At 71.2% G+C, this 57,671-nt stretch carries 50 protein-coding genes and 1 pseudogene (2 of these 51 only partly in view); 36 read left to right on the plus strand and 15 right to left on the minus strand.

Annotation, left to right across the window (positions count from 1 at the left end):
- Nucleotides 1-267: the end of a vWA domain-containing protein gene (locus F4560_RS08655; RefSeq protein WP_184918425.1), read on the plus strand. 957 nt of this gene lie to the left of the window's left edge; 267 of the gene's 1,224 nt are visible here — the last part of the coding sequence; its start codon lies off the left edge, out of view; it ends in the stop codon at nucleotides 265-267.
- Between the two features lie 4 nt (nucleotides 268-271).
- Here the strand turns inward: F4560_RS08655 and F4560_RS08660 are convergent, their stop codons facing one another.
- Nucleotides 272-1,225: an alpha/beta fold hydrolase gene (locus F4560_RS08660; RefSeq protein ID WP_184918427.1), complete on the minus strand. Its 954-nt coding sequence runs from the start codon at nucleotides 1,223-1,225 to the stop codon at nucleotides 272-274.
- A gap of 207 nt (nucleotides 1,226-1,432) precedes the next feature.
- Between F4560_RS08660 and F4560_RS08665 the strand changes: the two genes are divergently transcribed.
- From F4560_RS08665 to F4560_RS08695, 7 genes are all read left to right on the plus strand, one after another.
- Nucleotides 1,433-2,137 (plus strand): ester cyclase, encoded by a 705-nt coding sequence (locus F4560_RS08665; RefSeq protein ID WP_184918429.1) that lies wholly within the window; start codon nucleotides 1,433-1,435, stop codon nucleotides 2,135-2,137.
- On the plus strand, nucleotides 2,134-2,685 hold the full coding sequence (locus F4560_RS08670) for an ester cyclase (RefSeq protein WP_184918431.1): 552 nt from the start codon (nucleotides 2,134-2,136) through the stop codon (nucleotides 2,683-2,685). The genes F4560_RS08665 and F4560_RS08670 overlap by 4 nt, the downstream gene beginning before the upstream one ends.
- Before the next feature lie 28 nt (nucleotides 2,686-2,713).
- Entirely contained in the window at nucleotides 2,714-3,862 is a 1,149-nt protein-coding gene (locus F4560_RS08675) for an FAD-dependent oxidoreductase (RefSeq protein ID WP_184918432.1), read from the plus strand.
- 123 nt (nucleotides 3,863-3,985) lie between these two features.
- A complete protein-coding gene (locus F4560_RS08680; RefSeq protein WP_184918434.1) occupies nucleotides 3,986-6,391 on the plus strand; it encodes a S8 family serine peptidase in 2,406 nt (801 codons plus the stop codon).
- 22 nt (nucleotides 6,392-6,413) lie between these two features.
- Nucleotides 6,414-7,415 (plus strand): phosphotransferase, encoded by a 1,002-nt coding sequence (locus tag F4560_RS08685; protein WP_184918436.1) that lies wholly within the window; start codon nucleotides 6,414-6,416, stop codon nucleotides 7,413-7,415.
- Nucleotides 7,412-8,359 (plus strand): T3SS effector HopA1 family protein, encoded by a 948-nt coding sequence (locus tag F4560_RS08690; RefSeq protein WP_184918438.1) that lies wholly within the window; start codon nucleotides 7,412-7,414, stop codon nucleotides 8,357-8,359. The genes F4560_RS08685 and F4560_RS08690 overlap by 4 nt, the downstream gene beginning before the upstream one ends.
- On the plus strand, nucleotides 8,356-9,471 hold the full coding sequence (locus F4560_RS08695; protein ID WP_184918440.1) for a lanthionine synthetase LanC family protein: 1,116 nt from the start codon (nucleotides 8,356-8,358) through the stop codon (nucleotides 9,469-9,471). The genes F4560_RS08690 and F4560_RS08695 overlap by 4 nt, the downstream gene beginning before the upstream one ends.
- On the opposite strand, the gene F4560_RS08700 is transcribed toward F4560_RS08695, so the two are convergent.
- Nucleotides 9,453-9,767: a hypothetical protein gene (locus tag F4560_RS08700; protein WP_184918442.1), complete on the minus strand. Its 315-nt coding sequence runs from the start codon at nucleotides 9,765-9,767 to the stop codon at nucleotides 9,453-9,455. The genes F4560_RS08695 and F4560_RS08700 overlap by 19 nt on opposite strands.
- Nucleotides 9,768-9,883: 116 nt before the next feature.
- Between F4560_RS08700 and F4560_RS08705 the strand changes: the two genes are divergently transcribed.
- Entirely contained in the window at nucleotides 9,884-12,595 is a 2,712-nt protein-coding gene (locus F4560_RS08705) for an nSTAND1 domain-containing NTPase (protein ID WP_184918444.1), read from the plus strand.
- Nucleotides 12,596-12,645: 50 nt separating this feature from the next.
- Here the strand turns inward: F4560_RS08705 and F4560_RS08710 are convergent, their stop codons facing one another.
- On the minus strand, nucleotides 12,646-15,843 hold the full coding sequence (locus tag F4560_RS08710; RefSeq protein ID WP_184918445.1) for a S8 family peptidase: 3,198 nt from the start codon (nucleotides 15,841-15,843) through the stop codon (nucleotides 12,646-12,648).
- Nucleotides 15,844-16,066: 223 nt separating this feature from the next.
- On the opposite strand from F4560_RS08710, the gene F4560_RS08715 reads away from it, so the two are divergent.
- The 7 genes from F4560_RS08715 (at nucleotide 16,067) to F4560_RS08745 (ending at nucleotide 26,021) form a co-directional block, all read left to right on the plus strand.
- On the plus strand, nucleotides 16,067-17,707 hold the full coding sequence (locus F4560_RS08715) for a serine/threonine-protein kinase (protein ID WP_184918447.1): 1,641 nt from the start codon (nucleotides 16,067-16,069) through the stop codon (nucleotides 17,705-17,707).
- A gap of 65 nt (nucleotides 17,708-17,772) precedes the next feature.
- Complete coding sequence (locus F4560_RS46050; RefSeq protein WP_184918449.1) at nucleotides 17,773-19,899, plus strand: fibronectin type III domain-containing protein; 2,127 nt, start codon at nucleotides 17,773-17,775, stop codon at nucleotides 19,897-19,899.
- 26 nt (nucleotides 19,900-19,925) lie between these two features.
- Nucleotides 19,926-20,888 (plus strand): AAA family ATPase, encoded by a 963-nt coding sequence (locus tag F4560_RS08725; RefSeq protein ID WP_184918451.1) that lies wholly within the window; start codon nucleotides 19,926-19,928, stop codon nucleotides 20,886-20,888.
- A gap of 2 nt (nucleotides 20,889-20,890) precedes the next feature.
- Nucleotides 20,891-22,030, plus strand: a complete 1,140-nt coding sequence (locus F4560_RS08730; RefSeq protein ID WP_184918453.1) for a DUF58 domain-containing protein — start codon at nucleotides 20,891-20,893, stop codon at nucleotides 22,028-22,030.
- Nucleotides 22,027-24,063: a transglutaminase TgpA family protein gene (locus F4560_RS08735; RefSeq protein WP_184918455.1), complete on the plus strand. Its 2,037-nt coding sequence runs from the start codon at nucleotides 22,027-22,029 to the stop codon at nucleotides 24,061-24,063. Before F4560_RS08730 ends, F4560_RS08735 begins: the two co-directional genes overlap by 4 nt.
- Nucleotides 24,060-25,211: a serine/threonine-protein kinase gene (locus F4560_RS08740; RefSeq protein ID WP_184918457.1), complete on the plus strand. Its 1,152-nt coding sequence runs from the start codon at nucleotides 24,060-24,062 to the stop codon at nucleotides 25,209-25,211. Before F4560_RS08735 ends, F4560_RS08740 begins: the two co-directional genes overlap by 4 nt.
- A gap of 12 nt (nucleotides 25,212-25,223) precedes the next feature.
- Entirely contained in the window at nucleotides 25,224-26,021 is a 798-nt protein-coding gene (locus F4560_RS08745) for an FHA domain-containing protein (protein ID WP_312868871.1), read from the plus strand.
- Here F4560_RS08745 and F4560_RS08750 read toward each other — a convergent pair.
- Nucleotides 25,981-26,373, minus strand: a complete 393-nt coding sequence (locus F4560_RS08750; RefSeq protein ID WP_184918459.1) for an HNH endonuclease — start codon at nucleotides 26,371-26,373, stop codon at nucleotides 25,981-25,983. The two genes, F4560_RS08745 and F4560_RS08750, sit on opposite strands and share 41 nt — an antisense overlap.
- A 139-nt stretch (nucleotides 26,374-26,512) precedes the next feature.
- Here F4560_RS08750 and F4560_RS08755 point away from each other — a divergent pair, with 139 nt between their 5' ends.
- The 6 genes from F4560_RS08755 to F4560_RS08780 all read left to right on the plus strand — a co-directional run bounded on the left by F4560_RS08755 (nucleotide 26,513) and on the right by F4560_RS08780 (nucleotide 30,319).
- A complete protein-coding gene (locus tag F4560_RS08755) occupies nucleotides 26,513-26,854 on the plus strand; it encodes a VOC family protein (protein ID WP_184918460.1) in 342 nt (113 codons plus the stop codon).
- 105 nt (nucleotides 26,855-26,959) lie between these two features.
- The gene (locus F4560_RS08760; RefSeq protein ID WP_312868873.1) at nucleotides 26,960-27,421 is read left to right on the plus strand and encodes a PaaI family thioesterase; all 462 of its coding nucleotides are present in this window, start codon (nucleotides 26,960-26,962) and stop codon (nucleotides 27,419-27,421) included.
- An 87-nt stretch (nucleotides 27,422-27,508) separates the two neighbouring features.
- A complete protein-coding gene (locus F4560_RS08765; protein WP_184918464.1) occupies nucleotides 27,509-27,967 on the plus strand; it encodes a hypothetical protein in 459 nt (152 codons plus the stop codon).
- 178 nt (nucleotides 27,968-28,145) lie between these two features.
- Nucleotides 28,146-28,751: a LysE family translocator gene (locus F4560_RS08770; protein ID WP_184918466.1), complete on the plus strand. Its 606-nt coding sequence runs from the start codon at nucleotides 28,146-28,148 to the stop codon at nucleotides 28,749-28,751.
- Nucleotides 28,752-28,791: 40 nt separating this feature from the next.
- Nucleotides 28,792-29,484 carry a B3/B4 domain-containing protein gene (locus F4560_RS08775; protein ID WP_184918468.1) on the plus strand — a complete coding sequence of 231 codons (693 nt, stop codon included), beginning with the start codon at nucleotides 28,792-28,794 and terminating at the stop codon, nucleotides 29,482-29,484.
- Nucleotides 29,485-29,557: 73 nt separating this feature from the next.
- Nucleotides 29,558-30,319: an SGNH/GDSL hydrolase family protein gene (locus F4560_RS08780; RefSeq protein ID WP_184918470.1), complete on the plus strand. Its 762-nt coding sequence runs from the start codon at nucleotides 29,558-29,560 to the stop codon at nucleotides 30,317-30,319.
- 33 nt (nucleotides 30,320-30,352) lie between these two features.
- Here the strand turns inward: F4560_RS08780 and F4560_RS08785 are convergent, their stop codons facing one another.
- Nucleotides 30,353-31,072 (minus strand): TetR/AcrR family transcriptional regulator, encoded by a 720-nt coding sequence (locus tag F4560_RS08785; protein ID WP_184918472.1) that lies wholly within the window; start codon nucleotides 31,070-31,072, stop codon nucleotides 30,353-30,355.
- A 109-nt stretch (nucleotides 31,073-31,181) separates the two neighbouring features.
- Here F4560_RS08785 and F4560_RS08790 point away from each other — a divergent pair, with 109 nt between their 5' ends.
- The 10 genes from F4560_RS08790 (at nucleotide 31,182) to F4560_RS08835 (ending at nucleotide 40,639) form a co-directional block, all read left to right on the plus strand.
- Entirely contained in the window at nucleotides 31,182-31,808 is a 627-nt protein-coding gene (locus F4560_RS08790) for a (2Fe-2S)-binding protein (RefSeq protein ID WP_312868875.1), read from the plus strand.
- Nucleotides 31,805-32,788: an FAD binding domain-containing protein gene (locus F4560_RS08795; RefSeq protein ID WP_184918476.1), complete on the plus strand. Its 984-nt coding sequence runs from the start codon at nucleotides 31,805-31,807 to the stop codon at nucleotides 32,786-32,788. Before F4560_RS08790 ends, F4560_RS08795 begins: the two co-directional genes overlap by 4 nt.
- On the plus strand, nucleotides 32,785-34,971 hold the full coding sequence (locus tag F4560_RS08800) for a xanthine dehydrogenase family protein molybdopterin-binding subunit (protein ID WP_184918478.1): 2,187 nt from the start codon (nucleotides 32,785-32,787) through the stop codon (nucleotides 34,969-34,971). Before F4560_RS08795 ends, F4560_RS08800 begins: the two co-directional genes overlap by 4 nt.
- A gap of 13 nt (nucleotides 34,972-34,984) precedes the next feature.
- Nucleotides 34,985-35,272 (plus strand): hypothetical protein, encoded by a 288-nt coding sequence (locus F4560_RS08805; protein ID WP_184918480.1) that lies wholly within the window; start codon nucleotides 34,985-34,987, stop codon nucleotides 35,270-35,272.
- A 46-nt stretch (nucleotides 35,273-35,318) separates the two neighbouring features.
- Nucleotides 35,319-36,305 (plus strand): ArsO family NAD(P)H-dependent flavin-containing monooxygenase, encoded by a 987-nt coding sequence (locus F4560_RS08810; protein WP_312868878.1) that lies wholly within the window; start codon nucleotides 35,319-35,321, stop codon nucleotides 36,303-36,305.
- Nucleotides 36,306-36,375: 70 nt separating this feature from the next.
- A complete protein-coding gene (locus tag F4560_RS08815) occupies nucleotides 36,376-37,245 on the plus strand; it encodes an AraC family transcriptional regulator (protein WP_184918482.1) in 870 nt (289 codons plus the stop codon).
- 141 nt (nucleotides 37,246-37,386) lie between these two features.
- Nucleotides 37,387-38,208, plus strand: a complete 822-nt coding sequence (locus F4560_RS08820; RefSeq protein WP_184918484.1) for an SAM-dependent methyltransferase — start codon at nucleotides 37,387-37,389, stop codon at nucleotides 38,206-38,208.
- 64 nt (nucleotides 38,209-38,272) lie between these two features.
- On the plus strand, nucleotides 38,273-39,400 hold the full coding sequence (locus F4560_RS08825; RefSeq protein ID WP_184918486.1) for a hypothetical protein: 1,128 nt from the start codon (nucleotides 38,273-38,275) through the stop codon (nucleotides 39,398-39,400).
- Nucleotides 39,397-39,774 carry a hypothetical protein gene (locus F4560_RS08830; RefSeq protein WP_184918488.1) on the plus strand — a complete coding sequence of 126 codons (378 nt, stop codon included), beginning with the start codon at nucleotides 39,397-39,399 and terminating at the stop codon, nucleotides 39,772-39,774. The genes F4560_RS08825 and F4560_RS08830 overlap by 4 nt, the downstream gene beginning before the upstream one ends.
- A 76-nt stretch (nucleotides 39,775-39,850) precedes the next feature.
- Nucleotides 39,851-40,639: an MOSC domain-containing protein gene (locus tag F4560_RS08835; protein ID WP_184918490.1), complete on the plus strand. Its 789-nt coding sequence runs from the start codon at nucleotides 39,851-39,853 to the stop codon at nucleotides 40,637-40,639.
- Between the two features lie 48 nt (nucleotides 40,640-40,687).
- Here the strand turns inward: F4560_RS08835 and F4560_RS08840 are convergent, their stop codons facing one another.
- On the minus strand, nucleotides 40,688-41,554 hold the full coding sequence (locus F4560_RS08840; protein ID WP_184918492.1) for a GNAT family N-acetyltransferase: 867 nt from the start codon (nucleotides 41,552-41,554) through the stop codon (nucleotides 40,688-40,690).
- 211 nt (nucleotides 41,555-41,765) lie between these two features.
- Between F4560_RS08840 and F4560_RS08845 the strand changes: the two genes are divergently transcribed.
- The gene (locus tag F4560_RS08845; RefSeq protein WP_312868885.1) at nucleotides 41,766-42,326 is read left to right on the plus strand and encodes an EF-hand domain-containing protein; all 561 of its coding nucleotides are present in this window, start codon (nucleotides 41,766-41,768) and stop codon (nucleotides 42,324-42,326) included.
- Between the two features lie 20 nt (nucleotides 42,327-42,346).
- Here F4560_RS08845 and F4560_RS08850 read toward each other — a convergent pair whose 3' ends face one another.
- A complete protein-coding gene (locus F4560_RS08850; RefSeq protein WP_184918496.1) occupies nucleotides 42,347-43,360 on the minus strand; it encodes a DUF3558 domain-containing protein in 1,014 nt (337 codons plus the stop codon).
- A gap of 295 nt (nucleotides 43,361-43,655) precedes the next feature.
- On the opposite strand from F4560_RS08850, the gene F4560_RS08855 reads away from it, so the two are divergent.
- Nucleotides 43,656-45,422: an ABC transporter ATP-binding protein gene (locus F4560_RS08855; protein ID WP_221483413.1), complete on the plus strand. Its 1,767-nt coding sequence runs from the start codon at nucleotides 43,656-43,658 to the stop codon at nucleotides 45,420-45,422.
- Between the two features lie 13 nt (nucleotides 45,423-45,435).
- Nucleotides 45,436-45,606 (plus strand): annotated as a pseudogene (locus F4560_RS08860) (methyltransferase domain-containing protein); the annotation flags it as partial.
- Between the two features lie 39 nt (nucleotides 45,607-45,645).
- On the opposite strand, the gene F4560_RS08865 reads toward F4560_RS08860, so the two are convergent.
- Nucleotides 45,646-46,377, minus strand: a complete 732-nt coding sequence (locus tag F4560_RS08865) for a FadR/GntR family transcriptional regulator (protein ID WP_221483414.1) — start codon at nucleotides 46,375-46,377, stop codon at nucleotides 45,646-45,648.
- Nucleotides 46,378-46,387: 10 nt separating this feature from the next.
- On the minus strand, nucleotides 46,388-47,302 hold the full coding sequence (locus F4560_RS08870; RefSeq protein ID WP_246477762.1) for a dihydrodipicolinate synthase family protein: 915 nt from the start codon (nucleotides 47,300-47,302) through the stop codon (nucleotides 46,388-46,390).
- A gap of 81 nt (nucleotides 47,303-47,383) precedes the next feature.
- On the opposite strand from F4560_RS08870, the gene F4560_RS08875 reads away from it, so the two are divergent.
- Nucleotides 47,384-49,396 carry a beta-galactosidase gene (locus tag F4560_RS08875; RefSeq protein WP_312868889.1) on the plus strand — a complete coding sequence of 671 codons (2,013 nt, stop codon included), beginning with the start codon at nucleotides 47,384-47,386 and terminating at the stop codon, nucleotides 49,394-49,396.
- Nucleotides 49,397-49,448: 52 nt separating this feature from the next.
- Here F4560_RS08875 and F4560_RS08880 read toward each other — a convergent pair whose 3' ends face one another.
- The 6 genes in view from F4560_RS08880 to F4560_RS08905 are tightly spaced (at most 19 nt apart) and all read right to left on the minus strand, a layout consistent with a single transcriptional unit that may run on beyond the window.
- The gene (locus F4560_RS08880) at nucleotides 49,449-50,627 is read right to left on the minus strand and encodes a sialidase family protein (protein WP_184918502.1); all 1,179 of its coding nucleotides are present in this window, start codon (nucleotides 50,625-50,627) and stop codon (nucleotides 49,449-49,451) included.
- The gene (locus tag F4560_RS08885; RefSeq protein ID WP_184918504.1) at nucleotides 50,624-52,528 is read right to left on the minus strand and encodes a sialidase family protein; all 1,905 of its coding nucleotides are present in this window, start codon (nucleotides 52,526-52,528) and stop codon (nucleotides 50,624-50,626) included. Before F4560_RS08885 ends, F4560_RS08880 begins: the two co-directional genes overlap by 4 nt.
- Nucleotides 52,529-52,547: 19 nt before the next feature.
- Nucleotides 52,548-53,513, minus strand: coding sequence for an oligopeptide/dipeptide ABC transporter ATP-binding protein (locus F4560_RS08890; RefSeq protein WP_184918506.1), 966 nt, complete (start codon nucleotides 53,511-53,513; stop codon nucleotides 52,548-52,550).
- A complete protein-coding gene (locus F4560_RS08895) occupies nucleotides 53,510-55,507 on the minus strand; it encodes a dipeptide/oligopeptide/nickel ABC transporter permease/ATP-binding protein (protein ID WP_184928999.1) in 1,998 nt (665 codons plus the stop codon). Before F4560_RS08895 ends, F4560_RS08890 begins: the two co-directional genes overlap by 4 nt.
- Nucleotides 55,507-56,463: an ABC transporter permease gene (locus tag F4560_RS08900; RefSeq protein WP_246477763.1), complete on the minus strand. Its 957-nt coding sequence runs from the start codon at nucleotides 56,461-56,463 to the stop codon at nucleotides 55,507-55,509. The genes F4560_RS08895 and F4560_RS08900 overlap by 1 nt, the downstream gene beginning before the upstream one ends.
- Before the next feature lie 13 nt (nucleotides 56,464-56,476).
- Nucleotides 56,477-57,671, minus strand: partial view of an ABC transporter substrate-binding protein gene (locus F4560_RS08905; RefSeq protein ID WP_184918508.1) — the 3' portion only. It continues 371 nt past the right edge of the window; only the last 1,195 of its 1,566 coding nucleotides appear in the window; its start codon lies off the right edge, out of view; it ends in the stop codon at nucleotides 56,477-56,479.

Here is a 57,671-nt window from a genome sequence, read left to right on the forward strand (position 1 = left end):
CATCCGCTGTGCCGCGCCGAGGGGATCCCGTTGATCGGCGGTGGCGGCACGGATCTGCGCACCGGCTTCGCCAAGGCCCTGCGGAGCAACCCCCGCCCCGACGTCATCGTCGCCCTGACCGACGGACAGACACCCTGGCCCGATGCCCGTCCGCCCTGCCGGACGGTGGTGGGCCTGTTTCCCCGACCGCGTCGATCGGGCGAGGGTGATCCCGACTACGTGCCGGACACGCCACCTGAGTGGGCGAAGGTCGTCACCGTCGGCTGATCGGCTACAGGGACTTCAGGAACTCCAGCAGGGCGGCGTTGACCTCGGCCGGCCGTTCCTGCTGGGTCCAGTGACCGCAGTTCGGGATCTCCACGATCGAGCGCAGGTTCGGCAGCAACCCGCCCGGCTGATCGCGCATACCGGCGGCCCTGGTGACGTCGGCCACCGGGTCGAGGTCGCCGGCGATGTACAGCGCCGGCTGGGTGATCGCCGCTCCACGCCACGCCTTGAGCAGTTCCTGGTTGCGGTCGAGGTTGCGGTACCAGTTGAGGCCGCCGGTGAACCCGCTGACGGAGAAGTCCGCGACGTAGGCGGCGACGTCGTCCTCGGTGAGCCACGACGGCAGCACCTCGGGATCGGTTCCGGTGTCGAGGAACCCGCCACCGGGCGGCACGACCAGCGGTCCGCGCGGGCCGTCCGCCGACCCGGAGTACAGCATCTGCCGCAGCGTCCGCGTCGGGTCGAGTGCCAGCTCGGCATCGGCCACGCCGGGCTCCTGGAAGTACACGTGGTAGAAGCCGTCGCCGAACATCTGCCGGCCCACGACCAGTGGCGACGGGGCGGCCGGCGGCCAGGGCAGCACACCGATCCCGGCCACCGCGCGAACCCGGTCCGGCCGCAGCATCGCCGTGTACCAGGCGAGAAGCGAGCCCATGTCGTGACCGACGACCACTGCCTGCCGCTCACCGAGCGCGTCGATCAGCGCGACCACGTCGCCGACCAGGTCGAGCATCGTGTACCGGCCGACGTCGGCGGGTCGCTCGGTGCGGCCGAAGCCGCGCAGGTCGGGCGCCACCACGTGGTACCCGGCGGCGGCGAGCTCGTCGAACTGGTGGCGCCAGCTGTAGGACGTCTCCGGGAAGCCGTGCAGCAGTAGCACCAGTTCGCCGTCACCCTGCTCGGCGATGTGCGTGCGAAGGCCACCGGCATCGACTTCGCGATTGGTGAAAATAGTCATCGGCGAAACGTAGCACGGGCGCGCGGATACACCTGTCGTTGACAACTTCCTGCCAATTGTGAACCGGCTTCAAATGTGATTCGGCAAGTTGTGGCGAGTTGGGCTGTCGTGGTGCCTGATCGCGGTGTTCGTAGGGCACGATCCCGATCGTGCGCAGGATGCCGACTATGGCCGACCGGGAGGGTTGTCGGCCGAGCCGGTCGCTTCGTGATTCCGGCGCCGGAGACGGCGTCGCATTTGTTTCTCGAGTGTTTTCCGTGCGGACGTGCATTTGCGGAACCGTCGCGCGGGATGGTCGCGGGATCTGCGCACGAGACCGGTAACAGCAGGTACGAGGAACGGAGAAAGATGGCGGACAGCCATGATGCCCGCGCCGCGGATCCGACGTGCGCGGACGTCAGACGGATCGCCGAGGAGATGTTCGGCGCGCTGTGGAACGAGCGTCGCTTCGACGTGCTCGACCAGCATGTCAGCCCGAACGCCGTGTCACGGCTCTCCCTGCCGGCCCAGTCGGCGATCACCGGTCCGGGGGGACTCAAGGCCTTCGCCGAGGACATGTTCACCGCGATGCCGGACCTGCGCCGGGTCACGCACCGGGTGTTCGCCTACGAGAACCGGGCACTGGTGCGCGAGGAGTTGACCGGGACGCACCGAGGTCCGTTCGTCGGCATCCCCGCGACCGGCGCCACCTTGGTCCTCTCCCAGATGATCCACCTGCGATTCGAGGGCGAATCGGTCGTCGAACTGGTTCAGCAGGCCGACATCCTCGGCGTGATGGGACAGCTCAAGCTGACCCCGCCGGATGGCGTCGGGCCGCTCGGGTCGGTGCTCCACACGTTCAAGACGGTGGGACGACTCGGCCGGCTCGCGGTGCGCGCGCAGTTGAACCAGCGAAAGGCAGCGACCTCATGACCACGACCCTCGACGCGCTGAAGCCGCACGACGCCGCGGAGAAGTTCACCCTGACCCCCGAGTACGCGCTGCGGCTCAACGAGGTCAGCTTCATGCAGGACAACTCGCCGGCTCTGGAGTGGTTCGACCCGGACTGCCTGTGCTACCTCCCCGGCCGCCCGGTGATGGACCGGCACACGTTCCTGGACACCGTGACCATGGTGATGAACGCCAAGCCGGACGTCGTCGTCGACATGAAGGACATCTTCGTGGACGGCAACACGGCCGCGGTCTACGCCACGTTCACCGGCCACCAGACCGGCCCGCTGCTCGGTATTCCGCCCACCGGCAAGAAGGTGTCGATCACCGAGTTGGGCACCGTCACGTTCAACGACTCCGGACGGGTGGTCGAGTTCCGGCAGGAGGCCGACTACCTCGGCATGCTCACCCAGATGGGGATCGTGCCACCGCTCGGCACCGGCCCGGTCGGCCAGATCACGCACGCGCTGCGCAACGCGGTCCGCCTTTACCGGCTCGATCGCAAGTACCGCAGGGCCACCAGTAGCTGACAACGCGAACGAGAGGAAGGAGGCCGCGGTGACGGGACTCTCGGTGATCATCGCCGGCGGGGGAGTCGGCGGGCTCACCCTTGCCGGCATGCTGACCCGGCAAGGCGCGCAGGTCACGGTGCTGGAGAAGACGCCGTCCAGACTCGGCCAGGGCGCGGCGCTGGCGATCTGGCCCAACGCCATGCTCGGCCTGCTCTCCAGCGGGGACGCCGAGATGTACGAGGAGGTCCTCGCGCTCGGCCGCCCGGTGTACCACGCGCTGATGGGCTCGTTGGAACGCCGCTGGTACGGACGCGTCGACCTGCGGCCGCTGTCCAAGCGCTACGGGGTCACCGGCCTGGGCATGGTGCGCACCGAACTGATGTCGACGCTCGTGAAGCTGTCCGGAGCGGACATCCGTTACGGCCACGAGGTCGTCGGCGCGACGCCCGACGGGACGGTCACCCTGTCCAGTGGCGAAACGCTGCGTGCCGACGTCGTGGTCGGCGCGGACGGGATCGGCTCGGCGGTGCGCCGCGCGCTGCTGCCACCGGGTTCGGTCGACCGGCTGGGCGAACCGCACACCGGCTGGCAGGGAGTGGCCGACCAGACCGACATCTGGGACGGCGACGGCCCGGAGTTCATGTTCGGCAACGGCGGCGCGGCAGGCCTGCTGCCGCTCAACGGGGGCCGCACCTACTGGTTCGTGGACGGGTCGATCGAGACCCGGCCGGAGACCCAGGGCTGGCCGGAGATCATGAACCTGATGATCGCGGCGACCCCGCCCGAGCAGCTGGCCAAGGACCGCGTCTACACCCGGCCGCCGGTCCGCAACTGGGGTTCCGGGCGGATCACGCTCCTCGGCGACGCCGCGCACCCGTTGCTGCCCACTGTCGGGCAGGGCGCGTGCATGGCGATCGAGAGTGCCGCTGTGCTCGCCGCCCGCCTGCGCGACACCACCGATCCGGTGGCCGCGCTCCGCCAGTACGAGAGCGACCGGTTCAAGCGGGTGACCACGGTGTTCAAGCGCTCCATCACGCAGGTGCGCCAGCGCGCCATCCCCGACGCGGTGCGCAACCGCATGCTGGCCACCATGCCGGACAAGGCGATCACGTTCTTCTTCACCGGCTCGGCGAAGCCGATCCCCGAGTTCGCCGATGCCCACCTGCCGGGTCGACGCGTCGGGGGTCGGGCATGACCGGCTGACCCCATGCGTTCCTTCATTCGGCTGAGATCGTGACCCGTTCGGGTGATTGCAGGCAGGGCGTCGAAACGAGCCCTCCGCCTGGTCGACACACGGTTACCAGTCGAAGGAGGACGCATGGGCAAGATCGACTCCGGGCTGAAGTTCTTGGCCGAGCAGCGCACGACCACACTTCGCAAACTGGCCGACGAGGTGGTGTTCGCGGTCGAGGTGGAGAGCGGCGCGAAACCCCTGGCGACGGTCCTCATCGAGTTCGACGGCGACCTCGCGGCCATCGAGGAAGCGGGGTTCCGGACCCGGAGCGTCGCGGGCGACGTGGCCACCGGCGAGATCGAGATCGGCAAGCTCGACCGCCTCGCCGAGCTGGACGAGGTCCGGCGGGTGGAGGCGTCGCGGGTGCTGTCGCCCGAGCTGGACGCCGCGCTGCCGGAGAGTCGCGCCGACCTCGTGCACACGGGTCCGCCGGGCCACCGCGGCGCGGGCGTGATCGTGGGGCTCATCGACTCCGGCATCGACTACACCCACGGCGCCTTCCGCCGCGACGACGGCAGGTCGCGCATCCTGGCGATCTGGGACCAGGGCCTCGCGCCGCAGGGGTCCGAGACCAGCCCGGCAACCTTCGCCTACGGGGTCGAGTACCGGCAGCCGGCGATCGACGCCGCGATCGCGTCCGCCAACCCGTTCGCCGTCGTCCGCCACCAGGACGCGGCGAACGCGGGTTTCCACGGGACGCACGTGGCGGGCATCGCCGCCGGCGACGGGTCGCCCCCGGACCCCGGCAACGACAACTCACCGCCGCGGCCCGCGTTCACGTTCATCGGCGTGGCCCCCGAGGCCGACATCGTCGTCGTGGCCAACAACCGGGGGCGGGCGTCCGGTGAACGGGGGCTGGGCGACTCGGCCGACACGCTCGACGCGGTCCGCTACATGTTCGACGTCGCCGCCTCGCTCGGACGCCCGGTCGTGATCAACCAGAGCCAGGGCGACAACGTCGGCCCGCACGACGGGACCAGCCTGCTGGAACGGGGCATCGACAACCTGCTCGGCGGCCCCGGCCGCGCGGTGGTCAAGTCGGCGGGCAACGAGGGCGCCCGCAACCGCCACGCCAGCGGAACGGTCACCGCGGGCACGAACCAGAACGTCGGGTTCGCGGTGCCGTCGGACCAGGGTTCGTCGGTCACCATCGACCTCTGGTACCGGGGCGCGGACCGCCTCGGCTTCTCGATCACCCCGCCCGGCGGCACGGCGAGCACCGTCGTCAACCCCGGCGCCTCGACCACCCTGAACCTGCCCAACGGCAACAGCGTGTTCGTGGACTCCGACCTGAACGACCCGGGCAACGGCGACAACCGGATCTTCGTGGTGATCTCCCGCAACACCGCGCCCACCGTCCAATCGGGATCGTGGTCGTTCACGCTCCTGGGCACGACGATCACCCTCGGCCAGTGGGACGCCTGGATCCAGCGCAACGCCTCCGCGCAGTTCCTCCCGCCGCTGGTGAACGCCGCCCGGACCATCTCGGTGCCCGGCACGAGCCGTCAGATCATCACCGCCGGCTCGTACGTCACCAAAGGCGCGGGCGTCGGCTCGATTTCGAGCTTCTCCAGCCGCGGGCCGACTCGGGACGGACGGCAGGCTCCGACGGTCGCCGCGCCCGGCCAGACGCTGAGGGCGCCGCTGCCGGGGAACGCCTACGCCGGGAACATGGGCACGTCGATGGCCGCGCCGATGGTCGCGGGCGCGGTCGCGTTGATGTTGCAGCGCAACGCGAGCCTGACGCAGTCGGACATCCGGCGCTGCCTGATGGCCGGCGCACGGTCGGACGCGTTCACCGGCGTGACGCCGAACAACGCCTGGGGCGCGGGTAAACTCGACGTGCAGGCGTCCTTCCGGTGCCTCGCGGGACCTCCACGCACCATCGCGCCGCCGTGTGCGCCGGTGACGATCCGCCCGCCGTGCGTGCTGCGGACGTTCGCGCCGCCGTGCCCGCCGGTCACGATCCGCCCGCCGTGCGTGCTGCGGACGATCGCGCCGCCGTGCCCGCCGGTCACGATCCGCCCGCCGTGCGTGCTGCGGACGATCGCGCCGCCGTGTTCACTGCGGACGTTCGCGCCGCCGTGCCCGCCGGTCACGATCCGCCCGCCATGCCCGCTACCGACGATCCGTCCGCCGTGTCCGCGGGTGGGGTTCCCGCCAGTGGGTCCTTTTGGGACGGTCGAATCGCCGTCACACGGCGGCGGCGAGATGCCGGGCGGCGAGATGCCCGGCGGGGAGGCGTCGGGCGGTTGGGCGCCGGCCGAGCAGGACTGGTACCAGGACTGGGCCCAGTACGGCTATCCCGCGCAGGATCCGTACGGGCAGGGCTGGGCGGATCAGGCGGACTGGTCCGGCCAGGTCGAGGGCCAGTCGGTGTGCTCGTGCTGCGGGCGACCGGATGCCGGTGCGTCGGGACAGCCCGGGGAGCAGTCGCCCGGACAAGACGAGGACCTGACCAAGGACTGGTACGGCAATCCGGGTTACTGAGGTCCGGGTGAGGAGGAAGTCCTTGACGGAGCACGGCATCCAGGTCGGCGCCCGGCCGAGGGTCGACGTGAGGGCGCTGCTCGGGTACCTCACGCGCCTCGGCGTGATCGACGCGGACGCCGCGGCGGCTCCCGGCGTCCGCGTCACCGACCTGTCCCGCTCGCACCTGGTCCTGTCCGTCCGGCTCGCCGACGGCCGGCGCCTGGTGGTGAAGCGGGCCAGGGCCCGGCCCGGTGAGGTGGAAGGGAGCCTGGGGCGGGAAGTGCTCGTGTACCGGCTCGCCGGCGGAAACCGAGCGTTGTCGGACGCGATGCCCGCACCGCTGTGGCTCGACCCGGCCGGTCGGGTGCTGGTCGCCGAAGCGGCCGATCCCGGGACCACGTTGCACGCCGACGCGGTCGGGCGCGGATCGCTCTCGGTGGGCCACGCACGCGACCTGGGCGCGGTGGTGGGTGCTTGGCACCGTGCCACGAAGTCGCCCCGGGGCGGACTTCCCACCGAGATCCCCTGGGTGCTCGGCATCCTCTCCGTCGGGAGTTGGCGGCCACCGGAAACGGACCGCGTGCTCGTGCACGGCCAGGTGCGCCGAGAGCTGCGGACGGCGTTCGCCGAACTCACCGCGGGCCTGGCGCCGTCCTGCCTGGTGCACGGCGACCTCAAGTGGGACAACTGCCTGATCGACGCGAAGTCCGGCATCCGGGTGGTCGACTGGGAGCGCGCGGCCCACGGCGACCCCGCCTGGGACGTCGCCGGCATCCTCCAGGACTACGTCGCCGTGCCGCGTGCACTGGGGTTGTCACCGCCCGACCGTGACGAGTCGATCTCCGCGTTCATCACCGCATACCTGGACTTCGTGGAGCCGACCGAGCGGCAGCGGTTCGCCGAACGTGCCGCCCGGCTGGCGGGTGCGCGCCTGATCCAGACCGCGCTGGAGTACGCGGCCACCGGAGTGGACCTCGTCGGTGACGCCCTGCGGATACTCCGTGAGCCCCGAACGCTGCTCGCCGCGTGGAGCGTCCGGTGACGGACTGGTCGGACTGGCGGGCCGGGTTGCACGCCGCCGCACGACCGGCGCTCGACCGGCACGGCACCGCGTCCGAGCTGGCCGCCTTGCTCTACACCCGCTGGTACGCCCCCGCCGAGGGACCGCCCGAGCCGTCATCGGGGCCGAAGGAGGTCAGCGCCCACTACCGGGCCGCCGACGCCGCCACCGGTCGGTTCGAGCCCGGCTGGACGGTGTTGTCGCCGACGCGGGCGACGTCCCGGATCGGCCCGCCGGCCTCGGCGTGGCAGATCGCGGTCTCGAACGGCGGTGAGATCCGGTGGACCGACCCGATCGACGTGCTCTACGCGGACGGGATCGGCCTGCGCCCTCAACCCGGGGCCGCGGTGTCGGTGACTGCCCGGCGTGACTCGACCGCTGTCCTGCCCGGGTGGTGGACGACCACGAGCCCGGCCTGGCCGCTCGCCCGCCCTCCGCTCGTCCGCCTGTACTGGTCGGTCGAGCCGAAGCACGTCTACCGGGTGGTCCGGGCGGTCACCGTCGCGTTGGACGCCGGGCGGCCGTGGGCGCTGAAGTGCCCGCTCGACGTCGACCGCTGCCGTCGTCCGGACTCGGTCGTGCTGTTCGCCCAGGCGGCTGACTGGGAGAACGCCTGCGCACGCGTCGCGGGCGCGCACCAGCGGTCACGGGCCTGGCTGCGCGGCAGCGTGCCGGCGCTCACCCTCGAACTGGCCCGCGGGTTGGGGCTGGCGGAGGACCCGGCCGGGGACAGCTTCGGGTCGAGTCGGTGCCGAATGCTCGCGGAGTCGATGTGGCGGGCGCACCAGCAGGGTGTGTGCGACCCCGACCGGCTGTGCTCGGTCGCCGTGTCCGGACTGGCGGAGCACGGCGTCGACGCGGAGGCGCCCTGGCTGAACCCCGGCTCCACCGCGACCTACCCCTGGCCGGCACGGGACGGCCGATGACCGCGATGGAGACGGCGACGCGGCTCGCCGAGCGCATCTGCGACGAGGCGCGTTGGCACGGTGAGTCCTGTGACTGGCTCGACGCGACCGGCCGAGCGCTCGACGTCGACCTCTACGAAGGCAGCGCGGGTATAGCGTGGTTCCTCGCCCAGCACGCCGCGTTGACCGGTTCCGAGCGATCGGCGCAGACCGCCGCCGCAGCCGCCAGGTCCGTGCCCGGCAAAGTCGCCGCACGACCCACCCCGCGCCGCGGCCTGTTCGAAGGTGATCTCGGAGCCCTGTGGGCGGTCGGCGAGGTCGGCACGCTCATCGGCGACGCCGAACTCGTGGATCGGGCACGTGCGCTCATACCCGACGTGCGGCGCCGGCTGGACCGTGCCGACCCGGGCATCGACCTGGTCGGCGGCGGCGCGGGGGATGTCCTGGCGATGATCGGACTGACCGGATCGGCTGTCGCGGAGGCGGATCTGATCAACGCGGAGACGGCCGTGCACCACGTCGGCATGGCTCACGGGCTCTCAGGGTTGGCGTGTGCGCTGCTGGAGGTGCACAGCGTGACCGGCACACCCGCGTACCGCAGTCGGGCGATGGAGGCCTTCTCCGCCGAACGTGCGTGGTTCGACCCTGAGGCGTGCGCGTGGGGGAGGACTGCGTCGACGTCGTGGTGCAACGGCAGCGCGGGTATCGGACTGGCTCGGCTGCGAGCGGTCGAGCTGGCTCCCGAACCGCACCTCCGGGCCGAAGCCGGGGCGGCGCTGGCCTCCGTCCACGCCTCGGTCGCCGCGAGCCTGTCCGGCCGGCGCACGACCACCTGGGAGCAGGCGAACTTCTCGGTGTGCCACGGCCTGATGGGCGCGGCGGACCTCCTGGTCCAAGCCGCCGTTGTGCTGGGAGTCCCGGAGCACCTCCGGGCGGCCGAGCGCGTAGTCGACCACGGCGTGGCCACGGCGAACGCCCATGGCCGGTGGGCGTGCGGCACCACGACCGGAGCCGAGACGGTCGGCTTGTTCCTCGGGCTCGCCGGGATCGGCGCGGTGTGCCTGCGGGTCGCGCACCCGGGACGAGTGCCGCCGGTCGGCCTGCCCGTGCGCGCCTACTCGATGTCCGAGTAAGGACCCGACTGCCGGTCCGCGTCGTACTCCAGGGCTTGGGACACCTGGACCTGGGTCACGAAGTCGTGCTCGACCAGGGTGGGGAGCGAGGCCAGCTTGACCGTCGCGGTCAGCACGTCCCCGGCTACCGTGCGGACGTCGGCTCCCTCGTCGCGCAGTGCGGCGAGCTGCGTGCCGCTGAACGCGCTCCGGCCCCGGACGAAGATCGCCACCTCGGTCTCGACGTCCGCGTCGCCCTCGGCCAACCTGGACAACAGGTGCCTGCCGGGGGCGTCCAGCTTCTCGGTCTTAGCCATCCTGGTCCGGCCTCCAAACCCCCTGGTCCAGCCTAACCCCCACATGCCTGGTCCGGATGGCGGCGGTGATCCGGTGATCTCCACCGGGAGAATCGAAGTGTCGAAAGGGGACAAGGGTGCCGCGTTTGGAACGGCCGCTGGTCGAGGACGACACGCCGGTGGCGAAGTTCGCCGGTGACCTGCGGCGGCTGCGGCGCGTCGCCGGGTTGCCGTCCTACCGCGAACTCGGTCGCCAGGCGAACTACTCGCCCGCCGCGCTGTCCGAGGCGGCGGCCGGGCGCAGGCTGCCCAGCCTGGCGGTCACCAAGGCGTTCGTCCGCGCTTGCGGGGGAGACGTCGAGGAGTGGACCGCCCGCTGGAGGGAGTTGGCGACCGAGACCGTGGACCACGGCGACGCCCCGTACGTGGGGCTGGCCGCGTACCAGGTCATCGACGCCGACAGGTTCTTCGGCCGTGAGGGGGAGGTGGGCAGACTGCTCGCGCTGGTGCGGGAACGGCCGTTCGTCGGCGTGTTCGGGGCGTCCGGTGCGGGCAAGTCCTCCCTGTTGCGCGCGGGCCTGGCCGCCCAGTGGGGCAAGCACCTCGTCATCACGCCCGGCCCGGACCCGATCACCGAGCTGGCGGCGGCACTCGCCGACCAGCGGTCCGCGGTCGACGTCCGCGCCGAACTCGCCGCCGATCCGGAGCACCTGCGCGTGCTGCTGCGCCAGACCGCCGACGACCTGCTGCTCGTGGTCGACCAGTTCGAGGAGGTCTTCACGCTCTGCGCGGAGGCCGACCGCCGGTGGCTCGTGCGGGCGCTCACCCACGCCGCCGGCGCCGCCCGCGTCGTCATCGGGGTGCGCGCCGACTTCTACGGCCACTGCGCCCGCCACCGCGAGCTGCTCGACGCGCTGCACCGCTCGCAGTCGCTCGTCGGGCCGATGAACGCCGAGCAGCTTCGCCGCGCGGTCATCGAACCCGCCGCACGCAGGGGAGTCTCGCTGGAGAACGCGTTGGTGGCGAGGCTGATCGCCGACGTCGCCGGGCAGCAGGGCGCGTTGCCGCTGGCCTCGCACGTGCTGGTGGAGACGTGGCGGCGGCGCCGTGGCACGGTGCTCACGCTCGCGGCCTACGAGGACGCGGGCGGCGTCGAACACGCGCTGGCCCGCACCGCCGAAGAGGTCTACGACGCGCTCCCCGAGGGTGAGAAGCAGGCGGCGAGGCAGGTGTTCCAGCGCTTGGTCGCCCTCGGCGACGGCATCGAGGACACCCGCCGCCGCGTCGCGCGGGCCGAACTCGACGCGGGCGACGCGCTGGTCGACCGGCTCGCGGCGGCCAGGCTGGTCACCCTCGACCGCGACACCCTCGACCGCGACACCGTCGAGCTGACCCACGAGGCGCTGCTGCACGCGTGGCCGAGGCTCGTGGACTGGCTCGCCGAGGACCGCGACTCACTGCGCGCCCACCGCAGGCTCACCGGCGCCGCCGAAGCCTGGCGTGCCCACGACCGCGACCCCGACGTCCTGTACCGCGGCGCCCACCTCGATCAGGCGCGACGCCTGGGGTCCCGCCTCAACAGCGTCGAACGCGACTTCGTCGACGCGGGCCTGGCCGCCGAACGCGGCCGGGAGGCGCTGCGGAAGCGGGGCGTGCACAGGTTGCGGCGGCTCGTCGCCTGCCTCGCCGCTCTCGCGCTGCTGCTCGCGAGCACCGCCGTCTACGCGGTCACCGCCCAGCGTGCGGTCACCCGCGAACGCAACCAGGCGCTGTCGCTGCGCGCCGCCGACAAAGCCCTGGACCTGCTGGCACGCCCCGGCGACGCGGCGATGCTGGCCCTGGCCGCCTACCGCCTCGCTCCCACCACCCAGGCCCGCGACGCCCTGCTGCTCGCCCGTGCGGCGGGCACCGACACGGTCCTGGGCGACGGCTACGCGCGTGTGCCCGGCAGCGTCACCATGACCAGGGAGTACAGCCCCGACGCCCGGATCTCGGGCATCACCTACCGCCTCTGGGACGGCGAGCGGCGGGCCGGCGGGATCGCCGCGCCGGTGGACGGTTTCCTGAACCTGCTCAGCGCGGACGGACGCACCGCGGTGGTGGTCCAGCCCGGCGAGTTCCAACTCTGGGACCTGGGCGACCTGGACGCTCCCCGCCGGACCGCGACCCGGACGGACTGGCCGTTCCCCCTGGGCATCGACGCGGCGGGCACCCTCTTGACCGCTGTCGAGGACGGCGCCGCGGTGCACTGGCGGCCCGGCGACACCACCCGCACCCGCCTGCCCGGCGACGGCGTCGAGAACGCCATGCCGTTGGACGACGGCACCGGCGTGGTCGTGTCGCGACGCAGCGGCGACCGCCGCGACGTGGAGGTGTTGTCGCTGGACGGCCGGTCCACGACGGTGCTCAGCCGCTCCTCCGAGCTGGAGCTGGTGGCCGGTCCGGGAGGCAGGCTCGCCGTTTCCGACGTCGACAGCGCGCACCTCACCGTGCTCGACGGCGCGGACGGGCACAAGACGCTCCTCGAGGCGGTCGCGATCCCGGGGGACACCGTGGTCGAGTTCTCCTCCGACGGCCGGGCCGTCACGGCGCTGCGCCACGACTCGGTGTGGCTGTGGGACTTGACCGGCGAGCGGGAGCCGCTGTCCCTGCGCGTGCCGGGAGTCGAGTTCGGCGCGGCGCGCTACGACCCCGCCACCGGCGAACTCCTGTTGCTGACCACGCTCGGCGCGCTGTGGCGGCTCGCGCCGGACATCGACCGCGTGCTCCACGACGTGTGCGCCGATCCGGTCGGTTTCGACTGGCCGGCCCATTTCCCCGACGTGCCCGAACAACCGCTGTGCCCGTGATGGCGTCGGACGGGTGTTCGGCCGCGCCCGCCCGACACCGTCGCGGACCGTCAGCCGAGCCGGTAGGCCCTGATCACGGTCTGGCTCAACGCGCCGCCCCGGTCGTCGGTGGCGTGCACGCGCAGCGAGGCGAACGTCCCCGGCATGGCCCGGTTGCCCACCAGCGCCGAGCGCCCGAGCACCGGGAGGTCCCCCCAGCTCGCCCCGTCGTCGTAGGACACCTCCACGCGGAAGTTCCGCAGCGGCGCGTTGTCCACGCCGCGTTGGCCGTCCACCACCAGCGGCACGGTCAGCGGCCGGTTCGCGGGCGCGCTGCCCGTGTGGTCCAGCTCCGGGGTGAACCGCACCACCGACATCGGCAGCCGCCGTTCACGGGTGGTCGTGTTCGAGCGGAACGTCCAGTCCACGACGATGCGCGTGCTGAAGTCCGACATCTCCGGCGCACGCGTCACCTCGGTCCGCACCCGGAACACGGCGGGTCCCGGCGGCACCGCGAACGCCCCGTGCCCGCTGCTGTCGTTCTCTCCCACCAGTTTCCCGTCGCGGTACAGCGCGGTCCGCGCGGACGTGGTCCGGGAGTAACCCTCGTTGCCCTCCCGGTCGCCGAACAGCGACAGCGACACCGCCACCTCGTTCCCGGCGCGCGTCAGGTTCGGGTAGGCGCCGGAGTACATCACCGGACCGATGACGGGCGCGCCGAACGACCGGTCGTACGTCCGGCCCGCGCCGTACCGCTCCTCGTTCCCGTTCATCAGACCCCCCTCGTCGAACAACACCGTCTGCCAGGTGGTGCGTGGTGTCGTGTACCTGGTCGAGGTGGGCGTAGAGGACACGTCCGCGTAGAAGGCCGGACCGGGCTCCCCGGACGGCGCGACCACGTAGCCGGCCAGCTCCCGCAGGCCTCCGAGGTCCTTCAGGGCGACCGTGGTGCGCACCCTCGCCAGGTCCGACTCACGCGGCCGGCGCACGAACCCGTCGGGCACCCGGCCCTGCTCGGTCCACCCCAGCCAGTAGGACGCCGACGGGCTCGCCGACGACGCCGACACGAACACGTCCAGCTCGCCGGCCGGCAGCGACGGTCCCGCGTGGCCCACCCGCGTCCCGGCCGGGAAAGCGCCGGGGTAGTACACGGACATGCTCACGGCGTCGTCGCCCGACCTGCGATCGACCGCCAGGCTGTGCTCGTCCGGCACCGCCGCCGGGTCGGGCGCGACGACCTCCAGCGGTCCCGCCGAACGTGCGTCGAGGACCACGCGCGTCGCCCCCTCCACCCGCAGGTCGGGCTGGGTGATGATGGTGTGCGGGCCCATCTCCGGACCCATCAGCGACTGCACCACGTAATTGCCCTTGGGCAGCCGCGCGGTGTTGTCCCGCACGTAGGTCCCCACGCCGGTGGCCAGGTTCACCACGGTCGTGGCCCCCTTGCCCTCGGGCGTGCCGGGGTAGTCGAAGGTGATCGGGTAGCTCTCCACCTCCCGGTCGAGCCCGACCGGCGTCCGCAGCACTTCCGCGCCGCCCGTCATGGCGACCACCGTCCCCGAGTACGCGCCGTCCACGGACCCCTGCCGCGAATCACCCGTCACGGCCACCTCGGCGGTGCCGCCCGCGGCCACGGTGATCCGCGCCGGGGACACCGAGAACACCGGGTGCTCCGCGCCGTCCGGCCCACGCGCCCGCACGTTCAGGTCGAGCGTGATCGGCTGCGTGCCGTCGTTGCGGTAGACCAACGGTTTCGTGACGGGCACGTCGTCGCCGTGCGGCCACTCGTGCAGGCCGAGCGTGACCGACGTCGGCTCGCTGGTGACCGTCGTGGACAGCGCGGCGGCGATGTCCAGGCGGCCCGAGCCCTGTTCGTACACGCTCAGCGCCGGGTTCGGCCGCGCGGACGCGGTCAGCGACGCCTTGAGCCGCGCGCCGCCCCAGTCGGGGTGCCGCTGCGCCAGCAGGGCCGCTGCGCCCGCGACGTGAGGTGAGGCCATCGACGTGCCGGACAGGGCCATGTGCCGATCGCCGACCGGCGTGCCGAGCAGGCCGCCGGCGCTCGACTTCGCCGCGACGATGTCCACGCCAGGTGCGGTGATGTCGGGCTTGACCGCGCCGTCGGCGACCCTCGGGCCTCGGCTGGAGAACTCGGCCAGCGAGTCGTCGCGCTCCACCGCGCCGACGGTCAGCGCCGAGTCGGCGGTGCCGGGGGAGAGCACGGTGGCCGCACCGTCCCCGTCGTTGCCCGCCGAGACGACGAACAGCGTGCCGTGGCTCGCGGACAGGGCGTCGACGGCCGCTTCCACCGGGTCGACGTCGTCACTGGGGCGCAGTCCCAGGCTGATGTTCACCACGTCCGCGCCCTGTTCCGCGGCCCAGCGCATCCCCTCGATGATCGCCGACTCGGGGCACAGCCCGGCCGCGTCGCACACCTTGGCGTCGAGCAGCCGCGCGTCCGGCGCGACACCCCGGTAGGGCGCGCGGTGGCCCGCGATCGTGGCCGCGACGTGCGTGCCGTGGCCGTAGCGGTCGATCCCGTCCTGCTCGTGGGTGAAGTCGCGCCCGGCGACCTCCCTCCCGACCAGGTCCGGGTGATCGCCGTCCACGCCCGTGTCGACCACCGCGACGGTCACGCCCGCGCCGGTCAGCCCCGCAGCCCACGCCGCCGGCGCCCCGACCTGCGTGGTGCTGCGGTCCAGCAGCGGGCGGGCCACCCCGTCCAGCCACACCTTGCCGCCGCCCTCGGGCAGCTCCAGCCACCCGGTCGCCTTCGACACCTCGGCCGCCACCGCGTCCACGGCGGGCAGCGCTCCGGCCACCCGCGCGCCGGACGGCGGTCGTCCACCGGAGACGATCACCGGCACGGTGTCGCGCCGCGCGTCGTCGTAGCCCGCCTCGACCAGCCCGGTGACGTCGAACAGCCGCTGGTCAACTCGCCCCTCGGCCAGCGCCGACGCCACGTCGGTCGGCACGACGCGCAGGCGGCCCGCGTGCCGGGTGACCTGGAACGAGACGTCCTTCCGGTGCGCGCCGGGGGTGACCGAGACGAGCCGGTCGCCGTCGAGGACGACCCGGTCGCCGGTGACGAGGGTGACGGTCTTCCGGTCCCACTGCGTTGCCTTGCCCTGTGATGTCCTGACCTGCGCGTCGCCGGACGCGGTCCTGTCCGGGGCGGCCGGCGGTGTCCTGTCCGGTGCGGCTTCGGCGGGCGCCGCCGCTCCCGCCAGTACGACGGCCAGCGCCAGCGCCCTTGCTCTTCGCGCCACTCGGACCTCCTCGATCGCTCCGGTACCGATCCGGAGTCAAGCGGTGAAGCGCGTGTTCAGGTTCGTTCCCCTCGGGCTGAACAACGTGTTGTGAACATGCCTTGGCGGAAATTCGGCCGCGCGGTGTCGGTATCGGCGGTGGTCGCCCCATACCGGATTCCGGCCGCCTCCATGCGGGTGGGAATGGTGTTCGGCGACGGAAAGTGGTCGGTATATTGCTGTCGTGACTGAGGGCGAGGGGAGACTGGTCGCTGCGCGTTACCGCCTGCGCCGGGCGCTCGGTCGGGGTGGAATGGGCATCGTCTGGTGTGCGCATGACGAGTACCTCGACAGAGAGGTGGCCATCAAGGAAATCGTGCCGCCGAGGGGGCGGGTGATCCGTGACGACGATCCGGAGGTGCGGCGCGCGTTGCGGGAGGCGAGAGCCGCCGCGAAGCTGAGCAAGCATCCCAGGGTCATCACCGTCCACGACGTGGTGACCGACGGCGGTGGTCTGCCGCTGATCGTGATGGAGCTCCTCCACGGGCGCTCGCTCAGCGAAACCCTGGAGGCCGACGGTCCGATGCCGGTGGACAGGGCCGCCCGGATCGGGATCCAGGTCCTCGAAGCCCTCGACTACGCCCACACCAACGGCGTGCTGCACCGGGACGTCAAACCGGGCAACGTCATGCTCGTCGACGACCAGGTCGTGCTCACCGATTTCGGGATCGCGTTGATCGACGGCGACTCGGTGCTGACCGCGACCGGCCAGCTTCCCGGCGTGCCGGAGTACATCTCGCCGGAGCGGATCAGGGGCGACGAGGCAGCGCCCGCGTCCGACCTGTGGTCGGTCGGCATCATGCTCTACGGCATGGTCGTCGGCCGGACGCCGTTCTCCCGCGGTGACGTCCAGGCCACGCTGGGTGCGGTGCTGTCCTGGGAGCCCAACCCGGATCCGAAGGTCGGCCGGTTGGGGCCGGTGATCGACGGGCTGCTCCGCAAGAAACCCGCCGAGCGCATGTCGGCCAAGAACGCCATCGAGAGGCTGACCGAGATCGCGGCACTGCCGGCCTCGGCGCCGCCCGGGACCAGGGTCCGGCTGGAGTACCCGACCAGGGTGGTCAACCCGGCCGCTGAGCTGACGGTCGCCCACGGCACCGTGCCCAACACCCGCACCGGGGTGCCGCCCTTCCTGCCGCAGCCCACACCGGGACGGGTCGCGCCGGACGCGCCCACCCTGCCCCCGACCTGGCCCGCCAAGCCGCGGTCGAATCGTGTGCCGCTGATCGTGGTCGGCGCCATGGCCGCGGCTGTGGTGGTGGCCGTGGTGGTGGCGAACCTGCCACCGGGCGGTCAGGGCGCCGGGCCGTCGACGACCACCTTGGCCTCGGCGACCACGAGCGGCACTTCGGACGTCGAGCTGAAGCCCTACGAGGAACGCCTGGGCTTCGAGATCGGCATCCCGCCCGACTGGCAGCGTTCCTCCTCGATCGACGGCGCATTCAGCTCTGTCTCCTGGGGTGGCAAGCCGACCGACCCGAAGGTCGGCGCCTTGAAGGTGGAGGTGCAGCGGAACACCGTCAAGCCCGTGGTGCCGGCTCTCGACTTGCTGACGGCCGAAGAAAAGGCCCAGCGGACGCGACCGCAGAACTCCGACTACGAAAAGATCGGGTTGTCCGGCAACGCCTCGTTGGCGGTCTTCGAGTGCACCTACCGCACCGGCGGCGTCTACTACCGCACGCGGACGAGGGCCATGGCGGCGTCCGGAGGGCTCTACAAACTGACGTTCTCGCTGTACGCCAGTGACTCCGGAACGCTGGCGGAGCAGTGGGCGGCAGCGGAACCGCTGATCGCCGGTATCCACGACAGCTTCCGCCTGGTTTAGTGATGAAACGGCAGGTAGTGAAGCCGGGGACCGGTCCCCGGACACCGTCGGTACCATCCCGCCCCGTGACCAGCAAACGCTCGGCGGCCCGCGCGAGTCAGCCGTTCGTCATGATCGCCGTCGTGTGCGTGGCGACTGTGGGCGCGGTCGTGGCCGGAGTGACGCCACCGCTGGCGGCCGCGAAGTTCGCGAACACCGGCCACTGGATGTACAACTCGGTCCTGGGGATGGTGTTCCACGTCGACGGCGCGACGGGCAACCTCGACGCCGAGTTCCCGATCGACGCCGAAGTGGGCAGCCAGGTCCTCCAGAGCGACACCAGCGGCTGGGTGGTCGGCCCGGCCCGGATCACCGAGTTCGACAAGGAGTCGCTGTCACCGCGGCAGTCCGACAAACCACCCTCGGACGAGATCCCGCTGGGCATCGAGGTCGTCGGCGGACCGTACGCGGTCTACCCCAACACCGGCCGGATCATCCGGCTCGGCGACCCGGCCGCGTCGATCCCCACCGATGGTGCGATCGGCAGCCCGGTGGTCACCCCGGACGGCACGATGTGGTTCCACCTCACCGGAAAGGGCCAGATCTGCACGCTGGCCAAGGACGCGGTCGAGGTCTCGGGCTGCCCGGTGTCCGCGCCGCCGGACCACGCGGGCGCGCTGACCATCGTGGACGATCGGCCCGCGTTCCTCGACCTGTTCACGAGCAAGCTGCACACCATCGACGGCGACACGCTCGGCGAGGGCGTCGACCTCGGCGTCCAGCTGTCGCCCAACTCCCGACCCGCCGCACAGGACGCGAACGGCCGGCTGGCCATCCTCGACCCGGGCCCGGCGCAGAGCAGCCTGGTCATGGTGGACACCACGACCACACCGGCCAAGTCGGTGACGGTCGCGCTCGGCACCGGGGACTACGACGGCCCGGTGTCGACGGGTGAGGTCGTCGCGCTGGTGGACCGGCAGAACGGCACGGTGCTGACCTACAGCCCGGACGGCAAGCGGAAGGACGAGAAGCCGCTCAAGGACAAGACGGGCGAGCCGGCGCTGTCCGTGGGCGAGGACAAGCGCGTCTACGTCGAGGACACCAACGGCACGCAGGTGTTGGTGGTCGCCGATGACGGCAAGGTGACGAATGTCGACGTGACCCGAAAGGCGGCCACGTCGACCGGGCCGACCACCACGAAGACGTCCGACCAGTCGGGGCAGGCCAACAACACCGGTCAGCCGCCCAACCCGAACCGGACGGGACTGCCGCCCCGGATCCCCACGCCCGAGCGGACGACGCCGCCCCCGCCGCCCCCGGTGCCGCCGAGCCGTCCCGGTGCCCCGGTCGGAGTCGCCGCCCAGCCCGGCAACGGGTCGGCCACCGTCACGTGGGGCGCCGCGCCGGACAACCGTGCGCCGATCACCTCGTACGTGGTGTCCTGGCAGGGGAGCAACGGTCAGGCCGGGTCCGTCCCGGTCGGCGGCGGAGCGGGCGCGTACCAGGTCAACGGCCTGGCCAACGGCGTGAGCTACACCTTCACCGTGGCCGCGACGAACCAGATGGGCACCGGCCCCGGCGCGTCGACCGGTCCCGTCACGCCGACCGCACCGGTCTCACCGGCCGCGGCGCCGGTCAACGTGCAGGCGAGCTACAACGCGAACGCCCGGCCGGCCCGGGACGTCACGCTGACCTGGGCGCAGCCCGCGCTCAACGGCGGCACGCTGGTGCACTACACGGTCACCGCCACCGGCCTGGGCACGCAGCAGATGCCCGGAACCCAGGTCGTGTACCCGCAGGTGCCGGCAACCCAGGCCGTCACCTTCACGGTGGCCGCGGTGACCAGGACCCCGGACGGGCAGTTCCTCAACGGCGCGCCCGCCTCGGCCACCCACCAAGCCGTGCCCGCGTCGGTGGTCAGCCTAAGCAAGGGCCGTCTCACCGAGGAGTACTGCGGTGATGTCAACGACAGTTGCGCGTGGATGGACGTCGTCCTGACCGGATTCGACCCCAACACCCACTACACCGTCAAGCCTTACAGCACCAATGCCGAATACGGCAACGAGGGGTACACAACGAGGACCGATGCCAACGGTAGCTCGAGCTTCGAACGGTTCGCCTACGCCGGCACCGGGGAAACGGTGTGGGTCGTGGTGACCCACCGAGAGGGCACCCCGATCACTCCGGTCCGGTCGAACGATCAGCCCTGGTGAGTTCTCCAGTCAAGGAAAGGGAAATCGTGACGAAGACTCCCGGTCAGGTATACGAGCTGATCGCGGCGAACGTCCAGAAGGTCGTCCGGGGCAAGCCGCAGGTCGTCCGGCTCGCCGTGGCCGCGCTGTTCAGCGAGGGCCACCTCCTCATCGAGGACGTGCCGGGACTCGGCAAGACCACGCTCGCCCGGTGCCTGGCGCGCAGCATCGGCGGCACCTGGAACCGGATCCAGTTCACGCCCGACCTGCTGCCCGGCGACATCACCGGTGTGCAGGTGTACCACCAGCGCGACGAGAAGTTCGCGTTCCACCCGGGCAGCGTGTTCGCGAACGTCGTGCTGGCCGACGAGATCAACCGAGGCACCCCGAAGACCCAGTCGGCGTTGCTGGAGGTGATGTCGGAGCAGCGGGTCACGGTCGACGCGGTGCGCCACGACGTGCCGAGGCCGTTCCTGGTGATCGCCACGCAGAACCCGATCGAGATGGCGGGCACGTACCGGCTGCCGGAGGCGCAGCTCGACCGGTTCCTGATGCGGCTGCGGATGGGGTACCCGGACCGGGCGTCCGAGGTGCTGGTGGTCATGAGCGACCGCGCCGGTGTCGATCCGGACGAGCTCGAGGCCGTGGTGGACCTCCCGACGTTGCAGAGCGCCATCACGCAGGTGCGCGCCGCCCGGATCGAGCACGCGGTGATCGACTACGCGACGAGCATCACCTCCTCGACCCGGCACCACTCCGAGGTCCGGTACGGCGCGAGCCCGCGCGGCACCATCGCGCTCGTCCGCGCGGCACAGGCGCTCGCGGCGACGTACGGGCGCATGTTCGTGACGGTCGACGACATCAAGGAGGTCGCGCACCCGGTGCTCGACCACCGGCTGATCCTCAAGCCGGAGGCGGAACTGCGGCAGCGGAAGGCCGAGGGCATCGTGGCCGACCTGCTGGCCGAGATCCCGGCGCCGGTCGCGGTCACGACCGTGGCGGGAGCCTGACCATGCGGCTGACCCGACGGGGTGTGTGCACCCTCGCGGTCGCGGTGGTGCTCATCGCGCTCGGTCTGGTCGCGGGCTACCCGTTGCTGGTCACGTTGGGCGCGATCGCGGTGGGTGCGGTGGTCGCCGCGCTCGGTGTCGCCGGGCGGAAGCCCCGGGTGGAGGTCATCCGCGAGCTGTTCCCCGACCGGGTCGAGCGGGATGGCCGGGCCGTGATCACGCTGCGCGTCCACAACCCCGGCACCCGGCGGCAGAGCGGCTTCACCGCGGTCGACCGGGTCGGCGAGGACCGGGTGACCGTCGCGGTCCGGCCGCTCGCCGCCGGTGCGGAACAGCCCTACATGAACGAGTTGCCGACCGGGCGGCGGGGCAGGCACGACGTCGGCCCGCTGACCCTGTTCCGCGCCGACGCGCTCGGGCTGGGCCGGTCCGAGCTGTTCCTCGGCGAGATGGCGACGCTGTGGGTGTACCCGCGGACGCACCCGGTCGGCGCCGTCATCGGCGGACTTCCGCTGCACCACCACGACGGGGAAGCCACGGAGACCTCGCCGCGGGGGTCGCTCGACATCCGCGAGGTGCGTCCGTACGTCCCGGGTGACGAGGTCCGCCACCTGCACTGGAAAGCGACGGCACGGACCGGGCAGCTGATGATCCGCGACTACGCGGACCCGCACCAGCCGCAGTTCACCGTGTTGCTGGACGACAGGCACGAGATGACGGCGCCGGAGTTCGAGGAGGCGGTCGAGCTCGCGGCGTCCCTGGTCGTCGCCGCCGCCCACGCCGATCACCGGTGTCGGCTGGTGACGCCGGGCGGTGTCGACGTCGACACGACCTCGGGGTGGGACGCGGTCCAGCGGTACCTGGAGGAACTGTGCGTCGTGACGCGGACGGAGGACGCGGGCCTGCCGCTCCTGCCCGCCACGCTGGCGCGGGCCGGCGGCGGCACGTTCGTGGTGATCTCGTCCGCGGTGACGGTCACGCCGGATGATCGTGCGGCGCTCGTCGGCATGAGGCCGCGGTACGGGGACATGATCCTGGTGGTCGGGGCGCACGGCGCCGAGCCGGGGGTGCCGGGGGTGCGGGTGCTGCGCGCGGCGAACGCCGTGGACGCGATCCGCCAGTGGCAGACGGTGATCGCATGACGAGGGGCCACGCGGTGTGGCTGCTGCTCGCCACCGCGGTGCCGGGTCTGCTGTTCGCCCCGGTGTTCGGGTTGTGGGCGCTGGTGGCGCCGGTCGTCGGCGTCGTCGTGGCCTGCTACGTCGTGTTCGAGCTGAGCCTCCGGTTTCCGGCGCTGCAGCCGTGGCGGCCCCTGCTCGCGCTGGTCGCGGGCGCGCTCGCCCTGGTCGAACTGGCGCTGTTCGACACCACCCTGAGCGGCCTGCCGACCCCGACCAGCCTCACGCGGCTGGCCGCCGGTGTGACCGATTCCTGGCAGCTCACCCTGCAATCGACCTGGCCCGTGCGGCCGGATGCGGACCTGCTGCTGTTCGTGCCGTTGCTCGTGCTCTTCACCGCCTTGGTGGGGATCGAGCTGCTGCGCTGGCCCGCCGCGGCCGTGCTGCCGAGCCTGGTGCTGCTCCTGGTGAGCCAGAGCTTTATCGCTGTGTCGGGCACGGTGGCGACGCTCGTGGCGCTCGCCTACGCGGTCGTCGTCGCGGGGTTGTTCATCTCTCCGGCCCGTTCGGCGGTCGCGCTGACGGTCGGGCTGAGCGTCGTGGCCGGGGTCGCCACCATGGCGGTGCCGACCGGACCCGCGTACTCGGTGCGGCAGAACCAGTTCGCCCAGGTTCCGCTGCCGAGGGAGGTCAGTCCGCTGGCCGAGGTCGCGGCGCGGTTGTCCGACCCGGACACGGAAGTGTTCCGGTACACGACCGACGCTCCGGTTGATCGCTGGCGGCTCGTGGTGCTGGACGGCTTCGACGGCGTCACGTGGACGACGAGCGACCGCTACCGCAGGCTGGGTGCGGAGATCGGGCCACCGACGGGGACGACCGTGCCGACGACGCAGCAGTCCGCGCGCGTCACCGTTCCGGGCGACGGTCGGTGGCTGCCGAGCCAGGCCATGCCCACTTCGGTGGACGGCACGGTGCGGCCCTTCGTCGACCAGGACACCGGCGCCCTGCTGCTGCCGGAACGCGGTGGCCCGGTGGAGTACGAGCTGCGCTGGCGTGAGCCGGTCGGCGACCTGACCGGCCTCGCGGACGCCGCGGTGTCGTCCGACGTGCCGACCGGCGACCTCGGCACCGTGCCGGACAAGATCACCCAACTGGCGACGACCGCGACCAAGGACGCGCGGCCGACGCTCCGGACGGCGCTGGTGCTGGAGCAGTACCTCAGCGAGAACTACAAGGTCGCGACCGGCTCGGAGCTGCCGACCGGGAGCGGCTGGACGCACCTGCGCGAGTTCCTCCAGGACACCAAGCGGGGGACGAGCGAGCAGTTCGCCGCGTCCTACGTGGTCCTCGCCCGGATCGTCGGCATCCCGGCCCGGTTGGCCGTCGGGTACCGCGCGCCACGGGAGCCGGTGGACGGTGAAACGGTGGTGCGCAACAAGGACGTGCTCGCGTGGCCCGAGGTCGCGGTGGAGGGCATCGGCTGGGTGCCGCTCGACCCGGCCGGCACGGCGAGTGACGCGGGTCCGGCGCCGACCAAGCTGGCCGAGGTCATGGCGAAGGCGCGGGCCGAACTGCCGCCGCCGAACGAGAAGCTGCCCGACCCGCCCGTGGCGGCGCCCGAACCGGTGGACGAAAAGCGTTCCTGGACCGGGGTCGGGATGCTGGCGCTGTGGGGCTTGGCGGGCACGCTCGCGCTGTTCGTGGTGGTGCTGCTGGGGATTCCGGTCACGAAGCTCGTCCGGACCGCGCGACGCAAGCGCTTCACCGGCGTTCGCGGCGTGGTCGGGGCCTGGTGGGAGGCACGTGACCTGCTGGGTGCGCATGGCGCCCGGATCACGCCCGGCATGACCGCCCGCGACCTCGCCGCCGTCTCCGGTGGGTCCGTTGTGGACAGTCTGCACCGCCTCGCGGTCCACCTGGACACGGCGTTGTGGTCGGGGGCCGGTGCGGACGAGGGCACGGTGATGGCCGCGTGGAAGGCCGTCGCGGAGATCCGCCGCACGCTGGCCGGACGTTCGATCGGCGCGCGGATCAGGGCGGTGTTCGTGATCCGATGAGCCAACTCGTGGGCACTGGCCCGGTCGCCGAGGTGTACGCCGTCGAGGGAATGGCGTTGAAGGTGTTCCCCGGCAAGTTCGACCGGCGCACGCTCTCGACGATCGAGCGGGAACGGGCCAAGCTCGCCGAGCTGGCCGTACCCGTGCTGCCGCTGGACGGCGTGGAGTTGGTCGACGGCAGCAAGCACGCCTTCCGGATGGAGCTGTGCGCCGACTCGCTGGCGAGCCGCGTGCGCAGGGAGGGGCCGCTGCCGTCGGAGGAAGTGGCCGCCCTGTGCGGGTCCCTGTCACGAGCACTGGCCGCCGCGCACGCGCTCGGCGTGCTGCACGGCGGGATCACCCCGGCCAACGTGCTGTTCCGCGCGAACGGCGAGGCCGTGCTGGCGGACTTCGGTGTCGTCCAGCGGCAGGAGTTCCGGCGCGATCCGCTGGCCGGTATCGAGTGGGTGTCACCGGAGACGCTGCGCACCGGCGTGGTCGAAGCGGCGACCGACGTGTACGGGCTCGGCGCGGTGCTGCACTTCGCGTTGACCGGGAAGTCGCCGCACCCGAGTCGGATCGGGGAGCTGACCGGCGAGCGGATCCTGCGCGTGCTCGGCGATCCGGTGCCCGCCGTCAGCAGGCCCGACGTCCCCATCGCGCTTTCCACCATCATCGGCCGGATGCTGGCGCCCGATCCGGCGCGGCGTACGGCGCCGGTGACGGCCGACGTGCCCGAGACGCCGCCGGACAAGCCTGCGCGACGTCGTTGGTACGCGGCCTTGTCGGTGGTGGCGGTGCCGGCCGTCGTGCTGGCGGTCGTGCTGTGGCCGCGCGCCACGCCGCAGCCGCCGGCGACGAACTCCCCGCCGCCGCCGATCACGGCCGCGGAGGAAACGGTGGTGGAGTTGAACGAGCCGACCGACCTGGGCGACAAGGTCGCGCTCAGTTGGAGTTCGACGGACGACCGGCTGTACTTCGCGGTCCGCGTCTGGCTGGAAGGCGAGCCGGGCCGGACGGTTCCCGTGGGGTTCGGCAACACCAAGACGGTGGACGTCGATCCCGATCCGGCCCGCAAGTACTGCTTCCTGGTGCGCGGCACCAACGGCGGGGAAGAGATCTTCGAGAGTCAGACCGAGGGCCTGCGTGGGGCGGTCTGCCACAGGTGAGGAGGTCGGGGAGTGGAGCCGAAAGTGGAGTACTCGGGCGGACTCTTGCTGCCCAGGGGACACAACAGCCTGACTCACGGCGTCACGCGCGCCGTGCCGGGGTCCGTGCACGCGCTCGCCCTCGGCGGCGGGTACGCGGTGGGTCCGCGCGACGGCCGGACCGTCTACTTCGGACGGAACCGCCCGCTGGTGCACGTCTGCCTGGGTGAGGACGACCAGCAGGTCAGCCGCAGGCACGGCGAGCTGACCCACCACAAGGGACGGTGGTGGCTGCGCAACACGGGACGCAGGCCGATCCGCATGCCCGGCTCGCAGTGGCTTTTCGCAGACGAGGGCGCGATTCCGCTGGTCGAGGGGTACACGCCGGTGCACGTGCCCGGCTCGCGCGACCGGGAACACCTGCTGGAGATCTACGTCACCGGCGCCGACGGCGACCAGCCCCGGTCCCGCCACAACGCCGACACCGACCCGCCCCGGCCGTACGCGCTCACCCCGGACGAGAAGGTGATGCTCGTCGCCCTCGGCCGGAACTACCTGCTGCGCGAGCCCAACCCCAAACCGCTGACGTGGAAGGAAGCCGCGCTCCGGCTCGCCGAGCTCCAACCTGAGGCGGGGTGGACCGCGAAGAAGCTCGAACGCCGGGTCAGCGTCGTGCGCGACCGCCTGTCCCGCCGAGGGGTGCACGGCCTGACCCGCGAAGAGGTCGGCGAACCCGTCGGCAATGCACTGAACGACAACCTGCTCCGGGAACTCGTGCGATCGACCGCGCTCACGCCGAAGGACCTGGAGCTGCTGGACTGGGGGGCGTGACGCGGGACTCCTCATCGGCGACCAGCGTCGCTCCGATCTCGGCGTGGCGGAGGAGGAACGCGCCCTCGTCGAGCTTCTTCCGCCGGAGCCACGCGGTCACTTCGGTGTTGCACTTGCTGGCGTTGCACGAACGACACGCGGGGACCACGTTGTCCAACGTGTAGCGGCCCCCACGAGAGATCGCGAGCACGCAGTCCCGCTGCAACGGCCCGTCGTTCGCACCGCAGTAGGCACAACCGCCCCACGCCGCTTGAAGCGCTTGCCACTGCACGTCGTCCAGGTCGTGCTCGACCCGGCCCATCCGACGCTTCCGGCGGCGCGCGGCTCGAACCCGGCGGCTCACGTTCACCATCGCGCGACTATACGACGTTCGCTATTGCGTCACCGTTCGACATCGAGTGAGTTGCAACTAGTAGGTTGCATCACGAACGGTCCACATGCAATCATCTGGTTGCGATCGAGGTCGGCACACACAACCGAGGAGATTCGACATGACGACGCTGAAGCCCGGGAGCATGCTGCTCGGCACGACCCGTCCCGCCGAGATGCGGGCCTGGTACATCAAGGCGCTGGCACCGGAGTTCACCGGCGACGGCCCGATCGACCTCGGCGGGTTCCTGCTGGTCATCGACGGGCGCGACGACGTCGACGTGAAGAACGGCGAACCGGGTCGCGTGATCCTCAACTTCCACGTCGACGGCTTCGACGCTGCGGAGGCCCAGCTGAACGCGGCCGGTGTGGAGTGGATCTCGGTCGAGGACCGGGAGAAGGGCAAGTTCGGCACGTTCGCCGATCCGGACGGGAACTACCTCCAGATCATCGAGTGGAAGTAGGGACGTCCGAGGCCGGGGGGTCCTCGGGTGCCCGGTCGGTGCCTCACGCCGATCGGGCGCCGTGGCCACGACAGTCCCTGCGCACGTCCATCTACTGTGGACGGCGTGACGAGCATCCAGGAACGCCTCTACCCCGACTTGCCGTGCTTCGGCTGTGGACACGGCAACCCGAAGGGCTTGCGGCTGCGCAGCTACCCCGGTGACGACGGCGCGGTCACCGCCGAGTTCACCCCGTGGCCCGAACACGACAACGGCCTGGGCTTCCTCAACGGCGGCATCATCTGCACCATCCTGGACTGCCACAGCGCCGCAGCCGTGGTCCTGGAGGCCGAGCACCGCGACTGGCCGCCCCTCCCCGGGGCGGCGCTTCCGTACGTGACGGCCGGGTTGGACGTGAGGTACCTGCGCCCTTCGCCACTGTCGGAGTCGGTCGAACTACGGGCGGTAGTGCGTGAGGCGTCCGAAGCGCAGATGACAGTGGACGTCTCCCTGATCTGGGACGGCAAACCCCGTGCTGAAGCGACCGCCCTGTGGAAGCGCTGGCGCCCCCGGCCCGCAGCGAGCTGAACTCCGCCTCCGTTACGCAGCTACGATCTGACGAAATTCGGCTCTCCTCGCTGACCGGCGCGGGCCACGACCATCGCGGGGGATCGGATGAGGCGGTTTCGGGGCGTGGGCATCGCCCTGGTGGTCGTTGCGTTGTATATGGCGGGCTTCCTGGTCTACGCGCAGCACGATCGGCCGGAGTTCATCCAGGACCGCATCGTCGTTGAGGCGGCGGAGCGCGCCTGCGCTGCCATGACCCGTGAGGTGGGTGCGGTGGTCGGGGAGCCCGTGCAGGCCATCCGGGCTCGCAACGACGCCGTCATCGCGATGATCGACACCGTGCGGGCGGTGGGGGAAGACCGGATCGAGGACGACCGCCCCACGGCCGCGTGGCTCGACGACTGGCGCATGCTCGTGGACGCGCGGGCCCGGTACGCCGACGACCTCGCCGCCGGGCGGGATCCCGAGTGGGCCGTGCCGGTGGTGGACGAGCGTCCGATCACCGAACGCATGATCGCGGTCGAGCTGGACTGCGCCGTGCCGCCGGAGGTCGCCGAAGGCCGCTGAGGTCCCCGACCAAGAGCCGTCCTCCAGCACGGTTCTCGACGCGGAACGGCAGGCCGGGGGCATCGGTGATCCGGTGGGGCGTACGGTGAATCACCTGGGGTGTCAGGAACACCGCGAAGGCGACCGGATGTCAGCGCTTCACCGGTACCTGCCGCGGTGGCTGTCGTGCGGGGGACACGTGAGCATCGAATTCATGCTGACCACGTTGATCGTGGTCATCACGCCGGGTACAGGTGTGCTGTACACCATGGCCGCCGGGTTGTCGCGCGGGACGCGGGCCAGTTTCGTCGCCGCGGTCGGCTGCACGCTCGGCATCGTGCCCCACATGGCCGCCGCGATCACCGGCTTGGCGGCCGTGCTGCAAGCCAGCCCGACGGCGTTCCAGGTGCTGAAGTACCTGGGCGTCGGCTACCTGCTGTACATGGCCTGGGCGGCGATCCGGGACAAGGACGCGCTGACCGTCGCGGAGGACACCGAGCCACGGTCGGCGGGGCGGGTGATCCTGTCCGGCATCCTGATCAACATCCTGAACCCGAAGCTGACCATCTTCTTCTTCGCCTTCCTGCCCCAGTTCGTCTCCCAGACCGACCCGAACGCGTTCGTGCGCATGATCGCGCTCAGCGGTGTCTTCATGCTGGCGACCCTGGTCGTGTTCATCGGCTACGGGCAGTTCGCGGTGATGATCCGCAAGCACGTCATCGCCCGGCCGAACGTCCTCACGTGGATCCGCCGGGCGTTCGGCGTCGCGTTCGTCGGCTTGGCGGCCCGGTTGGCATTCGAATGACGTCCCGCCGGCGGCGGTATCGCTGATCGATGAGGAGACCATGTACTTCGAGCACTCCACGGACGTGTGGGCGGAGTTCCCCGAGCTGGTGGCGGGCGTGCTGTCCGCCGGCGGCGTCGACGCGTCCGCTTCCGTCGCGGACCGGGTGAAGCCGTACTACGACATCGCGGCCGACCGGCTCGGGACCGGTTCGGAGAGCGAGCTGCCGGAGATCCAGGCGTGGCGGCGGGTGTTCTCCCGGATGGGCCTGAAGCCGACGCAGTACCGGTGCGCGTCCGAGTCGTTGCTGCGGCGCTTCCGCAAGGAGCGGTCGCTGCCGGAGATCCACCCCCTGATCGACATCTGCAACGCGATCTCGGTGGCGTTCGCGATCCCGATCGCGGTGTTCGACACCGACCAGGTGGCCGGCCACATCCAGGTCCGGCACGCTTTGGGCGACGAGACCTACGAGACGTTCGCCGGGCAGATCGAGCACCCGGAGCCGCGCGAGGTCGTCTTCGCGGACGCGTCGAACCAGGCGCACGCCCGCCGGTGGACCAATCGGCAGGCGCGCACGTCGGCGGCCCGGTCCACGACGAGTTCGGTGCTGATCGTCGCCGAGGCGCTGCACCCGTCGGCCGCGGCGGACGTGCCGCGGCTGATCGAGGCCGTCTCCGGCGAACTGGCCGCGATCTGGGGCGCGCACGCGACGACCGCCGTGCTGACCGAGTCGTCGCCCCGGTTCGAGATCTGACTCACCTCCGCCGAGGTCTTGCCGAACGCCTCATATGCTGGGTGAGACGTTCCAGGCGGGGGAGGCAGCGGCAGTGCGATACGTGGCCATCGGTGACAGCTTTACCGAAGGGCTCGGCGACGAGCGCCCGGACGGCTCGCTCCGGGGTTGGGCCGACCTGGTGGCGGAAGGGCTCGCCGTCGCCCTCGGGGAGGCGGTCCACTACGCCAACCTGGCCATCCGGGGCCGCCTGCTCGAACCGATCGCCACCGCCCAACTGGACGCGGCACTGGCCCTGTCTCCGGCGCCCACGCTGCTCACCCTCAACGGTGGCGGCAACGACATGATGAGGGCCGGGGTCGACCTGACCCGACTCGTGGACCTGACCGAACGGGCGTTCCGGCGCTGTGCGTCGGCCGGCGTGCGGTTGGTGCTGCTCAGCGGGGCCGACCCGTCGCAGCGGCTGCCGTTGGGTCGCACGGTCCACCGCCGCGGCGTGGTGCTGACCGCGGCGATCGCCGAGTTGGCCGCCCGGCACGACGTCCTGTTCGTGGACGCGTTCAACGACGTCGAGGTCCGCCGGGCCGAGTACTGGTCGCCGGACCGGCTGCACCTCAACGCGGCCGGCCACCAGCGGGTCGCGTCCCTGGTCCTGATGGCCCTCGGGCACACCACCGAGGCGCACGCCGTCGACCCGGGCCCCGCCGCCCGCCGCAGCCTGCGCGTCGAGACCCGCTACTACCGCGAACACGTGCTGCCCTGGCTGAGCCGCCGGATCCGGCGCATCTCGTCTGGTGACGGCGTGACCGGCAAGCACCCCGACTGGGTCTCGATCGAGGCCAAGCCGCGCGTCTGAGGCCTCCGCGGCCCAGGACCGGCCACTCGCCGTTCAGTCGGCCACGCCTCGCTCTGGCGCGGGGGTGGAAGCCAGCCGCGTGAGCAGTTCGGTCAGCAGCAGTCGCTCGCCCGGTGACAGGGGCGGGTCGCGGTGGGTGCTCAGGGTTGCCAGCAGCGCCCGTGCCCGGTCGGGCAGCGCCTCTGTCCGTTGTCCGGCCGGCTGCTCCTGCTTGACGACGGCGGCGAACACGGCATCGCGGACTCGACGGGACAGGTCGGCGTGGGCCGGGGCGTCCGGGTCGGCGACGAGTGTCAACGCCGTGCCGACGCACGCGGAGTGGATGGTGGGCACGGCCTCCTCGGGCGTGACGAGCAGTCGGCCCTGTTCGGCGAGGCGGACCAGGATGCCGTGCAGCATCCGCAACCCCTCCCGTGCCGCGGGGTGCTCGTGCGAGTTGGTGCCGCCGTACATGAGCACGTAGAACACGGGGTGCGTGAGGCCGAACCGGATGTGGCCGTCCCACCCGGCTTCGAGGTCGTCGAGCGGGTCCTCAGACGGCTCGCGGCTGCTCTTCTCGGCCAGGTAGCGCGCGAAGCCTTCGGACGCGACCGATTCGAGCAGCCCTCGTTTGTCCCCGAAGTGGTGGTACAGCGTCGGTGCGGTGATCCCGGCGGCCTGGCACACGTCGCGGACGGACACCGAGTCCACGCCGGTGTCCCGGAGGAGGTCCGCCGTCACGTCGAGGATGTGCTGCCGCGTCGATCTCGCCATGTAACGATGATATACCCCAGGGCTTGCCATCGTTACGCCAGCGCGGTATACCTGACTCAGTTACAGGCGGAGCTATAGCGCCGTTAGGTTCCGAGTCGAGGAGGATGCGGTGCCGGAGTCATCTCGCCCCGCGCGGACCCACACGCGTCGAACGGTGTTGAAGTCGAGCGCGGTCGTCGCGGCGGGCACCGCGTTGCCGCCGGCCGTGGCGCGCGCCGAACCTGCCGGTCCCAGCGCGATCGGCCTCAGCGCGATCGCTCCCGGTGAGAGCGCGGAGATCGCCCTGTCGGTCAACGGCCGCGCACAGGTCCTGACGGTGGAGCCGAGAGTGACGCTGCTGGACGCGTTACGCGAGCGGTTGGGGCTGACCGGGACGAAGAAGGGGTGCGACCGGGGGGAGTGCGGCGCCTGCACGGTCCTGGTCGACGGGGAGCGGGTCAAGTCGTGCCTGACCCTCGCGGTCATGAGGCAGGGCAGCGACATCACCACGATCGAGGGGTTGGCCGACGGGGATCGGCTGCACCCGGTGCAGGAGGCGTTCATCCGGCACGACGCCTTCCAGTGCGGTGCGTGCACGTCCGGGCAGGTCATGTCCGCCGTCGCGTGCATCCGGGAGGGGCACACCGGGTCGGAGGCGGAGATCCGCGAGTGGATGAGCGGCAACCTGTGCCGCTGCGCCTGCTACCAGAACATCGTGGCGGCGGTCGCCGACGCGGCCCGGGAGGTGCGCCGGTGAGGGCGTTCGGGTACACCCCGGTCCGGGAACCGGCGGAGGCGGTGCGCGTGGCGCGGGAGACGCCGGGCGCAGCGTTCATCGCGGGTGGCACGGACTTGTTGAACCTCATGCGGGACGGGGCGCAGCGGCACGAGCACCTCGTCGACATCAACCGGCTCGACCTGGCGTCGGTCACCGACTCGGCGAACGGCCTGCGCATCGGCGGGTTGGCCCGGATGCGGCAGGTGGCCGAGCACCGGTCGGTCCGCGAACGCTTCCCCGTGCTCGCCGAGGCGCTGGAGGCCTCGGCGTCACCGCAAGTGCGCAACATGGCGACGATCGGCGGGAACCTGCTGCAACGCACCAGGTGCGGTTACTTCCGGGACGCGGCCTCGGCGTGCAACAAGCGGTCGCCGGGCAGCGGGTGTCCCGCGCTGGAGGGCTGGAACCGCGGCCACGCCGTGCTCGGCGGTAGCGGGCACTGCATCGCCACCCACCCGTCGGACCTGGCGGTCGCCCTGCTCGCCCTCGACGCGGTGGTGCACCTGCTCGGTCCGGACGGTCCACGACAGGTCCCGCTGGGTGAGTTCTACCTCCGGCCGGGGCAGGTGTCGCACGCCGACACGGTGCTGCGGCCGGCCGAGCTGATCACCTCGGTCGAGGTGCCCCGAGGCACGGCGGCGGCCCGGTCGCGCTACCTGAAACTGCGTGACCGCGCGACGTTCGAGTTCGCGGTCGTCTCGATCGCGGCCGTCCTGGAGATGCGCGGAGGCAGCGTCGGGGACGTGAGGTTGGCGTTCGGCGGGATCGGGACGACCCCGTGGCGCTCGCCCGAGGCAGAGGCGGTCCTGCGGGGAGCGCCGCTGACGGTGGAGGCGATCGAGCGGGCCGGCCGCGCGCTCGTGCGCGATGCCGTGCCCCGGCGGCACAACGGGTTCAAGGTCGAGCTGGTGCAGCGTGCGCTGGTGGAACTGATCGGCGGAATGGGAGGTCTGCGGTGACCGGCCGCTTGGTAGGACGCCCGGTGGTGCGCGTCGACGGCCGTGCGAAGGTCACCGGCGCCGCCCGATACCCGGCCGACGACCCGGTGCCCGGGGCCTTGCACGGGTTCCTGGTGACCAGCACGGTGGCACGCGGCGAGGTGGTCGGCATCGACACGTCGGACGCACTGGCGCACCCCGGCGTGGTCGCGGTGTACACCCATCTCGACCTGCCCCGCCTGACCGTGCCCCCGTTCCCGTACGTCAAGGGGTTCATCCCGCTCCAGGGCACCGCGGTCCACCACGCCGGCCAGCCCGTGGCGATCGTCCTGGCCGCGACGGTGGAGCAGGCGGTGGAAGGCGCGAACCTGGTCCGGGTCGACTACCGCGCCGAGCGGCCGACGGCGTCGATCGACGCCGCGACCGAGCCGCCGCACCTGCCACTCCCGTTCCGCGGTCGGCCCAACGAGATCGCCCGCGGCGACGCGGAATCCGCGCTGGCGGCGGCGGAAGTCCGACTGGACGTCCGCTACTCCAGCCCGACGCGCCACCACAACCCGATCGAGCCGCACGCCACCACGGCGGAGTGGGACGGAGACAGCCTGACGCTGCACGAGACCACCCAAGGCGTCAACCTCACCAGGGTGGTCCTGGCCACGGCGTTCGGCCTGCCACCGGACCGGATCCGCGTGCTGGCCCCGTTCCTGGGCGGTGGTTTCGGCGCGAAGGGACCGATCTGGCCGCACACCATCCTCACCGTCGCCGCCGCGCGGTTGGCGCGGCGGCCGGTCCGCCTGGTGCTCAGCCGCGCCCAGATGTTCACCCTGACCGGCCACCGGTCGGAGTTCCGCCAGCACCTGCGGGTCGGCGCCACGCGACAGGGCAAGCTCACCGCCATCGCCGAGACGACCGCGGCCCAGTTGACCCGCACCGAGGAGTCGATCTTCAACGAGAGCGACTCGACCAGCGTCCTGTACGACTGCCCCGACGTCCACATCAGACAGGAAGGCGTGCCGCTCGACATCGCGACGTCCAGCTACATGCGCTCACCGGAGACCACCGCCCACTTCGGCCTGGAAACCGCCCTGGACGAGCTCGCCTGGCTGCTGCGCCTGGACCCGGTGGAGCTGAGGCGGCGCAACCACACCGAGGTCGACCAGGAGACGGGCTCGCGGATCAGCGGCAAGCACCTGCTGCACTGCTACCGGATCGCGTCCGAGGCCTTCGGCTGGTTCCGGCGCACATCCCGACCCGGCGCCACCAAGGAGGGCGACGAGTACGTCGGTTGGGGCATGGCCACCGAGACGCACACCTTCGCCACCGCACCGGCCGCCATGCCGGTCACCGCGTCGGTCGCGGTCGGCGTCGACGGCAGGGCGGTGGTGCGCATCGCCACCCAGGACATCGGCACCGGCACGTACACGGTGATCAGCCAGGTCGCGGGCGACGCCCTGGGCATGCCGCTCGACGCCGTCACCGCCGTCATCGGCGACACCGCGCTGCCGTATTCGGGCGTGTCGGCCGGTTCGGCGACGATCGCGAGCGTGACCGGCCCGGTGGACAAGGCCGCCCGTGCCGCGCGGGACGCGGTGGTGGCCCTGGCGGTGGCCGACCAGCGGTCCCCACTGGCCGGTGTCCCGACGGACGAGGTGGTGACCGCGCACGGCCACATGTTCCACGTGCGGGACCGCGAGCGACGCGACAGCTACCGCGCCGTCGTCGGCAGGCACGGCACACCGGTCGAGGCGACGGGCAGCGTGCAGAACACGCCGGGCCACTCCTACGGCACGGTCTTCCTCGAAGTCCGGGTGCACGCCAGGCTGGGTTCGGTGCGCGTCACCCGCGTCGTGACCGCCCACGACATGGGCCGGGTGATGAACCGCCGCACCGCACGGGGTCAAGTGCTCGGCGGTGTGACGTGGGGGATCGGGCACGCGCTGATGGAACACACCGTCTACGACCCGCGCACCGCCCGCGTGGTCAACCCGAACCTGTCCACCTACCTCATGCCCGTGTCCGCGGACGCCCCGGCGGTGGAAACCCACTTCGTCGACCGCCCGGACCCGGGCAGCACCGCCCTGGGCGCGCGCGGGTTCGGCGAGACCCCGATCACCGGGGTGCCGGCCGCCATCGGCAACGCCGTCTACCACGCCACCGGCCGACGCGTGCGGGACCTGCCCATCACGCGGGACAAGCTGTTGTAGGGGAGGTCGCGGTGTGCAACTGGTCGTGGTGGCGGTGCCGGAACTACAACTCGCGATATGCGATGCGCATTGTTACGGGCCGCAACGTATTGAGATGAAACGAGACGTCTTACCCAACCTGTGTTCATCGCCAATTGAATTGCTGGGCACCCCGGACCTGCTGCCCGGCACGAAGCGGCTGTTCGACGAGATGGCGGCGGCGCCGGTGCCGTTCCAGTTCGTCCTCCAGTCCGCGCGCGACGGTCGGGTCGCCCGTGCCCTGACCGCCAACGGCACCACGTTCGACACCGTGGCAATTTAGCTTCGGGGCCTGGCCGACGGCTCGACCCGGACCCCGGTACGGTCACGTGCCGGGGTCCGGCACTCGGCCCGTTGGTCGACGCGAAGGTGGAACGGCGCTGAACGTCATCGTCATCGGCGGCGGCCAAGCGGGGCTCGCCGCCGGCTACCACCTGCGTCGCGCCGGGGTGGACTTCACCATCCTCGACGCCCAACCCGAACCCGGCGGCGCGTGGTTGCACGGGTGGGACTCGCTGCGCCTGTTCTCCCCGGCCCGTCACAGCTCGCTGCCGGGGTGGCCGATGCCCCGCTTCCCGCACGAGGGCTACCCGACCGCAGACCACGTCGTGGACTACCTGGCCTCCTACGAGAAGCGGTACGAGCTGCCGGTCGAGCGTTCCGTCCGCGTTCGTTCGGTGCGGCGAGTCGAGGGCGGCTACGACGTGGACGGCCGGTTCGCCGACGCCGTGATCAGCGCCACCGGCACCTGGTGGCGCCCGTTCATCCCCGCCGTGGCCCGTGACCTGCCCGGCCGCCACCTGCACACCGTGCAGTACCGCAACCCGCAGCAGCTCGCCGGACAGCGCGTGGTCGTGGTCGGCGGCGGCAACTCCGGCGCCCAGATCGCGGCCGACCTGGCCGACCACGTGGACCTGACCTGGATCACCCGTCGCCCGCCCCGCTACCTGCCGGACGAGATCGACGGCAAGGCCCTGTTCGGCATCGCCACCCAGTGGCCCGGAGGCGTCGGCGCGCTGGGGGACATCGTCGCCGTCCCACCCGTGCGCGACGCCCGCGACCGAGGACTGCTCGTCGCCCGACCGATGGACCGCCGGCTGGTGGCCGACGCCGACACCGTCATCTGGTGCACCGGCTTCCGCCCCGCCCTCGACCACCTCGCACCCCTGAACCTGCGCGACCGCAACGGCCACGTCCACGCCGGACCCCGCCTCCACCCGCTCGGCTACGGCGACTGGACCGGCCCGGCCTCGGCCACCCTCATCGGCGTCGGCCCCACCGCACGGGCAGCAGTCGCGGAACTCGTCCGGACCTGATCGGATCGGACCGGAACGGTCGGGCACGGCAGGGGTGTCGTCGGCCAGGGTTGAAGTCGAAGGAGGACTCGTGATCTCGGCACTCAACCGGCTCGTCGACCTTGTCGATGAGCACCTCACCGAAGAACTCGACGTCAACGGCTTGGCCAGGGAGCTCGGCACGACCGAGTACCACCTGCGCCGGATGTTCTCGTCGTTGGCCGGAATGCCGCTGTCGGAGTACGTGCGCCGCCGCCGCATGACCGTCGCCGCCGCCGACATCGTCCGGGGCGAGGACGATCTGCTCAGCGTCGCGGTCCGGCACGGCTACGGCTCGACCGAGGCGTTCGGACGCGCCTTCCGGGCCGTCCACGGCGCCGGCCCCGGTGACGTCCGCCGAGACGGAGGCCCTCTTCGCACCCAACCCCAAGTCAGGTTCCGCCTGACCGTCGAAGGGAGTACCCCCATGGACACCCGCATCGCCGACCGCCCCGCGTTCCGGCTCGTCGGGCACGCGGCCCGCGTCCCGCTCATCCACCAGGGCGTCAACCCGCACATCCAGCAGCACATCGCGGCACTTCCGCAGGAGGCGCACGCGCGGCTGAAGGCGCTCAGCGACACCGAGCCGGGAGGTTTGCTGCAAGTCTCGGACGACCTCGATTCCGACGGCGCCGAGGGCAGCGAGTTGACCTACCTGCACGGCGTCGCAGTCCGCCAGGACGCGACGGTCCCGGACGACCTCGACGCCATCGAGGTGCCGACCGGGACGTGGGCGGTCTTCCGCACCGCCGGACCGCACCCCGAGGCCTTGCAGACGACCTGGGCCGCGACCGCCACCGACTGGTTCCCCTCCAACCCGTGGCGCCTGCGCCCCGGACCGTCGATCGTCGCGATCCTGGACCGCGCGGACGACTTCAGCACCGCCACCTGCGAACTGTGGCTGCCGGTCGAACCGGCGTGACAACGGGCGTGACGACCCGGGCAGCGTGAGGCCCGGCCGGTTCCCGGTCATCCGACTGGGAACCGGCCGGCGCCGGCGGATCGGCGCCGACGTCGTCGCTAGGCTCGTCGGGCTCGATCCACCGACCGGCGAGGAGCAGCAGTGACCGACACCTGGGTGCCCGCGGGAATCGACACCTCGAAGCCGTCCGCGGCGCGGGTGTACGACTGCTTACTCGGCGGCGGCCACAACTTCCCCGCCGACCGGCAAGTGGCCGAGTTCATCGTCACCAGGCTGCCGAGGGCGCGGGAGATCGCGGGCTCGAACCGGGCCTTCCTGCGCCGCGCGGTGCTGTTCATGGCCGAGCGGGGCATCACCCGGTTCCTCGACCTGGGCTCCGGCATCCCCACCGTGGGCAACGTGCACGAGATCGCCCAACGCGCCAACCCCGCCAGCCGCGTGGTGTACGTCGACTACGAGCCCGTCGCCGTGGCCCACAGCGAACTGATCCTGAGCGACAACGACCGCGCGGACGTCGTGCGGGCCGACTTCACCGACTCCGACAGCGTCCTGAACGCAGCCGCGGTCCGCGACCTGCTCGCCACCGACGAGCCGATCGGGCTGCTGATGGTCGCCGTCCACCACTTCGTGCCCGACGAGAAGGACCCGGCGGCCCTCGTGGCGCTCTACCGCGACGCCCTGCCACCGGGGAGCTACGTGGCGATCTCGCACCTCACCGCGGACCACGACCCCGACGGCATGGCCGAGGTGACCAGGTCGATGGCCGCCAGCCCTGACCCCATGTTCTTCCGCCCGTTCGACCGCGTGGCCGAGTTGTTCGACGGCATGGACCTGGTCGAACCGGGTGTGGTCGACGCGCCGAGCTGGCATCCCGAACCCGGCATCACCCACGTCGGGACCCCCGTGCAGGGTGTCTACGGCGGCGTCGCCCGCGTTCGTGGCGGTGCAGTCGAAGCCGAGTGACCCGTGCCGCGATGATCAGCGCAAATCCGGGCTGAGGGCGTGCGGCTGTGTCATCATCTGCGCCGTGGGGGACGTCATCAAGGCCGCGCCGAAGGCCATCGAGCTGCTGGGCGACCTCGTGCAGCGCCAGAGCGTCGGCATCGCCGCGCACATCAAAGCGCTGGAGCGCAACCAGGTCTCCGACATCGGCCAGGGCCTCTTCCAGGAGATCACCGGCCACCTGGAGAGCCTGCGCTTCCACGCGCAGGACAACACGCGGCGCGCGCTGAGCCTCGCCGGTTCGTCGGCGGTCGAGCTGGCCGGCGCGGCCCGCTTCTACGGCGCCACGGACCTCGCCGAGGCGGACCGGCTGGACAAGACGTACCCGACGGTCCCGACGTACCCGAGGAACGTCGAGGCGGGCGAACTGCCGGCGGGCGTCGCGTCGAGCGGCTTCACCGACGTGGTCGAGACGAGGTACTACAACGGCCCCGGCGAGACGAGCCTCGAGAAGGAAGTGCTGCGGGACAAGTGGCCGATGGGTCTTGAGGACAAGCTCGCCCAGTGGCTGTCGCCCGGCGACCTCGGCTCGGTGGCCGCGATGGCGGACAAGATCGCGCAGAAGATCCTCGGCTGGAGCCCGCTGGGCCGCATCACCGAGGTCTACAGCGGCGACTGGGACGCCATCTACCGGGAGAGCGTCGTCATCGCCGACACCGGCACCGCGTTCGACGGCATCGTCAAGAACCTCCAGCGCGGCCGTTACGCGATCCAGGAGTTCTGGGACGGCAACGCGGCGGCGGCTGCCGCGCAGTGGCTCGACCGGTTCACCCTCGGCTGCGCGGAGCACGCGAAGTACTGCCACGACGTCGCCAAGAAGGTGTCGCTGCTCGCCGAGGCCGCCTTCCACCTCTACCAGACGATCGGCTTCCTGCTGGAGACGTTGATCGACGCCATCGTCGCGCTGCTCACCGCGATGAGGGGCAAGCCGGTGCTCAAGTTCCTCGGCACGATCGCTGACGTCGCCACCGGTGGGCAGGCGAGGTTCATCGGTTCGATCATCGGCATCGCCAACAAGATCCAGTCCGCGGTCGACCAGCTCTGGGCGATCGCGCACGGTTTCGCGGCCGTCGTGCAGACCGTGCGGGCGGAGGGCGACGGTGTGCGCGCGATCTGGCCGTGGTCCCACTTCGACCACCCGGCGGCGTCATGACGAATCCGTTCACGACCGCCGAGGGCGAGCAGGCACAGCGCAACCTGTTCCGCGCACTGGCCGCGGCGGACGACGGCGCGATGGCCGACTTCGCGAAGGAGGTCGTCGCCGGCCGCCGGAGCCCGCGCGATCTGCTGACCCAGGGCTGGGCGGTGGAGTCGGTGATGGACGAGACCCTCGCCGCGGTCGACAAGTTCCACCGGCTGCCGGAAGCGGAACGCGAGGTGCTGGTCGAGGAGGGGCCGGCGTTCCTCGAAGAGTACGTCGCCGGGCTTGCGGGAATGGACGTCGAGCCGACTCCTCCGCCGGCCAGGCCTGTGCGTGACGATGACGATGACGATCAGGGGCCGTCGTTGCTCAGGGACGCCTGGTAGTCCGCTTCCCCCGGAATCCCGGGCGTACCACCACGAATCACGGCGCGAGGTCGGTGGCGGGGAGTACTTTGGCCGCATGGCAACCGTTTCCGCGCTGGCGACGTACCCGATCAAAGGGTGTGGCGGGGTCGTCCTCGAGCGGGCCGAGGCCACTCCGACCGGGTTGGCCGACGATCGGTTGTTCGCGCCGGTCGGGCCGGACGGGACGATCGTCTGGCAGGGTCAGGCGCCGCTGCTGGCCGCGGTCCGTGCGCGGTTGCTGCACGAGGGCGCGAAGCTGGAGTTGAGCGCACCCGGCGCAGGCGAGCTGGTGGTGGACGTGGTGACGGACGGGCCGACCCAGCCGATCGACATCGAGAAGTGGCCGGGGGCCGGGATCGACCAGGGCGACGAGGTGGCGGAATGGCTGTCCGGAGCCATCGGCACGCCGGTCCGCTTGATGCGCGAGCCGGCGCGGGCGAGCCGTGCCCGCGGCCCGGCCGACCCGGGCGCGCTGCTGGTCCTCTCGCTGTCCACACTGGACGGTCTGAACGCGCGGATCCTGGAGCGCGGTGCGAATCCCGTTCCGATGGACCGGTTCCGGCCCAACATCGTGATCAGCGGCTGGCCCGAGCCGCACACCGAGGACCGGGTGGAACGGATGACGATCGGCGGCGCCGAGATCGGCTTCGGTGAGCCCGCCATCCGCTGCGCGGTCACCCTGGTCGACCAGTCGACCGGGATGCGTGTCGGCCCCGAGCCGTTGCGCACGTTGGCCGACTACCGCCGCGTACCCGACGGCACCATCTTCGGCCTCAAAGCGTCCGTGCTTTCCCCGGGCGCCATCGCCGTCGGCGACAGCGTCACCGTCACCGAATGGCGCTGACCCGCGCCCGCGCACGACCTCGCCACGTGAAGACCACGACCTGGAGCATCACGCGTCCCGGCGTTTGTCCCGGACCTCGGGGAGTGGCCGGAACCCGGCCGACTTGTACGTGGCGACCGCGCCGACGTTGGAGCTCGGGGTGCAGACCAACGCGCTGGACGAGCCCAGCTCCCGCAGTGCGGCCGCCGCGGCGACGGTGATCGCCTTGCCATGGCCGTGGCCGCGATGTTCCCGGTGCACGCCCATCGGTTCGAGCAACCCGGGCTTTCCCGGACCGGCCGACCACACCGTCACAGCCGCGACCGCGTTGCCCCGGTCGTCGTACGCGACGAGACAGCGGGCGTCGTCGTACGGCGAGCCTGCCGCCATCGCGTGCCAGCGTTCGACCGCGAACGTCGACCCGTCGAACGATTCCCGCTGCACGGCGGCCCGCACGTCCGCCTGCTCCGGCCCGATCACCTCGATCCGCACACCCGGGTCCTTCAACGGCTCAGTGAGATCGAGGCGCAGCGGCGTCCACGGCTCGTCGGGATTCCAGCCGTTCTCGGACAGGAGATCGTGGAGCAGAGCGCCCAGCGGGGCTTCGACGTACACCGTGCCCTCCGGCAACACGCCGCGCTCCGGCTCGGTCACGTCCTTGGCCAGATGTCGCGCCAGCTCCTCGTCCAGCCGGGCGTCGGGCGCGATCGTCAGCCGCAACAGCGTGGGACCGTCCAGCAGCCCGACGGCGAGAACCCGGCCGTCCCGGCGCCAGGTCCGGACCGCCGCGGCCGTCGCCTCCGGACCGAACCGCCAGAACCAGCCCAGATCCCCGGGGTGCAGCTGCATCGGCGCCCCGTCGTACTGCCACTCCCGCAGCGCGTCGACGGCCTCGTCCAGCCCGTCGACTCCTGGTTCGCTCAGCGCAATCGCCATACCCCTGATCACACACCACCGTCCCGACCGTCCGCACCCGGTTTTCGCGCCATGACGTCCTGGAGTCCGGGACGGTGTCCACCGGATTGGCCATGACTGTCTGACACCACCCGATCGAGTCGCCCGGAGACCCGTTCGGATGTTGTCCGGAGATGCCGCACGCCACCATCCTTTGTGCCGTCTGCCTCATCCGAACGCATGCGGAGGGTTCGTGCCGGTCAACGACCTGCTGAAGGCAAAGATCAACCACGGGTTCGCCCACCTGGACGTCGACGGGGACGGGCTGCTCACCGAACAGGACCACGTGCTGATGGGCAGGAGGGCCGCCGAATCCCTCGGGCACGCGCCGGACTCGCCGCAGGAGCAACGCCTCGTCGACGCCTACCTGCGGATCTGGCACGACCTGCACCTGCCGCACATCCCCGGCGGTGGCACGGCCATCTCGCGCGAGCAGTTCGTCCACTCCACCGGTTCCCTCGCCGACGACCCGCACGCCGCGCAGGCCAGTGTCGGCGCGTTGGCCGAGGCGTTCCTCGCCATCGCCGACAGCGACACCGACGGCCGCGTGAGCCCCACCGAGTACTTCGCCTTCCAGCGCGGCCACTTCCCCGGGCTGACCGAAGCCGACGCCGCGGTGGCGTTCGAACACCTCGACGCGGACGGCGACGGTTACCTCACCGCCGAGGAGTTCACGCGGGCTTGCGTCGAGTTCTGGTCCAGCACCGACCCGGACGCCCCGGGCAACTGGTGGATGGGCCGACCCGTGGGGTGAACCGCCCGGCACCACCCGCGCTATTTCCGCTTGCCGACCGAGTCGACGATGGTCCGCACCAGTTCGACGTCCGCGGGCCGCAGCGCGGTGACCGTGTCGGGTGCGTCGTAGGACGCGTTGATCGCCAGGACACGGTCACCCACGTTGATCCGCGCGCTCAGCGTCTTGGCCTCGGTGAAGAGCAAGCGGGCGCCGTCGCCGAGGTCGGGGTGGGTGATCTTGTCCGGTGCGACGGTCCACCCTCGCACCGGGTTCGGGTCGGTGACCAGGGTGACGTCGAAGCTCGCCGCGCCGCCGCTGAAGTAGCAGTTCATGCTGTCCTTCTCGGACACGACCGACCGGGCCATCACGAACTCGGCCCCGAGGGCCTTGGTGGCGGCCTTGAGGTCGATGTCCGCGCACCGGCCGTCCGGCGTCCCGTCGGGGATCGTCACCTTGTCCGGCAGCCGTTCCAGCGCCTTCACGAGGATCAACGCGGCGGCCGAGCCGTCGGCCTTGGGCATGGCGCCGCCGCTGTCCATGTAGGTGTAGTAGAGGTGTACCCCGCGGTCGCCGGAGATCGTCCTGACTTCGATGTAGTGGGTCGAGGTGCCGTTCGCCTTGTACGCCACCGCTTCGGCGCGGTCGCCCAGTTTGGGCACCTGCTTGATGTTGCGGAACTTCTTGGCGAACGGTGCGAAGAACCGCTCGGCGTCGGTGTCCGCCACCGTGCTGATCTGAAGCCCGAGCATTCCGGGCACGTCCTCCGGGAAATAGGTGCAACTGGCGCGGCGACTGCCGTCCGGCTGCGTCATCGCCGAACGGCCGGTGACGTACATGGCGTTCACGCCGATCGCCTTGGCCAGCTCGGCCGGTTCGGCCAGGCCGCACTCGTCGAACCCGGTCTTCTGCTCCTTGCCGGTGGAATCCGCGGTCTCCGAACCGGACGGCGACTCGGGGATCGCCGAACCCGTGACGGTCTTGCCGCAGCCCCCGGCCAACAACAGCACCGAGACCCCCAGCACGGCGCCCAGCTGGTGAATCCACGGCTTCATGCATACCCCTTGTCAACGTGAGAATGACGTCAGCGCGAGACCCGCGGCGCCCCCGTTGCCGATCAGGCTAGGTGTGCCGCGGGTCCGGTGATGTCAGGTGAACGCCCTACAACGCGGCTTCCCGCCGCTCCGGGCGGTGGCGCGGCTTGACACTGCTCCTGCCGCTCCGGAGAATGGTGGAAAGCGCTTTCCAAGTCGTGACGAAGAGTGTTGACCGACCCGGTCCGGCCCCGCACCCGATGGGCCGCCGGGCTGGTGTCGTGCCCGATTTCCGGCGATGAAGGGAGCACCCTCGGTGGCCTCCTCCGAGACCCCGCGAGGTCGGCACGACCCGGGTGAAGGCGCTTTGCGCGCCCTGGGCCGCCTGTTCCGCCCTCATCGGCGGCGCTTGGGCGGTGCGCTGGTCGTCTTCGTGGTCAAGCACAGCCCGGTCTGGCTGCTTCCGCTGGTCACGGCCACCATCGTCGACACCGTGGTGCTGCGCCTGCCGCTCGCCGGGATGTGGGTCGCCACCGGTGTGATCATGCTGATCCTGGTGGTCAACTACCCGTTGCACCTGTTCTACGTCCGTCTGTTGCACGGGAGTGTCCGGCGTGCGGGCACCGAGCTGCGGTCGGCGTTGTGCACCCGGTTGCAGGAGCTGTCCATCGGCTACCACAACCGGACCAGCGCGGGCGTGCTCCAGGCGAAGGTCGTCCGCGACGTGGAGACCGTCGAGCAGATGGTGCAGCAGACGACGGACACCGGGATGGGCGCGATCACCGTCCTGGTCGGCGGTCTGACGATCGTCGGCGTCCGCGCACCGCAGTTCCTGCCGCTGCTTGTGGTGATCGTGCCGCTGGCGTCCCTGGTGGTGATGCGCCTGCGGACCAGCCTGCGCGACCACAACGAGGTGTTCCGCCACGACGTGGAGCACCTGGCGGCCCGGGTGAACGAGATGACCCAGCTGATCCCCGTCACCCGCGCGCACGGCCTGGAAGGCCACGCCCTGCGGCGGATGGACGACACCCTGCGGAGGGTCCTGTCTTCGGGACTGCGGCTGGACCTGCTCAACGGCCGGGTGGCCTCGTTGTCGTGGGTGTTCCTCAACATCCTGGGCGTGGTCTTCCTGACCGCCTCCGCCCTGGTCGCCTACCACGGTGTCTGGGGCATCACGGCCGGTGACGTGGTCATGCTCAGCGCCTTCCTGACGACCGCCACCACCTCCCTGGCCACCCTGATGGCGTTGGCCCCGGTGATCTCCAAAGGGCTGGAGTCCGTTCGCTCCGCGAGCGAGGTGCTGCGCACTCCCGCCCTGGAGGACAACGAGGGCAAGGCCGAGGTCACCCGGGTCGGCGGTGCGGTGGACTTCCAGGCCGTCGGCCACGTCTACGACCAGACCGGCCGGCCGGCGGTGCGCGACTTCACCCTCTCCGTCGCCACCGGCGAGACGATCGCGCTGGTCGGCCCGTCCGGGGCGGGCAAGTCCACGGTGCTCAACCTGCTGATCGGCTTCATCCGCCCCACGTCCGGTCGGATCATGCTGGACGGCGTCGACATGGCCGGGCTGGATCTGCGCACCTACCGGCGGTTCATCTCGGTCGTGCCGCAGGAGCCGATCCTGTTCGACGGCACGGTCCGGGAGAACGTCGCCTTCGGCATGCCCGACGCCGACGACACCGCGATCAGGGCGGCCCTGCGCGACGCCAACGCCCTGGACTTCGTGGACCACCTGCCCGACGGGCTCGAAACCTCGGTCGCTGATCGGGGCGCCCACCTGTCCGGAGGCCAACGACAACGCCTGGTCATCGCCCGCGCCCTGCTGCGCGACCCCCGCCTGCTGATCCTCGACGAGGCCACCTCCGCCTTGGACACCCAGTCCGAGGCCTTGGTCCAGCAGGCGTTGGCGAGGCTGGTCCGCGGCCGGACCACGTTCGTGGTCGCCCACCGGCTGTCCACCATCCGCGACGCCGACCGCATCGTCGTCATGCAGGACGGCGCGATCCAGGAGATCGGCCCTCACGACGAACTGCTACGTCGTGACGGGGCCTACGCCCGGCTGCACGCGGGCCACGTGGCCTGACGCCACTGGCAGACGGCCCGCCACCCTGGCCCTCGCCGGGGACGTGGCGGGCCGGCGGATCCTCGACGCCGGTTGCGGAGCGGGCCCCCTGTTCGCGGCGCTGCGTGACCAGGGCGCAATCGTGAGCGGCATCGACCTGAGTGCCGGGATGGTGGAGCGGGCCCGGCGACGGCACGGCGTCGACCGGCTGTTCGCCGGGCCCGGACCCCGTGCCGCCGGGTGATCAGGTGGAGCGCAGCTGGGCGACCCGGACGTCGAGGTTGCGGAAGTGCTCCGCCATCGCCGCCTCGGCGCGCGCCACGTCGCGCTTGCGCAGCGCGGTGACGATGGCCCGGTGCCGGCGCACCGTCTGCATCGGGTCGGGATCGGTCACCCCGAGCCGGTGGTTGACCCGGTGGAAGACGTCCCAGAACGCCCGCAGCAACTGGGTCACCAGCGCGTTGTCCAACGACCGGTACAGCACCTCGTGGAACTCGCAGTCCTCCTCGGCGAACGTCTCACCGGCCGTGGCCCGCTCGTGCATCCGCCGGGTCACCTCGTCCAGCACCGCGAGGTCGGCCTCCGGGATGGTCGCGGCGACCCGCCGGATCAACGCGCCCTCCAGCGCCTCCCGCACCTCCACGATCTCCTCCATCGACCGCAGATCGCGGCCGATGTCGTGCAGCGCGCGGAAGGTCAGCCCGTCTGCGAGCGGGTCCAGGGACAGGCGGCCGACGTAGGTGCCGTAGCCGTGTCGGATCTCCACGATGTCCAGCGCCTGCAACGCCTTGAGCGCCTCGCGGATCGAGTTGCGGCTCACACCCAGCGCCTCGACCAGCTCGGTCTCGGTGGGCAACGGGTCGCCCGACTTCAGGCGACGGTTCAGGATCAGGCCGGTGATCTCGTCCCGGATGGCCCGGTTCATCCTGGTGACCAGCCGCGCGGGCTGCTGCTCCGTCATGACGACCTCCAACATCCACGCAACCTTAGAGCAGACCGGCCTCGTCGAGGTGCTGCCGTACGGCCGCCCGCTCCGTGTCGTCCAGCGGGATCATCGGCTGGCTCGTCGTCGCGTTCGCGATTACTCCACGGCATTTCAGACCCTCTTTGAACGCGCCGATGGCCGACGAGTAGCGCCCCATCCGCGTGCCGCCGACGCGGATCACCTCGAACAGCCGCCGCAGCCGCGACTGCTCGGCTCGCGCGGCGTCCCAGTCTTCGCGCCGAGCGGCTTCGTAGAGCCGCAGGTAGCCGTGCGGGTCGACGTTGGCGATGCCCGGCACGAGTCCGTGCGCCCCGATGAACAGGCCGAGGTCGGCGAGCGTCTCCGAACCCGAGTAGCACTGGAACCTGGTCGGGTCGGTGCGTTCCAGCACCGCGCGAAGCCCGTCGAGGTCGCCGCTGGAGTCCTTCAACGCGGCAAGCGTGCCGTCCTCCGCGAGTTCCACCACCACGTCGGTGGGCAGCTTGGAGCCGACGGAGGCGGGGATGTCGTAGGCGATCAGCGGCAGGTCCACCGCCGCCCGGATGGCCCGGAAGTGCCCGCCGAACTCCGAGGGGTGGGTGGGCGCGTAGAACGGGGCGGTCGCCACGAGCGCGTCGGCGCCGAAGGCTTTCACCGCCTTGGCGTGCTCCACCACGCGTGGCGTGGTGGTGTCGATGATCCCGGCGAGCACGGGCACCTGGCCCGCGGCGACGCCCGCGACCACCTCCAGCGCCCGGTAGCGCACGTCGTCCGGCAGGTAGGCGACCTCACCGGTCGAGCCGGTGACGAACAGGCCGTGCACCCCCGCCTCGATCAGGAACGCGGTCAGGCGTTCCAGTGAGGGGACGTCGAGCTCCCGTTCCGGGGTGAGCGGGGTGCACACGGGTGGCACGACGCCGCCATCGAGCTGGGTCAAGAGATTCTCCCTTGCGGACCGGAATCGGTGGGAACTACGGTCGACTGACATCCTACGTCCTATGTCCACTCCCTTGAACCCGTGAAAGGCACGATCACCATGAGTTCCCTTGTCCGGGACCGCCTCGGCGGGTTCGCGTTCGGCGCCGACTACAACCCCGAGCAGTGGCCGGAGTCGGTGTGGGACGACGACATGGCTCTGATGAAGTCCGCCGGGGTGACGATGGTGTCGGTCGGCATCTTCGGCTGGGCGGCGGTCGAGGCCACGCCCGGCAGCTACGACTTCGGCTGGGTGGACCGCGTGATGGACCGGCTGGCCGCCAACGGGATCGGCGCGTGCCTCGCCACCATGACCGCGTCCCCGCCGCCGTGGCTCGCGCACCGGCACCCGGAGACGCTGCCCCGTCGAGCGGACGGAACCGTGCTGTCGCCCGGCTCCCGGCAGCACTTCTGCCCGTCCGGCCCGGTGTACCGCGAGCACGCGGCCCGGCTGGTGGAGGCCATCGCGACCCGCTACGCCGACCACCCGGCACTGGCCATGTGGCACATCAACAACGAGTACGGCTGCCACGTGCCGGAGTGCTTCTGCGACGTCTCGGCGGCGGCGTTCCGGTCCTGGCTGGCCGACCGGTACGGCGACGTGGACGCGCTCAACGACGCGTGGTCCACGACGTTCTGGTCGCAGCGCTACGCCGATCTCGCCGAGGTGCTGCCACCCCGTGCCGCGCCGACGTTCCTGAACCCGGCGCAGGTGCTGGACTACAAGCGGTTCTCCTCCGACGCGCTGCTGGAGTGCTTCCTGATGGAGAAGGAGATCCTGCGCCGTGCCACTCCGACCGTGCCGGTGACCACGAACTTCGTCGGCGCGTGGCACCGGATCGACGTGACGTCGTGGGCGCCGCACCTGGACGTGGTCTCCTACGACTCCTACCCGGACCCGAACGAGCCCGACACGGTGATCCAGGCCGCGTTCATGTACGACCGGATGCGCGCGTTGCACGGCAAGCCGTGGCTGTTGCTGGAGCAGGCCCCGAGCGCGGTGAACTGGCGTGCGCACAACGCGCCCAAGGCTGTCGGCGAGATGCGGCTGTGGAGCTACCAGGCGGTCGCGCGCGGCGCGGACGCGATCATGTACTTCCAGTGGCGGCAGTCCCGCGGCGGCGCGGAGCGGTTCCACTCGGCGATGGTGCCGCACGGCGGACCCGAGACGCGGGCGTACGCCGAGACGGCCGCGCTCGGCGCCGAGCTGGGGCGGTTGGGGCCGGTGCTCGGCAGCACGGTCGACGCGCCGGTGGCGCTGGTGAGCGACTGGTCGAGCGGCTGGGCGTTGCAGGGCAACGCGCTGCCGTCCGCCGGACTCGTGCAGGAGGAGACCGACTTCGCCCACTACCGCTCGCTGTGGAAGGCGGGCGTGGCGGTCGACGTGGTGTCGCCGTCGGTGGACCTGAGCCGGTACCGGCTCGTCGTGGTGCCCAACCTGTACGCGGTGGACCTCGACGTCGCCGAACGGCTGGTCGAGTACGTGCGCGCGGGCGGACACCTCGTGATGTCGTTCTTCTCCGGCATCGTGGACAGCGCCGAACGGGTGCACCTCGGCGGCTACCCCGGACCGTTCCGCGAACTCCTCGGCCTCGGCGTGGACGAGTTCTGGCCGCTGCCGCCCGGCGGCACGGTCGCGCTCGACTCCGGCGGCGCCGGCACCCACTGGTCGGAGTGGATCACCCCGGCCGGCGCGGACGTGCTCGACCGGTTCGCCGACGGTGAGCTCGCGGGAATGCCCGCGATCACCCGGCACGCGTTCGGAGACGGCGTGGCGACCTACCTCGGGACACGGCCGGACGAGGCGACGATGGCCGACGTGGTCGGCCGTGCGCTCACCGCGGCGGGCGTCACCCCGGTTCTCGAAGGCGTGCCGGACGGGGTCGAGGTGGTGGAGCGCGGGGGGAACGGTCGGTGGCTGTTCCTGCTGAACCACAACAAGACCGCCGTCACGGTGCCCCTGCCAGCCGACGCGGTCGACGTGCTCACCGGCGACGTGCTCGGTGCGGAAGTGGAGCTGGCGGGTCGGGGTGTGGTGGTGGCACGGCTGAGCTGAACACGCCGACCGGAGGGGGTGGCCGCCCGAACGAGCGGCCACCCCGCGGTCGTCACTGCTTCGCAAGCTTGCCCATCGGGATCCGGGTGAACGTGATCGTCTCGTACGACCCCTTCACCCCGGTCTCGTAGAGCAGACCCACCGTCGCCCCGCCGAGCTGCACGAGGTCGGAGTAGGCGGCCGGGTTGTCGGAGACCACGTGCGCCTGCCGCCAGGTCCGGCCCTGGTCGGAACTGGCCCGCACGGCCATCGAGCGGCGTGCGGTGGGGTTGGACGGCCCGGAGAACAGCAGCAGGTCGGGGCGCACGGTCTGGAGGACGCTGCCCTGCACCTTCGGCCCGGTGAGGCCCGCTTGCGGGCGGTACGGGGCGTCCAGCGTCGAGCCGCCGTCGCTGCTCGTCGCGTCGACCCGGGTCGCCTGCGTGCCCTGGTTGCGGCTGTTGAAGTACAGCCGGCCGTCCGGTAGCTGCGCCACCGTCGTCTCGTTCGACGCGATGCCGGGGTCGGTCCGGTCCTCGGAGAAGCCGATCCGCCAGGTGTTCCCGCCGTCGTCGCTGATCAGCGAGTGCCCGCCGTAGTACTTCGCCTCGGTGCCGAGGTCGGTCGAACCGGCGGGCGGCGCGCTGGAGTGGTTGGCCGGCACGACGATGCGCCCGGCGTGCGGCCCCGGTCCGTGCCGCAGCACGATCGCGTGGCCCGGAGCGGTGGCGTACCAGCGCCAGTCCGCCCGCTTCGCGACCTGGGTGATCTCCCGCTCGGGTGTCCAGGTGCGACCGTCGTCCACGCTGCGCTGGACGAACACGCGCCGTGAGTCCTCCGGTGACACCGCGCCGGTCATGATCTCCCGCTCGCTGACCCGCCCGTTGCGCGTGGTCAGCAGCACGATGTCGCCGCCGGGCAGCACGACCGGAGCCGGGTTGCCCGCGGTGGCGTCGCCGTTGTCCGACACCACCGACATCGGCCCCCACGTGCAGCCACCATCGGCGGAACGGCGCAGCACGACGTGGATCGCGCCGGAGTCGCCCGCGGACTCGACGCGGCCTTCGGCGAACGCCAGCACCTCACCCGAGGCGGCACGCACCACCGCCGGGATGCGGAACGTGTGGTAACCCTCCGTGCCGGAGGTGTACGGCACGGAGGTGCACTCCTGCGCGGCGGCGGCGAACGGCGCCGGGGCCGTGCTCAACAGGACGATCGCCAGCAGCGATGTTCCGATACGACGCAGTCTCACGGTCGGCCTCCCTGAGTGGTGTGCATCCGGTCGAGCGGCAGGCGCAGCACCTGGCCCTCCGGCACGTCGGCGTTGGTCAGGCGCACCCGGTCCAGTTCTGCAGGGGACAGCGCCCGTGTGTAGAGGCGGACTTCGTCCAGCGCGCCCTGCCAGCGCTGGCTGTTGTCCTGCCGTTGACCGATCTGGAGCTGGAACGGCACCCGCCGGCTGACCGAGCCCGCGACGTCGGGACCGGACGCGACCCGCTCGCCGTCGACCCACAGCAGCAGCTGACCGGCCGACCGCTGCAACACCACGTGGTGCCACTGCTGGTCGTCGTACGCTTGCGTGGAGACAACGCCGGCGCTGCCGTCCGCCGTGGTCATGCGAGCGACCAGCCGTTGGTTGCGGGGTTCCGCCCGCAACCACAGTTGCGGCGCGGTAGTGCCCATCCCGCCCAGCCACAGCAGCGACTGGTCGCTCTTCGACGCGCCGTAGCGGATCCACGCGGTGTACGTCAGGTCGCCGTCACCGGGCAGATGGGCCGGGTCGTAGGGAACGCGCAGGTAGTCGTCCACGCCGTCCAGGGCGAGACCGCGGTCGAACCGCCCCTCGGTCAACGCCGGCCCGCCGAGGACGTAGGCGTCCTTGTTCGTCGTCGACACATCGGGCGTGGTCGGGCCGACTGGGTCGCGCCACCCCAGGTACTCCTCGTTGAACCGGGCGAACCGGATCTCGTCGCGGGCGTCGACCGCGCCGCCCTCGTACATCAGCCCGATCTCCGTGGAACGCGCTGTCGGCTCGCTGATCTGCACCATGTCCGAGTAGCCGGACCAGTCGGAGGTGATGCGGGCGCCCTGCTCGGCGGAGTCCCACGTGCGGCCGTTGTCGTAAGAGGAGCGGATCATCATCCAACGGCGGCGGTCGGTGTCGGACGGCGCGGAGAACAGGATCCGCTCGGGGTGGCCGATCCGGTCCAGCCGCAGCACCGCGCCCTGCACCACCGGCGTCACCAGGTCCGGGATCGCCTGGAACGGGGTGCTGAACGACTCGCCGCCGTCCTTGCTGATCGCGAAGCCGCGGTTGCCGATGTCCGTGCCGCCCTGATCCCGCGCGCCGGCGTAGACCGAGCCGTCGACGAGTTCGGTGACCGTGATCTCCTGCGGCTTCTGGCCGAACGTCCCACCGGCCGGGAACTCGATGGTGTCGACCGCGCCGACCTGCCACGTCGCGCCGTGGTCGTCGCTGTAGACGAGTGCGGCGGCGTTGGCGACCGACTTGGTGGCGCCGCCGTCGCTGGTCTCGCCGGACACGCCGAACACGAGCCTGCCGGCGTGCGCACCGCGGGTGAGCTGGATGCCGTGAACCGGGCCGGTGGCGTACCAGAAGTCCCACTCGGGCAACTTGACCTGCGAGCTGATGTCGACCGGGTCCGACCACGTCAGGCCGTCGTCGTCGCTGTGCTGCACGTGCGGTGTGCGGCTGCACGGCACGCCGCACGGCCCGTCGTCGGCACGGCCCGCGTTGTAGGTGGTGAACAGGAAGATCCGGCCGGTGGTGCGGTCGACGATCGGCACGGGGTTGCCGTGCGTGTCGCCCTTGCCCTCGTTCACCAGTTGCACCGGCGACCACGTCAGGCCGCCGTCCGTGGAGCGCTTGAGCACCACGTCGATATCGCCGGTGTCGCCGCAGTTGTCGACGCGGCCCTCGGCGAACGCCAGCAGCGTGCCATCGGCGCTGCGCACCACCGCGGGAATGCGGAAGCACCGGTAACCCTGTTCCTCGGAAGCCTTGAACAGGACCTGTTCCTGCAAATAGGGCGCGGCGGAACCCGATTGGGCGGGTTCGGCGGCGGAAGCTTGGGTGAGGCTGATCGCCAACACCCCGGACAACACCACGGACAACAGCGCTGTTGCTCTCATCTGACCCTTTCCGGGAGGTCTACAACTCCGGGTGGATACAGCGGTAGGTGTGCCGAGCGGAGCCGCCGGCGTCGACGAGCGCGGGCAGCTCGGCCGCGCACTCGTCGGTCGCCTTCCAACAGCGGGTGCGGAAGTTGCAGCCACTGGGCGGCGCGGTAGCGGACGGGACAGGGCCGGTGAGCACGATCGGCTCCACGGCGTGCAGCAGGCTCGGCGTGGCCGAGAACAGCGCCCGCATGTACGGGTGGTGCGCGGCCTCGGGGACGGCCGCCGCCGGGGCCTCCTCCACGATGCGGCCCAGGTACATGGTGACGATCCGGTCGCTCATCTTCTTGACGGTCTGGATGTCGTGCGAGATGAAGACCATCGCCAGGCCGAGTCGGTCACGCAGGTCCACGAGCAGGTTGAGGATCTGGGCCCGCACCGACACGTCCAGCGCCGAGGTCGGCTCGTCGGCCACCAGCAGCGCGGGCCGCAACGCCAGCGCACGGGCGATCGCGACCCGTTGGCGCTGCCCGCCGGACAGCTGGCCCGGCACCGCGTCCGCGACGCTCTCCGGCAGGCCGACCAACGACATCAGCTCTCGGACCCGGTCCGCGCGCTGCGCCGGCGTGCCCTCGCGGTGCACGTCCAAGGGATCACGGATGATCTTGGCGACGGCCAGCCGCCGGTTCAGCGCGGTAGCGGGGTCCTGGAAGATCATGCCGACGTTGCGGCCGAACCCCGCCGCGCGTTCGGCCGACGTCATGTCCCACAACGAGTCGCCCTGGTAGCGCACCGAACCCTCGGTGGGCTGTTGCAGCCCGACGACGACCTTGGCCAGCGTCGACTTCCCGCAACCGGACTCGCCGACCACACCGACCGTCTCGCCCGCGTTCAGCACGAGGTTGGCGTCGGTCAGCGCGTAGACGTTGTCGTGGCCGAACAGGCGTGCCGACCGGATCCGGTGCACGACGTGCACACCGTCGAGTTCGAGCAGGTTCATCCCGCCTCTACCTTCTCCGGGTCGGCCTTCGACGTCTGGTCCGCCGCGGTGGTCTCCCCGGCTGGGAAGTGGCAGGCGATGAGGTGGTTGAGGTTGTCGCCCACCCGGGCCGGCGCCTCGCGGTGGCAGACCGCGCGGGCCGCCGGGCACCTGTTCGAGAAACGGCACCCCGGCGAGAAATCGGCGGGGGAGGGCACGACACCCCTGATCTGGGTCAACGTCTCCCTGTTCTCCTCCAGCGAGAGCACCGCGGACAGCAGGCCGCGGGTGTAGTGGTGCCGCGGCGAGCCGACGATCTGCGCGATCGTGCCCATCTCGGCGACCTGCCCGCCGTACATCACCACCACGCGGTCGGCCACCTCGGACACCAGGGCGAGGTCGTGCGAGACGAGGATGAGCGCGAAGCCCAACTCCTCCTGCAACCGCAGCAGCAGCTTCACGATCTGCGCCTGCACGGTGACGTCGAGCGCGGTGGTCGGCTCGTCGGCGACGATCAGCTTCGGGCTGCGGGACAGCGCCATCGCGATCAGCACCCGCTGGCGCTGTCCGCCGGACAACTCGTGCGGGTAGGCGCGCAGGGTTCGCTGCGGATCGAGGTTCACCAGCTTCAGCAGCTCCTCCGGCGAACGGGTGCCGCCCCGGCGGACGAACTGCTTGAGCTGGGCGCGGATCGTCATCGCCGGGTTGAGCGAGCTCAACGCGTCCTGGTAGATCATCGCGAGGTCGTGGCCGAGGTAGCGGCGGACCTGTCGGGGTTTCAGGCTGAGCAGGTCACGGCCGTCGAACCGGATGCGGCCCGACACCCGTGCCGTGTCCGGCAGCAGCCCCATGATCGACAGCGAGGTGAGCGACTTGCCGCAGCCGGACTCGCCGATCAGACCGAGCACCTCGCCCGACCGCACGGAGAACGACACGTCATCCACCACGTTCACGCCGTTGTGCCGGTCCTTGAACGAGATCACCAGGTGCTCGACGTCCAACACGGACTCCCGGTCGCTCAGGTCGCGGGCCTGCCGACCGAGCCGTTCACCCGCCTCCCTCAGCCCCGCGATCGGCAGCACGGGCTCGACGCTCTCGTCGGTCTCCACGACGGCGCCCTCCGTCAGGGCGACCGCCTTGGCTGCCTGACCGGCCTTGGCACGGCGCGCGGACGGCGTCGCCCACGCGTCGGAGATGCCCTCGGACAGCACGTTCAGCGAGAGCACCGTGACCAGGATCAGCAGGCCGGGGAACAGCGTCGCCCACCAGCCGCCGGTCAGCACCAGCTCCTTGCCGTTGGCCAGCACCGAACCCCACGACGGGTCCGGCTGCTGGATGCCCGCGCCGATGAACGACAGCGACGCCTCGAACACGATCGCGTCGGCCACCATCACCGTGCAGAACACCAGCACCGGCGCCGCGCAGTTGACCGCGACGTGCTTGGCCAGGATGTACGTCCGTCGCGCGCCGATGATCCGCTCGGCGGCGACGTAGTCCTCGCTGTACTGCGCCATCACGTTCGCCCGCACCACACGTGCGACCGAGGGCATGTAGAGGAAGCCGATCGCGACGATCAACACCCCGATACCTCGCCCGAACACGGCCACCAGCACCGCGGCGAGCGCGATACCGGGGAACGCCATGATGACGTCGAGGACCCGCATGGTCGTCTCGTCCAGCCTCCGGCGCGAGGTCGCCGCGAGCGCGCCGATCAGCGCACCGGCCACCAGTGCGAGCGCGGTGGCCCCCAGCCCGATCGCGAGCGACCACCGGGTGCCGTAGATCAGGCGGGAGAAGATGTCCCGGCCCGACGAGTCGGTGCCGGACCAGTGCGCGCCGCTCGGACCTTCGACGGCCGCGCTGGTCAGGTACGGGTCGTGCTGCGTGACGAGCGGAGCCAGGGCGGCCAGCAGCGCGAGCAGCACCAGCACCGCGAGCGCGAGCCACGACGGGACGTTGAGCCGGCTGAACCGGATGCCCGGCCGGCTCAGCCGGTCGGCCAGGCCGCGGCGCATCACGAGTGGCTCCGCAGGCGCGGGTTCGCGATCAGGTAGAGGATGTCGACGATCAGGTTGACCAGCACGAAGCCGACCGCGATCGTGATCACGAAGCCCTGCACCTTCGAGCTGTCGCCGTCGTTGACAGCCTGGATCATGTTCTGCCCCATGCCCGGCAGCGCGAACATCGTCTCGATGACCACCGCGCCGCCGAGCAGGTAGCCGAGCCGCAGACCGAGCACGGTGAGCGGGGTGACCAGTGCGTTGCGCAGCACGTTGCGCCCCACCACGACCACCGGCGGAAGCCCGCCACCACGCGCCGTGCGCACGTAGTCCTTGTCCAGTTCCTCGACCATGGACGTGCGGATGATGCGGGTCAGTTGGGCGGCCACCGGCAGCGCCAGTGACACCGCGGGCAGCGTCATCGAGTTCAGCCAGCCGGTGAACGAGTCGTTGATGCTGACGTAGCCGCTGGTGGGGAACAGCCCCTCGCCGACGGCGAGCCACTGCACGAGCAGCAGGGCGATCCAGAACGCGGGCGCCGCCACACCGGCGAGCGACACGATCCGGATGACCTGGTCGGGCCAGCGGTCCCGGAAGATCGCCGAGATCACCCCGAGCGGCACCGAGACGACGATGCCGATCACGAGCCCCATCAGGGTCAGCTGGACGGTGAGCGGCAGCGCGGTGGTGATGATGTCCGCCACCGGCTGCTTGGTGATCACACTCGTGCCGAAGTCGCCCTGCATCAGCTGCCAGACGAACCTCACGTACTGCACGGGCAACGGGTCGAGCAGACCGTTCTCCCGCCGGAACCGGTCCAGCTGCTCGTCGGTGGCGTTGGCGCCGTCGAACGCCGCCAGCGCCGGGTCGGTCGGTGAGAACCGCATCACGACGAAGACGAACAGGGTGACGCCGAGGAGCAGTGGCACCAGGGAGAGGACGCGCCCGAGGAGCATCCGCAGGACGATCAAGCGACTCCTCCCGTCAGACGACCGGCTTGGCCTGGTTGAGGTTGATCCCGGGGTAGCCCTGGGCCCGTACGCCCGTCAGCGCCTTCGAATCCCACGCGGTGCCGTTCTGGGTGAAGACGACGGGGTACACGACCGCCTGCTCGGAGAGCACGTCCAGCGCCTGCTTGGTGAGCGCCTTGCGCTCGGCCTCGTCGGTCACCGATGCGGCCTGGTCCAACAGGCCGAGCAGCGCCTGCGCGTCGGGGCCCGTCCACTTGGCGTACCTGGGCGCGACGCCCGAGCCCGCGTAGTAGTAGCGGATGAGCAGGTCGGGGTCGTTGCCGAACTGCTCGGCGTTCTGCGTCGTCGCGACGACCTGGAAGTCGAACCCGCCGTCGAGCTTGGAGAACAACGCCTTGGTGTCCTGCGTGTCCAGTGTGGTCGTGACACCGATGGCGTCCCAACCCTCCTTGATCACGTTCACGCAGTCGGCGACCAGTGTGGTGTTCGTCGTGGACAAGGTGACCGCCAGGCTGGTCACACCGGCTTGGCGCAACAGGTCACGCGCCTTGTCCGGGTCGTAGACGAAGTCGTTGACGGCGGGCTGTGACGCCGCAGTCTTCGGGTTGATGAACGAGCTTCCGGCCGTGCCCTTGCCCTTCAGCCCGACCTCGATCATCTTCTCGCTGTCGATCGCGTAGTGCAGCGCCTGGCGCACCAGTTTGTTGTCGTACGGCGCGTGCGCGGTGTTGAACATCAGCCACAGGTTGTTGCCGCCGTCGGTGAACTCGACCGTCCGGCCGTCCTTCTCCAACTGCTCGGCGTTGGCCGCGGGGATGTTCTCCACGATCTGCGCGGCGGGCTTCGCGCCGGAGATCTTCGCGACCCGCGGCGAAGCCTCCACGATCGAGTTCCACAGCATCTTCTTGTACACGGCCGGTCGCGGGCCGTTGTAGTCGTCGAACCGCTCGAACCGGGTGTGCGACAGCGGCGCCTGCTCGACCACCTTGTACGGGCCGGAGCCGACCACCTTGCCGGACACCGCGTCCTGCCACTTGCCCTCGAAGACGTGCTTGGGCACGATCTTGACGGTCTGGAGGCGTTGCAGCACGTAGGGGAAGGGTTTGATCAGGACGAACTCGACGGTCCTGTCGTCGACCTTCCTGACTTCCTTCAGCCAGCTCGCGAGGAACGTGCGGACCAGGACGTTCTCCGTCGGGTCCAAGGCC

The organism is Saccharothrix ecbatanensis (genome assembly GCF_014205015.1).
GTDB classification, from domain to species: domain Bacteria; phylum Actinomycetota; class Actinomycetes; order Mycobacteriales; family Pseudonocardiaceae; genus Actinosynnema; species Actinosynnema ecbatanense.

Excerpts from the sequence above, each read along its gene's own strand:
- F4560_RS08660 (WP_184918427.1), bottom strand. The coding sequence starts at position 1,225 with ATGACTATTTTCACCAATCGCGAAGTCGATGCCGGTGGCCTTCGCACG.
- F4560_RS08670 (WP_184918431.1), top strand. The coding sequence starts at position 2,134 with ATGACCACGACCCTCGACGCGCTGAAGCCGCACGACGCCGCGGAGAAG.
- F4560_RS08680 (WP_184918434.1), top strand. The coding sequence starts at position 3,986 with ATGGGCAAGATCGACTCCGGGCTGAAGTTCTTGGCCGAGCAGCGCACG.
- F4560_RS08695 (WP_184918440.1), top strand. The coding sequence starts at position 8,356 with ATGACCGCGATGGAGACGGCGACGCGGCTCGCCGAGCGCATCTGCGAC.
- F4560_RS08700 (WP_184918442.1), bottom strand. The coding sequence starts at position 9,767 with ATGGCTAAGACCGAGAAGCTGGACGCCCCCGGCAGGCACCTGTTGTCC.
- F4560_RS08730 (WP_184918453.1), top strand. The coding sequence starts at position 20,891 with ATGCGGCTGACCCGACGGGGTGTGTGCACCCTCGCGGTCGCGGTGGTG.
- F4560_RS08735 (WP_184918455.1), top strand. The coding sequence starts at position 22,027 with ATGACGAGGGGCCACGCGGTGTGGCTGCTGCTCGCCACCGCGGTGCCG.
- F4560_RS08740 (WP_184918457.1), top strand. The coding sequence starts at position 24,060 with ATGAGCCAACTCGTGGGCACTGGCCCGGTCGCCGAGGTGTACGCCGTC.
- F4560_RS08750 (WP_184918459.1), bottom strand. The coding sequence starts at position 26,373 with ATGGTGAACGTGAGCCGCCGGGTTCGAGCCGCGCGCCGCCGGAAGCGT.
- F4560_RS08755 (WP_184918460.1), top strand. The coding sequence starts at position 26,513 with ATGACGACGCTGAAGCCCGGGAGCATGCTGCTCGGCACGACCCGTCCC.
- F4560_RS08765 (WP_184918464.1), top strand. The coding sequence starts at position 27,509 with ATGAGGCGGTTTCGGGGCGTGGGCATCGCCCTGGTGGTCGTTGCGTTG.
- F4560_RS08775 (WP_184918468.1), top strand. The coding sequence starts at position 28,792 with ATGTACTTCGAGCACTCCACGGACGTGTGGGCGGAGTTCCCCGAGCTG.
- F4560_RS08785 (WP_184918472.1), bottom strand. The coding sequence starts at position 31,072 with ATGGCGAGATCGACGCGGCAGCACATCCTCGACGTGACGGCGGACCTC.
- F4560_RS08830 (WP_184918488.1), top strand. The coding sequence starts at position 39,397 with ATGACGAATCCGTTCACGACCGCCGAGGGCGAGCAGGCACAGCGCAAC.
- F4560_RS08835 (WP_184918490.1), top strand. The coding sequence starts at position 39,851 with ATGGCAACCGTTTCCGCGCTGGCGACGTACCCGATCAAAGGGTGTGGC.
- F4560_RS08840 (WP_184918492.1), bottom strand. The coding sequence starts at position 41,554 with ATGGCGATTGCGCTGAGCGAACCAGGAGTCGACGGGCTGGACGAGGCC.
- F4560_RS08850 (WP_184918496.1), bottom strand. The coding sequence starts at position 43,360 with ATGAAGCCGTGGATTCACCAGCTGGGCGCCGTGCTGGGGGTCTCGGTG.
- F4560_RS08865 (WP_221483414.1), bottom strand. The coding sequence starts at position 46,377 with ATGTTGGAGGTCGTCATGACGGAGCAGCAGCCCGCGCGGCTGGTCACC.
- F4560_RS08885 (WP_184918504.1), bottom strand. The coding sequence starts at position 52,528 with ATGAGAGCAACAGCGCTGTTGTCCGTGGTGTTGTCCGGGGTGTTGGCG.
- F4560_RS08890 (WP_184918506.1), bottom strand. The coding sequence starts at position 53,513 with ATGAACCTGCTCGAACTCGACGGTGTGCACGTCGTGCACCGGATCCGG.
- F4560_RS08895 (WP_184928999.1), bottom strand. The coding sequence starts at position 55,507 with ATGCGCCGCGGCCTGGCCGACCGGCTGAGCCGGCCGGGCATCCGGTTC.